At 70.8% G+C, this 42,641-nt stretch carries 37 protein-coding genes and 1 pseudogene; 12 read left to right on the forward strand and 26 right to left on the reverse strand.

The genetic code is table 11. The annotated features are described in order from the left end of the window. Positions 1-238: 238 nt before the first annotated feature. The 6 genes from ABD332_RS58155 to ABD332_RS58180 form a co-directional block, all read right to left on the reverse strand. Entirely contained in the window at positions 239-1,954 is a 1,716-nt protein-coding gene (locus ABD332_RS58155) for a dihydroxy-acid dehydratase (protein ID WP_344515464.1), read from the reverse strand. Between the two features lie 107 nt (positions 1,955-2,061). Further along, positions 2,062-3,570 (reverse strand): aldehyde dehydrogenase family protein, encoded by a 1,509-nt coding sequence (locus tag ABD332_RS58160; protein WP_344515466.1) that lies wholly within the window; start codon positions 3,568-3,570, stop codon positions 2,062-2,064. Then, a complete protein-coding gene (locus tag ABD332_RS58165) occupies positions 3,567-4,436 on the reverse strand; it encodes a fumarylacetoacetate hydrolase family protein (RefSeq protein WP_344515468.1) in 870 nt (289 codons plus the stop codon). The genes ABD332_RS58160 and ABD332_RS58165 overlap by 4 nt, the downstream gene beginning before the upstream one ends. A gap of 160 nt (positions 4,437-4,596) precedes the next feature. After that, the gene (locus ABD332_RS58170) at positions 4,597-6,597 is read right to left on the reverse strand and encodes an ABC transporter permease (RefSeq protein ID WP_344515470.1); all 2,001 of its coding nucleotides are present in this window, start codon (positions 6,595-6,597) and stop codon (positions 4,597-4,599) included. Then, positions 6,594-7,913, reverse strand: coding sequence for an extracellular solute-binding protein (locus ABD332_RS58175; protein ID WP_344515472.1), 1,320 nt, complete (start codon positions 7,911-7,913; stop codon positions 6,594-6,596). The genes ABD332_RS58170 and ABD332_RS58175 overlap by 4 nt, the downstream gene beginning before the upstream one ends. A gap of 610 nt (positions 7,914-8,523) precedes the next feature. Beyond that, a complete protein-coding gene (locus tag ABD332_RS58180) occupies positions 8,524-9,291 on the reverse strand; it encodes an IclR family transcriptional regulator (protein ID WP_344515474.1) in 768 nt (255 codons plus the stop codon). Positions 9,292-9,486: 195 nt separating this feature from the next. On the opposite strand from ABD332_RS58180, the gene ABD332_RS58185 reads away from it, so the two are divergent. Continuing rightward, positions 9,487-9,747: a hypothetical protein gene (locus ABD332_RS58185; protein ID WP_344515476.1), complete on the forward strand. Its 261-nt coding sequence runs from the start codon at positions 9,487-9,489 to the stop codon at positions 9,745-9,747. Between the two features lie 56 nt (positions 9,748-9,803). Here the strand turns inward: ABD332_RS58185 and ABD332_RS58190 are convergent, their stop codons facing one another. The 3 genes from ABD332_RS58190 to ABD332_RS58200 form a co-directional block, all read right to left on the reverse strand. Next, on the reverse strand, positions 9,804-10,637 hold the full coding sequence (locus ABD332_RS58190; RefSeq protein WP_344515478.1) for a polysaccharide deacetylase family protein: 834 nt from the start codon (positions 10,635-10,637) through the stop codon (positions 9,804-9,806). A 246-nt stretch (positions 10,638-10,883) separates the two neighbouring features. Beyond that, the gene (locus tag ABD332_RS58195; RefSeq protein WP_344515480.1) at positions 10,884-11,156 is read right to left on the reverse strand and encodes a hypothetical protein; all 273 of its coding nucleotides are present in this window, start codon (positions 11,154-11,156) and stop codon (positions 10,884-10,886) included. 82 nt (positions 11,157-11,238) lie between these two features. Beyond that, on the reverse strand, positions 11,239-11,664 hold the full coding sequence (locus tag ABD332_RS58200; RefSeq protein ID WP_344515482.1) for a DUF6924 domain-containing protein: 426 nt from the start codon (positions 11,662-11,664) through the stop codon (positions 11,239-11,241). A 697-nt stretch (positions 11,665-12,361) separates the two neighbouring features. Here ABD332_RS58200 and ABD332_RS58205 point away from each other — a divergent pair. Then, positions 12,362-13,615: an ROK family transcriptional regulator gene (locus ABD332_RS58205; protein WP_344515484.1), complete on the forward strand. Its 1,254-nt coding sequence runs from the start codon at positions 12,362-12,364 to the stop codon at positions 13,613-13,615. Positions 13,616-13,984: 369 nt separating this feature from the next. Here ABD332_RS58205 and ABD332_RS58210 read toward each other — a convergent pair whose 3' ends face one another. Beyond that, the gene (locus tag ABD332_RS58210; RefSeq protein WP_344515531.1) at positions 13,985-15,967 is read right to left on the reverse strand and encodes an ATP-binding protein; all 1,983 of its coding nucleotides are present in this window, start codon (positions 15,965-15,967) and stop codon (positions 13,985-13,987) included. A gap of 144 nt (positions 15,968-16,111) precedes the next feature. Between ABD332_RS58210 and ABD332_RS58215 the strand changes: the two genes are divergently transcribed. The 6 genes and pseudogenes from ABD332_RS58215 (at position 16,112) to ABD332_RS58235 (ending at position 22,016) form a co-directional block, all read left to right on the forward strand. Then, positions 16,112-17,131 carry an NAD-dependent epimerase/dehydratase family protein gene (locus ABD332_RS58215; protein ID WP_344515486.1) on the forward strand — a complete coding sequence of 340 codons (1,020 nt, stop codon included), beginning with the start codon at positions 16,112-16,114 and terminating at the stop codon, positions 17,129-17,131. After that, on the forward strand, positions 17,128-18,375 hold the full coding sequence (gene gntF / locus ABD332_RS58220) for a guanitoxin biosynthesis pre-guanitoxin forming N-methyltransferase GntF (RefSeq protein ID WP_344515488.1): 1,248 nt from the start codon (positions 17,128-17,130) through the stop codon (positions 18,373-18,375). The genes ABD332_RS58215 and gntF overlap by 4 nt, the downstream gene beginning before the upstream one ends. 110 nt (positions 18,376-18,485) lie before the next feature. Further along, positions 18,486-18,791, forward strand: a pseudogene (locus tag ABD332_RS60385) (PhzF family phenazine biosynthesis protein); the annotation flags it as partial. Next, entirely contained in the window at positions 18,712-18,924 is a 213-nt protein-coding gene (locus ABD332_RS58225; RefSeq protein ID WP_344515490.1) for a hypothetical protein, read from the forward strand. The pseudogene ABD332_RS60385 and the gene ABD332_RS58225, both read left to right, overlap by 80 nt. A gap of 191 nt (positions 18,925-19,115) precedes the next feature. After that, positions 19,116-19,913, forward strand: coding sequence for an alpha/beta hydrolase family protein (locus ABD332_RS58230; RefSeq protein WP_344515492.1), 798 nt, complete (start codon positions 19,116-19,118; stop codon positions 19,911-19,913). Between the two features lie 141 nt (positions 19,914-20,054). Continuing rightward, the gene (locus ABD332_RS58235) at positions 20,055-22,016 is read left to right on the forward strand and encodes a DUF4153 domain-containing protein (protein ID WP_344515494.1); all 1,962 of its coding nucleotides are present in this window, start codon (positions 20,055-20,057) and stop codon (positions 22,014-22,016) included. A gap of 60 nt (positions 22,017-22,076) precedes the next feature. Here the strand turns inward: ABD332_RS58235 and ABD332_RS58240 are convergent, their stop codons facing one another. The 4 genes from ABD332_RS58240 to ABD332_RS58255 all read right to left on the reverse strand — a co-directional run bounded on the left by ABD332_RS58240 (position 22,077) and on the right by ABD332_RS58255 (position 24,620). Then, the gene (locus ABD332_RS58240) at positions 22,077-22,718 is read right to left on the reverse strand and encodes an NADPH-dependent F420 reductase (protein ID WP_327010634.1); all 642 of its coding nucleotides are present in this window, start codon (positions 22,716-22,718) and stop codon (positions 22,077-22,079) included. 169 nt (positions 22,719-22,887) lie between these two features. Continuing rightward, complete coding sequence (locus ABD332_RS58245) at positions 22,888-23,343, reverse strand: hypothetical protein (RefSeq protein ID WP_344515496.1); 456 nt, start codon at positions 23,341-23,343, stop codon at positions 22,888-22,890. 243 nt (positions 23,344-23,586) lie between these two features. Next, complete coding sequence (locus ABD332_RS58250) at positions 23,587-24,174, reverse strand: hypothetical protein (RefSeq protein ID WP_344515498.1); 588 nt, start codon at positions 24,172-24,174, stop codon at positions 23,587-23,589. Further along, positions 24,171-24,620, reverse strand: coding sequence for a hypothetical protein (locus ABD332_RS58255; protein WP_344515500.1), 450 nt, complete (start codon positions 24,618-24,620; stop codon positions 24,171-24,173). The genes ABD332_RS58250 and ABD332_RS58255 overlap by 4 nt, the downstream gene beginning before the upstream one ends. A 346-nt stretch (positions 24,621-24,966) precedes the next feature. On the opposite strand from ABD332_RS58255, the gene ABD332_RS58260 reads away from it, so the two are divergent. Then, positions 24,967-26,667 carry a helix-turn-helix domain-containing protein gene (locus tag ABD332_RS58260; protein WP_344515502.1) on the forward strand — a complete coding sequence of 567 codons (1,701 nt, stop codon included), beginning with the start codon at positions 24,967-24,969 and terminating at the stop codon, positions 26,665-26,667. A gap of 62 nt (positions 26,668-26,729) precedes the next feature. Here the strand turns inward: ABD332_RS58260 and ABD332_RS58265 are convergent, their stop codons facing one another. Together ABD332_RS58265 and ABD332_RS58270 are read right to left on the reverse strand one after the other, a co-directional pair. Continuing rightward, positions 26,730-27,290 (reverse strand): Hsp70 family protein, encoded by a 561-nt coding sequence (locus tag ABD332_RS58265; RefSeq protein WP_344515504.1) that lies wholly within the window; start codon positions 27,288-27,290, stop codon positions 26,730-26,732. A 161-nt stretch (positions 27,291-27,451) separates the two neighbouring features. Next, positions 27,452-27,793: a hypothetical protein gene (locus tag ABD332_RS58270; RefSeq protein ID WP_344515506.1), complete on the reverse strand. Its 342-nt coding sequence runs from the start codon at positions 27,791-27,793 to the stop codon at positions 27,452-27,454. A gap of 5 nt (positions 27,794-27,798) precedes the next feature. Here ABD332_RS58270 and ABD332_RS58275 point away from each other — a divergent pair, with 5 nt between their 5' ends. After that, positions 27,799-28,038: a hypothetical protein gene (locus ABD332_RS58275; RefSeq protein ID WP_344515507.1), complete on the forward strand. Its 240-nt coding sequence runs from the start codon at positions 27,799-27,801 to the stop codon at positions 28,036-28,038. Positions 28,039-28,290: 252 nt separating this feature from the next. Here the strand turns inward: ABD332_RS58275 and ABD332_RS58280 are convergent, their stop codons facing one another. Next, entirely contained in the window at positions 28,291-29,208 is a 918-nt protein-coding gene (locus ABD332_RS58280) for an LPXTG cell wall anchor domain-containing protein (RefSeq protein WP_344515509.1), read from the reverse strand. Positions 29,209-29,333: 125 nt separating this feature from the next. After that, on the reverse strand, positions 29,334-29,480 hold the full coding sequence (locus tag ABD332_RS58285; RefSeq protein WP_344515511.1) for a hypothetical protein: 147 nt from the start codon (positions 29,478-29,480) through the stop codon (positions 29,334-29,336). A 120-nt stretch (positions 29,481-29,600) separates the two neighbouring features. Here ABD332_RS58285 and ABD332_RS58290 point away from each other — a divergent pair, with 120 nt between their 5' ends. After that, positions 29,601-30,839, forward strand: a complete 1,239-nt coding sequence (locus ABD332_RS58290; protein WP_344515513.1) for an MFS transporter — start codon at positions 29,601-29,603, stop codon at positions 30,837-30,839. 469 nt (positions 30,840-31,308) lie between these two features. Here ABD332_RS58290 and ABD332_RS58295 read toward each other — a convergent pair whose 3' ends face one another. The 5 genes from ABD332_RS58295 to ABD332_RS58315 form a co-directional block, all read right to left on the reverse strand. Continuing rightward, complete coding sequence (locus ABD332_RS58295; RefSeq protein WP_344515515.1) at positions 31,309-32,079, reverse strand: FadR/GntR family transcriptional regulator; 771 nt, start codon at positions 32,077-32,079, stop codon at positions 31,309-31,311. A 163-nt stretch (positions 32,080-32,242) separates the two neighbouring features. Beyond that, positions 32,243-33,409, reverse strand: coding sequence for a mandelate racemase/muconate lactonizing enzyme family protein (locus ABD332_RS58300; protein WP_344515516.1), 1,167 nt, complete (start codon positions 33,407-33,409; stop codon positions 32,243-32,245). 28 nt (positions 33,410-33,437) lie between these two features. Next, positions 33,438-34,373, reverse strand: coding sequence for a carbohydrate ABC transporter permease (locus ABD332_RS58305; RefSeq protein WP_344515518.1), 936 nt, complete (start codon positions 34,371-34,373; stop codon positions 33,438-33,440). A 4-nt stretch (positions 34,374-34,377) separates the two neighbouring features. Then, positions 34,378-35,292 (reverse strand): carbohydrate ABC transporter permease, encoded by a 915-nt coding sequence (locus tag ABD332_RS58310; protein WP_344515520.1) that lies wholly within the window; start codon positions 35,290-35,292, stop codon positions 34,378-34,380. After that, positions 35,289-36,650 carry an ABC transporter substrate-binding protein gene (locus ABD332_RS58315; RefSeq protein ID WP_344515522.1) on the reverse strand — a complete coding sequence of 454 codons (1,362 nt, stop codon included), beginning with the start codon at positions 36,648-36,650 and terminating at the stop codon, positions 35,289-35,291. The genes ABD332_RS58310 and ABD332_RS58315 overlap by 4 nt, the downstream gene beginning before the upstream one ends. A 177-nt stretch (positions 36,651-36,827) precedes the next feature. Here ABD332_RS58315 and ABD332_RS58320 point away from each other — a divergent pair, with 177 nt between their 5' ends. Further along, a complete protein-coding gene (locus tag ABD332_RS58320) occupies positions 36,828-37,598 on the forward strand; it encodes a FadR/GntR family transcriptional regulator (protein ID WP_344515523.1) in 771 nt (256 codons plus the stop codon). Between the two features lie 24 nt (positions 37,599-37,622). Here ABD332_RS58320 and ABD332_RS58325 read toward each other — a convergent pair whose 3' ends face one another. The 3 genes from ABD332_RS58325 to ABD332_RS58335 all read right to left on the reverse strand — a co-directional run. Next, positions 37,623-40,016, reverse strand: coding sequence for a ricin-type beta-trefoil lectin domain protein (locus ABD332_RS58325; RefSeq protein WP_344515525.1), 2,394 nt, complete (start codon positions 40,014-40,016; stop codon positions 37,623-37,625). Positions 40,017-40,088: 72 nt separating this feature from the next. Further along, on the reverse strand, positions 40,089-41,786 hold the full coding sequence (locus ABD332_RS58330) for a ThuA domain-containing protein (RefSeq protein WP_344515527.1): 1,698 nt from the start codon (positions 41,784-41,786) through the stop codon (positions 40,089-40,091). Positions 41,787-41,863: 77 nt separating this feature from the next. Then, on the reverse strand, positions 41,864-42,641 hold a 778-nt coding region (locus ABD332_RS58335; RefSeq protein ID WP_344515529.1), incomplete at its 5' end, for a carbohydrate-binding protein.

Genomic DNA, 42,641 nt, shown 5'->3' on the forward strand with positions numbered 1-42,641 from the left:
CCCCGACCAGACCAAGACCATCGACCCGTGCAACCTGCAGTTCCTGTACCAGGGCAAGAACCCCAGCGCGGGCGGCGACTACAACCTGCTGCCGTGGCGGCCGGGCGTGCTGACGCTGCAGCGCTGACAGCAAGGCCCTCTGTATGCGGCCGGCGCACGTGCATCACCAGGTCCGCTTGATGATGCACGTGTCGCCGGCGATGGCGGCGGTGTGGGGGATGTTCACCGGGGTTCCTCGTCAGTGGGATTCGCGGGAGACCTCATCGCCGCTGGAGCCGAGCAGGAAGTCGAGGTCGGCGCCGACGTTGGCCTGGCCGACGGTGTCCACGTAGAGGCGCTCCCAGCCGCGCCGTGGGCGGGCGAAGGCGTTCACGGCGGCGGCGGCGGGCTCTCGGGCGGCGAGCTCGGCGTCGGGGATGTCGACGTCGAGGCGCCGGCCCGCGACGTCGAGAATGATCATGTCGCCGGTCCGGACCTTGGCCAGCGGCCCGCCGACGGCGGCCTCCGGCGTGACGTGCAGGACGACGGTTCCGTACGCAGTGCCGCTCATCCGGCCGTCGCAGATGCGGACCATGTCCCGGACGCCCTCGGCGAGCAGCTTGGCCGGCAGCGGCAGGTTGGCGACCTCCGGCATGCCGGGGTAGCCCTTCGGGCCGCAGCCGCGCAGGATCAGCACCGAGTCGGCGGTGACGCCGAGGTCCGGATCGTCGAGGCGGGCGTGCAGATCCTCGATCGAGTCGAAGACGACCGCCGGACCGCGGTGCGAGAGCAGTTCCGGTGAGGCGGCGGCGGGCTTGATGACGGCACCGTCCGGCGCGAGGTTGCCGTACAGGACCGCGATCCCGGCGGTCGGCTGCAGCGGCTGTTCCCGCGGGCGGATGACCTCGCGGTCGTAGACCCGCGCGGTGTCGAGGTGCTCCACCAGCGGCCGCCCCGTGACGGTGAGCGCGGCCGGGTCGAGCAGGTCGCGGACCTCATTGAGGACCGCGTGCAGGCCGCCGGCCCGGAACAGGTCCTCCATCAGGAACCGGCCGGCCGGTTGGAGGTCCACCAGAAGCGGCACGTGCGAGCCGGTACGGTCGAAGTCGTCCTGCGTGAGCTCGACGCCGAGCCGGCCGGCGATGGCCAGCAGATGGACCACCGCGTTGGTGGAGCCGCCGAGGGCGGCGAGGGCCACGATCGCGTTGAGGAACGAGCCCCGGGACAGCACGGTACTGGGCCGCCGACCGGCGTCGATCATCTCCACGACGAGCACACCGGTGGCGTGGGCGGCCTCCAGCAGGCGGCTGTCGGGCGCGGGAATGCCGGCCACGCCGGGCAGGGTCATGCCGAGCACCTCGGCCAGCAGGCCCATGGTGGAGGCGGTGCCCATGGTGTTGCAGTGACCCTTGCTGCGGATCATCGAGGATTCCGAGCGGACGAACTCGGCGGCGCTCAGGGTGCCGGCGCGGACCTCCTCGCTCAGCTGCCAGACACCGGTGCCGCAGCCCAGCGGGACGCCGCGGAAGGTCCCGGTCAGCATCGGGCCGCCGGGCATCACGACGGCGGGCAGGTCCACCGACGCGGCGGCCATCAGCAGGGACGGGATGGTTTTGTCGCAGCCGCCGAGCAGGACCACGCCGTCGATCGGGTTGGCCCGCAGCATCTCCTCCGTCGCCATCGCGGCCATGTTGCGCCACAGCATCGCCGTCGGGCGCACCTGCGTCTCCCCCAGCGACACCACCGGCAGGTTCAATGCGATGCCGCCGGCCTCGTAGATGCCGTCGCTGACGCTGCGGGCGACCTCGTCGAGGTGGGCGTTGCACGGCGTCAGATCGGAGGCGGTGTTGGCGATCGCGATGTGCGGCCGGCCGTCGAACGCGTCAGCCGGCAGGCCTCGACGCATCCAAGCCCGATGGATGTAGCTGTTGCGGTCGTTGCCCGCGTACCACTGTGCGCTGCGACGTGGCTGCATGACGCCTTCCTCTCAACATTCCACGAAATGATGCATCAGACCATCGTCCACATCGGACATGGCAGGGTGCAGACTCCCATCGTCTGCCGGGTGACAGGGCGCGGCGGTCATCCGCGATCCAGCGTTCCGCTGACGCGGCGCGGGGTGCGGCCGTGCTCGGGGACGTCGCGCAGCTCGTCCGGCAGCAGTTCCTGGGGGACGTCCTGGAAGCAGACGGGGCGCAGCCAGCGGCGGATCGCGCTCGCGCCGACACTGGTGTGCAGGGCGTTGGTGGTGGCGGCGTAGGGACCGCCGTGGTGCATCGCCCAGGCGACCGCCACACCCGTCGGGTAGCCGTTCCACACCACGCGCCCGGCCGTGCGGTGTGCGTGGTCCAGCAGCCGGGTGGCCAGCCGCCGGTCCTCGTCATCGGCGTGGATGGTCGCGGTGAGCGCGGGCCCGAAACGGCGCAGCGTGGTGAGGGCGTCGTCGTCGGTGTCGTACTCGACGACGATCAGCTCCGGCCCGAAGCACTCTTCCAGCAGCGGGCCCTCAAGCGCGTCCGGCCGGGCCCGCAGCAGCAGCGGCGAGCCCCGGAAGCCCTCGGCCGGCCCGTCGCCGCCCCGGGCGAGCACCTCGACGCCGGCGGCGGCGAGCAGGGACTCGGCCCCGTCGGCGTACGCGTCGGCGATGCGCTCGCTCAGCATGATGCCGGCGCCCGCCGCGGCGACCCGGTCGACGAGCGCCTGCGTCAGCGCAGATCCGGCCGCACCGGACGGAACGACCGCGATCCCCGGCTTTGTGCAGAACTGCCCGACGCCGAGCATGAAGGAGGCCGCGAGCCCGTCGCCGATCTGCGCGCCGCGGTCGCGTGCGGCAGCGCGGCCGACCACGAAGGTGTTGACCGCGCCGAGCTCGCCGTAGAAGGGGATCGGCGACGGCCGGGCGGCGGCGAGGTCGGCGAGCAGCCGGCCGACGCGCAGCGAGCCGGTGAAGCCGACCGCGGTGATGTCCGGGTGCTGCACGAGCCGCGCCGCGGTCTCGTCGCGGTACACGAGCGACACCACATCGGTGCTCAGGCCCGCGGCCCGGGCGCCAGCCAGCAGCGCGTCGCGGGACAGCAGCGAGGTGGCGGGGTGGGCCGGGTGGACCTTCGCGATCACGGAGCAGCCGGCGGCCAGCGCGGAGGCAGTGTCGCCACCCGGAACGGAGAAGGCGAACGGGAAGTTGGCGGCGCCGAAGACCGCCACCGGCCCCAGCGGGACAAGTATCCGGCGCAGATCCGGGCGCTGACCCATCGGGGTCGAACCGGCGTGGTCGATGGCCGCCTCGAGGTACGCGCCGTCGTCGAGCACGTCGGCGAAGAACTCGAGTTGGTACGCCGTGCGGGTCAGCTCCGCGTTCAGCCGCTGCCGGCCCAGGCCCGTCTCGCGGTCGGCCACCGCCACCAGCGCCGTGCGGCGTTCCTCGACCGCCGCCGCCATGGCCCGCAGCATCGCCGCCCGGCCGGAGCGCCCGGCCCCTTCGAGTTCGCGGTGTGCGGCGCGGGCGCGCTCGCCCAGCCGGTCGAGGTCCTCGGCGGGGACGTCGAACACCTCGGTGGTGGCGCCGGTGCTCGGGTCGATGCTGGCGATCACGATGCCTCCGCCTGAGGGATTCCGCGCCGGACCGGGTTGGTCAGAGTACCGATCGCGTCGATGGTGATCCGCACCGTGTCGCCATCGGCCAGGGTGAACGGCGCCGGCGGCACAAGACCCGTTCCGGTGGACAGCACTGCACCGTCAGGATGAACATCACCACGCATGATGTAACCGACCAACTCATCCAACCGCCGGTGCAGCGACGACGTGCTGGTACGTCCCCGCCAATGCTCGCGACCGTCCCGTTCGATCGAAAGGTCGATCGCGAGTGCATACGGATCGCTGACATCCCAGGCAGGCGTGATCCACGGACCGAGGGCACACGACCCGTAGTAGGTCTTCGCCTGCGGCAGATACAACGGATTCGCGCCCTCGATACTGCGCGACGACACGTCGTTGCAGACCGTGTAACCAACGATCTCACCGAACCGATTGATCACGACAGCAAGCTCCGGCTCCGGAACATCGACCTCGGAGTCAGCCCGGATACCGATCGGCGCACCAGGACCGCGAACCCGCCACGGCACCGACTTGAAGAACAACTCCGGTCGCTGCGCGTCGTACACCAGCGAATACACATCCGCGGCCCGCTCACTGTCCTCGATACGGGCCTCCCGCGACTCCCGATAGGTGACACCACAGGCCCACACCTCGGTCGACGCGTCGACCGGGGCCAGCAGCCGCACCCCGGACAGCGGCACCACAGGACCCGACACGGACCGGGACAACCGCGCCCGCAACTGCGTGGCCGGCAGATGCCACAACTGCGCCAGCGCCGAGACGCCCTCGACCTCGACGACCGCGCCATCAGTATGAAGTCCGACGTGGACGTCGCCGTTCAACTCGTACCTGACGATGTTCAAGGCCTGCACTCTCTGAAGTCGTACGTGCAATTCGTCAGCAGGCAGTCCGGGCGGAAATCAATGCCGAGACCGGGGCTGCGGAGCCCGCTACCGGCGTTGTCGGCCGGTCTGCCCGGACCGCCGGGGTCCACTGGGCTGCCTTCGCCGGGGCGGGCGGGTGTCAGCCCTTCACCGCGCCCGCGGTGAGGCCCTCGGTCAGGAAGCGTTGCCCGAAGGCGTACATCAGTACCACGGGGATGCTGACGAGCAGCGACGCGGCGGCGAGCTGTCCTTGCGGGACGACGTCTCCGGTGATCATCGCCTGCATTCCGACGGGGAGCGTCTTGTATTCGTCCTTGGTGAGGAATACGAAGGCGAAGAGGAACTCGTTCCAGGCATTGGTGAGGGTGAACAGTCCGACTGCCAGTAGGCCCGGTTTTGCCAGCGGCAGCATCACCCGGCGGAACGCTTGGAGGCGGGTGCAGCCGTCGACCAGCGCGGCCTCCTCGAGCTCGGTGGGGATCGAGGAGAAGTAGCCGGTCAGCAGCCAGGTGGCGAACGGCAGCGTGAAGGTCGGGTAGGTCAGCACCAGCGACCACAGCGAGTCGTTGAGCCGCACGCCGATGAGCAGCTGGTAGAGCGGGATGAACAGCAGTGCTCCCGGCATCACGTAGGTGAGCAGGACCGTGACCGTGAAGCTCTGCGCCCCGCGGAACCGCAGCCGGGCCAGTGCGTAGCCGGCCAGGGCGGCGCAGAGCAGTGCCGCCACGGTGGACGTCAGGGACACCAGCACGGTGTTGAGGTACCAGCGGCCGAAGGGCTGGTTGGTGAACAGGTCACCGAACTGTTGCAGGGTCCACGGCGTCGGCCACAGGTCGCTGTTGTGCATGACGATCTGGTCCTCGGACTTGAAGGCCGTGACGGCGATCCAGTACAGCGGGCCGAGCACGAAGACGAGCAGCCCGGCCAGCGCGACACCGGATCCCAGGCGCGAGACCAGGGACGACGCCCGGCGGTGCCCCCAGGTCTGCAACGCCGAGACCACCCGGCCCACGACCGCGGCGACCAGCAGGATCACCGCGAGGACCACCGCGGCCTTCCAGAAGATCTGGGGTGATGCCCAGGCCAGCAGACCGGCGACCGTCACGGCCATGGCCCATGGCATTGCCTTGCGCACCGGCCCGGGCGGTCGGGAGGGCGCGCCGGCGTCGTTGCGGCGCATCAACCGGACCAGGACGAACACCAGCACGCCGATGACCGGCAGCATCACGAGCGTGACTGCCGCTCCCGCGCCGTACTGCAGCTGCAGGATCGCCTTGGAGTAGGCGACGAGCACATACGGCGCGGTCGCATCGCCCGGGCCACCCTGTGTCAGCAGCCAGATGAGGTCGAAGTTGTTGAACGTCCAGATCGACGACAGGGTCACCGTCACGGTGATGACGTGGCGCAGGCCGGGCAGGGTCACGTGGATGAACCGCTGCAGCGATGACGCGCCGTCGATGGTCGCCGCCTCGTAGAGGTCCGCGGGGATGGCCTTCAACCCGGCGAGGAACGTGACGGTGAAGAACGGCACGCCCTTCCACACGTTGACGAGGATGACCGACGGCATGGCCAGCGACGGGTCGGACAGCCAGCCCGCGGGCCACTCGTCGACCAGGTGCGCGGCGGCCAGCAGGGGGCCGATGCCCGAGTCGGTGAGCAGCGTGTTGACGCTGCCGAAGATCGGGTCGAGCAGTGCGCGCCAGCTGAACGCCGTCACCACCGTCGGCACCACCCACGGCAGCAGGAGCAGCCCGGCCAGCACGGCCCGGCCACGCCGCCGATGGTGCAGCAGGAGTGCCGCGGACAGACCCAGCACCACCTTGAACACCTCGGCGTACGCGGTGAACACGAACGAGTTCAGCACGCCCGTGCGGAACTGCTCGTCGCCGGCGAGGGCGATGTAGTTGCCCAGGCCGACGAACACGCTGTCCTGCCCGTGCCGCTCCGTCGTGCTGGTGACGACGGAACGGCCGATCGGCACGAGCACGAGCCCGCCGACCAGCAGGGCCATCGGCGCCAGGAACAGCGCCGCCAGCCGCCAGTCGCGACCCAGCCGCCGCTGGGTCGTCGTGAGGGAGCCGCGCCCCGGCGACGGGGATGTCTTCGTCGCCGGGGGCGGTGGGGTCCGCACCGATGTCACTGGGGCAGCCCCTGCTGGTTGAAGATCTGCACCATCTTGGCGTGGGCGGCGGTCACGGCCTTGTCGGGCGCCGTGCCCTGGACGACCTGCTGCATCATGTCGGTGAGGACGTACGCGGCGGTGGCGGCCTGCTGACCGGCGTTGGCCTTCTGCGGGAAGGCCAGGCCGTTCTTCGTCTTCAGCGGCAGCGACAGCTGGGTGATCTTGCGCAGGACGGGGAACGCGGGGTCGCCGCTGGTGAAGAACGGGTCGGAATCCCACACCTTCTCCCAGGCGGGCAATGCCAGGCCGGGCGCCTCCTTCGCCACGCCGAGCAGCGCCTTCGCGCTGACCAGGTACTGCGCCAGGAGCTTGGCGAGCGCCGCGTTCTTGGCGCCCTTGAAGATGACGAAGCCCTGGGACTGGCCGAGCAGCAGGGGCTTGTCCGTCGCGGGTCCGATGCAGTCGGCGAAGACGTGCGTGTTGTCGTAGACGGGATTCTTCTTGGTCTTGGAGTCCGCGTAGACGCTGAACTGGTTGCGGGTGTAGCCGAGGATCCCGGCGAGCCAGTTCTCGTTGTTGCTGGAGTCGGTCCAGGCGGCCACGCCCGGCGGCAGCATCGGCTTGTACTTGGGGTTGGTGTAGATGTCGCCCAGGAAGCTCACCGCCTGCACCGTCTCGGGCGAGTCGAAGATGACCTTCTTGCCGTCGTTGTCGACGATCGACCCGCCGTAGGCGTTGATCAGTGCCTCGATCATGCCGTTGGCGTCACCGGACCGGTTCACGGTCATGCCCCAGCCGTACCGGCGCTTGCCCGGATCGGAGATGGACAGGCACAGGTCCCGCAGTTCCTCCCAGGTGTAGATCTCCTTGGGGGTGATGCCCTTCTCCTGCATCCAGTCCTTGCGCAGGAAAGACCCGATGCCGATGAAGTGGTACGGGATGGCGAACCACTTGCCGTCGAAGACGCAGAAGTTCTTGGACTCCGCGGTGGGCTCGCCGTACTTGGCCGTGAGCGCCTTGACGACGTCCGTCACATCCTCCAGGTCGCCCAGCGCGTGGAACTGCGCCACGAACCGCGAGTCGGTCATGAACGCCAGGTCGCGCGCCACACCACCCTTCACCTCTGCGTCGATCTTGGCCACCACATCACCGGCGTCGGCCTGGACCAGACTGTTCTCGATCTTCGTCCCGGTGGCGTCGGCGAACGTCTTGATCGAGCTGTCGAGCGCCGCGTTCGCCGCCGTCGAGTACAGCTTCTGCGACAGCACCCCCATCAAGGAGCCCTTCAACGACGCCGCGGCGTCGAGCAGTTCCTGCGGAACCTCCGGCTGCACCTTCGGAGCCGACTTCGAGGGACTGTCCCCACATGCGGCCAGACCAGCCGCGCCGAGCACTCCCAAACCCATTCCCAGGAAGCCGCGCCGGGACCATGACGGGTTGTTCTCCATGACCATTTACCTCCTTTGTCGCAAGCCATCAAATGATCCGAAGGCTCAGCGGTACGGGGACGGCGATGTGCCAATTCCACCGCCTGGAACGGTCTGATACTTTCGATCGATTTCCGAACTGTTCCGCGCGTGCCGCACGCTACGGCCGCTGATCGCGGCGGGTCAATACCCACATCGAACAGTTACATCTGAATGACTTCGGTACCTGGAAAAAAGCGCACGACATTGACGTTTGTGACTAGCCAGAGAACGGGGATCCGCGGACACCCGGTGCTCGAATCAGGTGATACGGAACCCCCTTCCGTAGGCGAGGATCGTCAGTCCACACAGGACAGCGCGATCCACCGCGGCGTGTTCTCGTGAGCACATTTCAAGGCGGTGTTCGATATTTCGAACAGAGTTCGATATCTCGATAGGACGCGACGGTAGAGGACCGAGTGAGAGGTGTCAATGAGGCCGATGGACAGTCGGCCACATCGTGCGCCGAACGGGCGCGTCAGCGCGGTGCGCGGTATCCCAGCCGGGTCGACAACGCGACGGCACCCTCGCAGACCAGCCGCGTCCACTCCGCGTGCGCCGTGGGCGTCCAGCGGATGATCGGCGCGGAGACACTCATCGCCGCGACCGTCTTGCCGGTGTGGTCGCGGACCGGCGCTCCGACACAGCGGACCGCGCTGTCGGACTCGCCGTCGTCGACCGCCACGCCCTCGGCGCGGATGCGATCGAGCTCGGCACGGAACCGGTCCGGGTCGGTGATGCTGTCCGGCGTCATGGCGGACAGGCCGCCGGGCGGCAGGAGCGCGTCAAGGTCGCTCGGGTCGAGGCTCGACAGCAGCATCTTGCCGACGGCCGTGCAGTGCGCGGGCAGCCGCCGGCCGACCGCGGACACCATCCGGACCGGGTGCGTGCTGTCGACCTTCACCAGGTAGATCACATCCGCGCCGCTGAGCACAGCGACGTGCACAGCCTCGTCACAGGCCGCAGCAACGTCCTGCGCCACATCCTGCGCCTCGCGGACCAGGTCGAGCTGGCCGGCGAACGCGGCACCAAGTTGGAACAATGGCATGCCAAGCCGGAACTGGACCGGTTGGCCGGGCACCGAGATCAGATACGAGCGGGCGACCAGCGTGACGAGCAACTCGTGGACGGTGGTCCGAGGCAGGCCGAGCCGTTCGGCGATCTCGCGGGCCGACAGCCGGGGCTGGTCCAGGAAGAGTTCGAGGATGTCGAGGGCGCGGATGACCGCCGGTACCACGCGAGGCATGCACAGTCCTTTCGAGATACCGAACCATGTTCGATATCTGGACACGGCGGTATCGCGACAGGATAGCGCTGGTGCGGTACGCCAACCGGCCCAGCCGGATCTCGCCCTTGCCGAAAATCTCCTCCGTGCAGGTCAGGCGCCTGTCGGCACTCGTGGAGGATACCGCCGAGGCGACCATGTCTTGCCGTTCCGGTCGTGATCAACGCCGTCCTCGCTCGCGACCCCGCACCGCGCCGTCCCTTCGGCGTCCCGGGTGGCGGCTCGTCCTTCGTGGTCGCCGACGGCGACGGGCTCTCCCTGTGCGTGCCCGGCCCGTGCGAACACCCGAACTGGCACGTCGCCGACGCCCGGGCGGTGCTGCGGCCGACGACGGACCGGCTCGTGTTCCTGACCCCGGCGGGCCTGGTCACCGTCGCACCCCAGGGCGACACCCTTGCCCGCCCGTCGCACCGCTGACGGGCCGGGTGCGGCCAGGCCGCCGTCAGGACCGGCTGAGTTGCCCCGGCGGTTTCCTATCGCAAGGTTTGGGCCACGCTGGTCGGCGCCGGGAGGGCGATCAGGGTGAACCGGCCCGCCAGGTCGGGCAGGATCGTTCGCAGCGCGGCGACCGTCTGCGGCCCCGCGCCGTCGTGCAGGAGCACGATCCCACCGGGACGAGTTTTCGTCAGCACGGTGTTCACGACCGACTGGACCCCCGGGCCGCTCCAGTCCCGCGGGTCGACGGTCCACGAGATCGACGTCATGCCCAGGCCGGCCGCGATGCTCACGATGCCGGGCGACCAGTTGCCGCCGGGGGCGCGGAAGTAGCCGATCACCGCGCCGGGTGCGACCGCCCGGATCGCGTCGTTGGTGCGTTGCATGTCGGATCTGATCTGATCGGGCGTACGGGTGCGCAGCATCTCGTCGTGGCTCCACGAGTGGTTGCACAGGGTGTGCCCCTCGGCGACCATCCGCCGGACCATCTCCGCGCGCGCAGCGACCTGCCGGCCGACCATGCAGAACGTAGCCCTGACGCGGTACTGGGCCAGCAGGTCCAACACGGCAGGGGTATCGTCCCACGGGCCGTCGTCGAAAGTCAGCGCGACCGCGTCCGACCCGGTCTTGCGCACCGTCCCAGCCGGGCCGTCGCCCGTCGCGACAACCGGCGACGACACGGACGGCGAGGCCATGGAGCTCGACACGCTCGGTTGGACCGTCGGCTCCCGGTGCTCGGCGACCACCGGCACCGCCGCGACCGGCGCAGCCACAGCAGGCGCCGGCGGGCCGCTGCTGCCGCGGCTGCCACCGAGCGTCAAGGTCAGTATCAGGATGGTCAACCCGAGCACGGCGATGCGGCGCAACGGCACGGAGGCACTCCAACTCGGTCCGGACCCGTCAGGGCTCGACGATGCTACAGAACAGACGGATGCCGGAGCTCTTCGGTTGCCGAGATTCCGGTCGGCGCGGCCGGAAACCTCTGCCGCCGTCACGCGCGGCCACGGCCAGGAGGACCTCGGTGGTGACGCCGACGCTTCCGCGCCCGCTACGGCGACGCACCGGCCGAGTGGCGCCGCCTGCACGACCCCAGCCCCGGCTGACGGCCGCGAAAGCCCTTATCCGATGCACGCGACGAGGGCGATCACGAAGAGGCCGAGCCCGCCTGCGGCGCCGACGATGCCGGCCGCGCGCTCGCGGCGCCGATCGGGCGACGCCAGGACGTGCGCCCGCCCCGCCGCGCCGAAGGCCAGGCCGCCCAGCACGAACCAGGAGCCCCAGAGGCCGAGGTACCAGCGGCTGATGCTCCGCAACGCCGGGTCGATCGCGACCGTGCCCGCCTCGACCAGGATGCCCTGCCCGACGAACAGCATGCCGTGCCAGGTCAGCACGGTGGGGGCGCCCCATCCGCAGCAGACCAGCACCGTCCAGTCGAGGTGCGCCCTGTATTGAGCAGGCGGGTCGGCAAGGTGTTCAGAAGCCTCGGAAGACGCCGTCTGGACCGGTGGACCGCGCGAACTCGAAGTAGTCCATGTTTGCGATCGACAGGTTGTTCTCGATCGACTGCACCTGCCGTGGCAGGGTTCTGAACGGTCCCGAGCTGTCCCTGGCATTGAGGTTGATGACCAGGAGCGGGTGGTCCGGCGCTGAGACGGCAACAGCGTCGACCACGAACAGGATCGGGTGCCGGTACTGATGCGGGTAGGCACGACGGTAACCGGCCGCGATCGCCACGGCATCCATGCCTGCGAGCGTCCGGTCCTCGACGAACTCGACGTCAGCGCCGAAGCCCTCCTCCGTTGGGGCGGCGATCTCCTTCATGAGTCGCCGCCAGGTGCTGTCGTCGCTGAAGTCTGCGCGCACGACCGGGACACCTTGCGTTGCGGGAAGGTCAGCCATGCATGCAGGCCTTACCTGTGCCAGTCGGCACTGTCGATAAAACCGATCGGCACTTCGGCGACCCCGGCTGGTAGGCCGGGCTCCACCGACACCACCTTCCCGGCCTCAACGTCGAGCACGATGGTTTTCGGCACCGCCGACGCTGGATCGATCGGCGACCCTGGCGCCACTGGAGCGCCCGGATCCGCGGACGCGCTCCCGGGCACAAGCGTCCCCATCGTGAACACGAGGACGGCGCCAGCGACACCGAGACGGCTAACACTCTGGCCGGTCATCGACACCCCTCATCCGTGAACTACGCACGTGGCGCGGCTGCTGACAGGACCCCGCCCGGGACCCCACCAGGCCCGTCGCGCAGCCACCGAAACCTCACATATCCCGGCTCGAATGACGCTACCCCCTGCAAGCGATCGAAAAAGGCGCCTCCGAATTCGTGTCGAGCATGGTCCGGCCCAGATGACGGGGTGGTGCGGTTCGGCCGAATGCACGCTTGGTCGACCAAGCTTTGGCACCGAACTCGATCTTCGGATGGGTTACGGCATGCGGTGTTGCTGGAGGCAACACCGAGATGGGCGCATTGGCCGAGCGCAAACGCGGGGTGGGGTGCTCGGTACGCTATGGCCTTGGACTGCGGCGCCCGCCGGTCCTGTTTCCGGGCTCGACTGTTGGCACATCCGAGCCGATGTCGGAGGTGTGCGTGGTTCTGCAGGATCCATCGCCCAACCTCGGCATCCTGTTGCGGCACGTCCATCTGGACGGCGCGGTCTCCCGTGCAGCGTTGGCCGAGAGGATGGGCTTGAACCGCAGCACCATTATGGCGCTGACGGCCGAGCTGATCGCTATCGGCTTGGTCCGAGAGGAGACGCCGGCCGGCGCCGGACGGCGTGGGCGCCCGTCGTTGGTGGTGCGCCCCGAGCCCAACCGGGTACACGTGCTGGCCTTCGATGTCGCCGTGGACCGGGTGACTGCGGCCAGGGTGGATCTGGGCGGGACCGTACTCGACCGGCTCGAGGCGGTACGACCACGAGCCGGTGCTGATCTTGACTGGGTCGTGGACGTGTTGGCCCGCTTCGGCCGTCGGTTGCACCGCTCAGCGCCGGCCAGTTCGGCCTGCGTCGGGATCGGCGCATCGTACTGCGGCATGATCCGGCCCGATGACGGCATGGTGCGCTTCGGCCCTGACCTGGGTTGGGTGGACCAGGCATTCGGCGCCGAACTCTCCCGGCGGCTCGGACTGGGCCTGCCGGTGGCTGTGGGTAACGAGGCACACCTGGGCGCCCTGGCCGAACAGCAGCGCGGTGTCGGCATCGGCCTGCAGAACCTGATCTATCTGCACGGCGATGTGGGCGTGGGGGGCGGGATCATCGTCGGGGGCAAGTTGCTCGATGGAGATGGCGGCTACGGCTGCGAGGTGGGCCACATGGTGATCAACCCGTACGACGGGCGGGCGTGTGGTTGCGGCTCGCGAGGTTGTTTCGAGGCTGAGGTGGGCGAACGAGCCCTGCTCGACACCGCAGGCAGGCCCGCCACGCAGTTCGGCCGCGACGCCGTACGGGCTGTGGTCGATGACGCCGACCGGGGCGATCCGGCCGCGCTGGAATCGGTGCGGCGCATCGGGGACTGGCTCGGCATCGGCGTGGCCAATCTCATCAACTTGTTCAACCCGGCCATGGTGATCTTCGGTGGGATGCTGCGCGACGTCTACCCAGCGGCGTCGGCGCAGGTGCGTGCCCGGATCGCGATCAACGTTCTGCCGGTGGCCCGCGAGCGGGTACGACTGCGCACCTCGGCTCTGGGCGACGACGCGACCCTTGTCGGCGCCGCCGAACTCGGCTTTGTCCCACTACTGGCCAACCCGCAGCACCTGCTCACCTTCGTTACGGCCGCAACGCCGGCCCGCACGGGCACACGCGACAGTCAACTGCTTCGGGCAACCACCGAAGGGACCTAATGCCTGCCGCCCTTGACTGCCCCTGGGGACGGACCAGCTCCACCCCGAAGGCGTGTGGCAGCGCCTCGGGCACGTCGTCGGGACACGCCCCCGCGCCTGCAGCGGGAAGCGTCGGCGGGTCAGTGCCGTCTGGGCGTATCCGGACTCCTGGCATGCCCGCCTGAAGTCGATCGCCGGGAGGACGGTCCCGCCGGCGGCAGGTCTATGCCTATCTAGGCGTCGCGGCCCTGCCGCTGTACGTGCTGCACCAGCCGATCCTCGTGGTGGCTGCGTACGTCGTGGTGCAGTGGCAGCTGCCGGCGCCTGTCAAGTACCTGATCATCGTCGCGCTGACCTTCACGGTCATGTTCGCCCTGTACGAGTTCGGCCCTACCCGGTGCGCCCGCCGATCTCGATCGTCCACAGGATGTCGGTCAGGTGATCGACGGCCTTCGCCAGATACCGGCGATACGTGCTCAGCGGCAGGCCGAGCACCTCGGCCGCCGCCTCCTGCGTCGGCGCCGGCCGGACGTAGGTGCGGTGCAGCACGGCCTGGAGCTGCTGGCCCTTCGGGAGGTCGCCGACCCGGCCGACGGCATCCTCGATCGTGGCGCGCAGTTGGGTGGCGTCCGTGCCCAGGGCTGTGCCGAGCAGCGGATTGACCGCGAGCTGCTCGGGACGGTGCAGGGACTGCAGGGCAGTCCGGACGGAGGCGTCGAAGCGGGCGCGGGACAATGGCGGCGGCCGCAGCAGGGCAGCCGGTGCACGACCCGTGCCGCCCGTGTGGCCGCGTTCGTACATGAGGTCCAGCCACGCCCCGACCGGCAGGCGGCGCCAGTCGATGCCGAAGGCGACGTGGGGCAGGCCGCCGACCTCGATGCGGACCATGGGTGCGAAAGCGATGTAGTCGAACTTCGGCGCCCAGAACGCCTCGTCGACCACGACCACGAATGACCAGGCCAGTGGGCGGGTGAGCCACTCGATGATGCTGGACACCGGGCCGGCCACCACCATGTACGGGTCGTGCTGGTGGTCACGGACCCCGGCGGCGAAGCGGTTGATCAGCACGTGCTCGCCCGGGCGGATCGGGCTCTCCCGCGCGACGTGGTCCAGCACGGCGCGCACGACCGGGTCGCGGTCCTCGAGCGGGGAGCCGCTGGGGCACAGCACGTGGTGGGCGAAGCCGGCGACGCGATCGCCGGTGCGGACCACGGACAGTCGCTCGGGCTGCTCGGACAGCCAGGCGCGGGCGAGGCCGGCGCTGACCGGTCCCTCGAACCGTTCGATGGTGGCGCATACCTGGTCGTGCTCGTCGGGCCGGGCCGGTACCACTGCCGCCGACCCCTGCGTCCGCAGCGCCGCGATCACTTCGCCGAACGGGCCGTGGCGGTGGATGAAGAAGAGGTGGTGCGCCTCGGGTTGCCCGTACCGGCCGCTCGCGGTGCGCAGGGCGGCGACCGCGTGGTCGAAGACGAGGCGCTGATAAGTGCGGTACTGCTCGGGCAGGCGACGCTGGAACTCGGCGTTGAGCACGTCACGGGCCAGGTCGTGGACCGACAGCCCGCTGGGGCTGCTGGTGACGAACGGCAGCCGGGCCAGCCACTGCCACACCGCGGGGGCGGCGGCGCCGACCGTCCGGGCGAGCAGGTCCTCGGTGGTCGACCAGGCGATCGCGCAGGTGGCCAAGCCGATCAGCTGGGGCTGGGTCGGAACCTCGCCCACGAACGACTGCAACAGGGTGGAGATCAGATCCGGCGCGTCGGCGAGGGTGTCGGGCACCTGCCCGCGGGTCGCCAGATCGGCCAGCAGCGCCAGGGTCAGCGGATGCCCGGCGCCCAGCGCGGTCAGGTGGGGCAGCACGGACGCCTCAACACCGGCGTGCACCAGCAGCTGCGCGGCCTCGTCGGGACCGACGGGCTCCAGACGGCACACCGTCATCAGCGCTCGCCACCCGGCATCGGAGCGCCAAGGCGCGGCCGGCGGCTCCCGGCCGGCCAGGACGACCACAGTGTCGGCGCTCAGACCCGGTATGAACTGCTCACGCAACCACCCGTCGATCGGGGCGAGCTGCTCGTAGCCGTCCACGAGCAGGACCGCGGCGGCGGGCAGGGGCCGTCCGATGGCCGACAGCAGCCCGTCCGGGGAGGGGTCGAGGTCCCGCCCGTCGACGTGGACCACGGTCCGGCCCGCCGCACGCGCCCGGGCGCCCAGCTCCGCCAGCAGCGTGGTCTTGCCGATGCCGCCCTGGCCGTGCACGAACAGCACCCGCCGCGCCGAGCGCCCGCCGACGGCGGCGTCGAACGCCGCGAGCTCGGCCCGGCGTCCTACGAACCGCTGCCGCCGGGCGGACTCGAGCACCTCGCCGAGAGACATCGACACGTCGTCACCTCCACCTGAACTCTCCACCGCCGCGGTTCGGATTGGACAGCGAATAACAACTATCTGACCTGGAAAGTGAACACCACCCGGCTCCATCCTCGCCTCGACGTCGCCATCATCGAAGAAGGGGCCGACGACATGAAGATCCTTGTCACCGGAGGGACCGGCTTCGTCGGCTCGCACAGCGTGGCGGCGCTCATCGCCGCGGGCCACGACGTCCGGCTCCTCGTCCGCTCGCCCGCCCGCATCGCCCCGGCCCTGGAACCGCTCGGCGTGCACACGGTCGTGGAGCACATCGTCGGCGACGTCACCGACCCCGGCACCGTCGCCCGCGCGCTGCAGGGCTGCGACGCGGTCCTGCACGCCGCCGCCGTGTACGACCTGGACGCCCGCGCTCGACCGGCGATCGCGCGGACCAACCTCGCCGCTGCGCAGACGGTGCTCCGAGGCGCCGTCGAGGCCGGCTGCGACCCGGTCGTGCACGTCTCCAGCACCGTCGCGCTGCTACGGCGGGGAGCCACCGTCAGCCCGGACGCTCCGCTGTCGAGCACACCGGGGACGTACATCCAGTCGAAGGTCAGGTCCGAGGCCGTCGCCCGCGAGCTGCAGGACACGGGCGCACCGGTGGTGATCGTGCAGCCGGGCGCGGTCCTCGGCCCGGACGACCCGCACTTCGGCGACCAGACCCGCCGGCTGCGGGACATGCTGCGCGGGCGGTACCCGGTATGGCCCAGCGGCGGCCTGCAGGTCGTCGATGTCCGCGACGTCGCCGCCGTGCACGCCGCCGTCTTCACGACCCGATCCGAACCGCGCCGCTACCTGGTCCCGGGCCAGTTCGCCGACGGCGAGACCATGTACGCCGCCCTGCGGGCGCTGACCGGCCGCCGCCTGCCGTGCCTCGTCGTCCCGTCCGCCGCCATGCTGCCGCTGACCTGGAGCATGTCCGCCCTCCAGCGCATCACCCCGTTCCACCTCCCGGCCGACCATGAAGGGGTGGTTCTCATCCGTGCGGCAACCCGCTGCGACGACTCCCGCGCCCGCGAGGAGCTCGGCATCAAACCGCGCTCGCTGATCGAGACGTACGGCGACACGATCCGCTGGCTGCACCGCACGGGACGGCTCACGGACCGCGAGGCCGGCGTCTCGGTGTCCCGATGAGCGGATGGACTGCCAGCATCGCCGCGACCGTGGTGTCGAACTACGCGCTGGACGTCTGGGCGGCCGCAGCCGGCGTCGCCCTGGTCGCGTCGGGTCTGCTTGACGACGTCGCCCCGCCCTGGGCGGTGGCACTGCTCGCGGGCAGCTATGTGGCCTGGGGGCTCGGACTGCGCACCAACCTGGTGGCGAACTGGTCGTTGCTGGCGCGCACCGGCACCAGTACCAACGTCATCTCCAAGGCCGCTCACGACCTCACCCGACGCGTCACGACCAGCGCCCGCGCGCCGCGGCTGGCGGCGGCGATCGGCTACGCCGGCACGCAGGTCGCGGCGGAGGTGCCGTACTACGCGGGTGCGTTCGGCACCGCCGCGCTCAGCGACACCGTCGGCACCCACGACGCCGTGGTCTTCCTGGCGGGCGCGAACCTCGCCGCCGGGGCGTACGAGTACGGCCTGGCCCGGCTTACCCGCGCCTTCCTCGGCCGCCGCCGGTACGCGTCCTTCGACATCGACTGGGTGCCGGCACACTACCTGACCGGCTACTACCGCACCGTCGAGCCGGACGAGGTCGCCACCATCGCATTCCTGGTCGCCGCGGTCCGCCACGCCGAACGCGACCGCCCCGTGCTGTTCTTCGGCACCGGGCCCACCCTCCACCACGTGTTCGCCGCGGCCGAGATCGCCTCGGAGATCCACCTCGGCGACTACCTCCCGGCCAACCTCACCGAGATCCAGCGCTGGCTCGACCGCGAGCCCGGCGCCCACGACTGGCGCCCGTTCGTCCGCTACACCCTGCAGTGCGAGGGCATCGCCGATCCGTCCGACGAGGAGCTCGCCGCACGTGAAGACCTGACGAGAAGCAAGATCACATCGCTGATACGGGTCGATGCCCGCCATCCCCGCCCGCTCGGCCGCACGTACGCCACCGTGATCAGCCCGTACTGCGCGGACTCTGCCACAGCCGACCGGACCACGTGGCGGTTGTTCATGCGCCACATCACCGGCCTGGTAGAGCCCGGTGGCCTGTTCGTCACCGCGGCCCTTCGCCGCTGCCGCGGCTACACCGTGGCGGGCCACACCTTCCCCGGCGCCGACATCGACGAACACGACATCCACGAGGTGCTCCAGCCCGAGTTCGCCCCGCTCGACGGCACCATCGAGGTCCACCGGACCGGCCAGGACACCGCCCACGGCTACTCGGCGATCGTGCTGTGCCGCGCCCGCCGCATGGCGACGACCCCATGAGTCCGCCAGCCCCGCACGGCCCCACGGGTGGCGTGACGTCGCATGCGTGGCAATGACCATCGTCGCCGCATGCACGCTGCAGGGCCGGGGCAGCAGGCCCCACCGCGGTCTTCGATGACGACCCGGCCCTCGGCGACGCTGACCGACGGGCCCTGGTCCGCCGCGCCGGCACCTCCCACGGCGCGTTCGTCTCCGGTGCCGGGGAGCTGCCCAACGTCCGCTTCTTCACCGCGGACCGCGAGCTGGCCGGCTGCGGCCACGGCACCATCGCGGTGCAGGCCCTCCTGCTGCACCGCGGCACCCGCGCCACCGGCCAGCTCGAGTTACAGACCCGCGGTGAGCGAGTCGCGCGTCGTCGCGGGGCGGCGGACCCTTGCGGATCACGGTCAGCCGTTCCCGCCGGCCGACCACCTTGAGGTCGATGAGACCGCCCTCAATCTCGACCGATGGCAGCACGACGTAACCATGATCGGGATCCACCTCCACTCGCCGTCCCTTGTTCGGCACATCGTGCCGCCGCGCCAGGTTCCGCCCTCGGTCGGCACCTGATCGACGGTTGGGCCGATGTAGCAGTCGTCGCCGCCAGTGGTGTGGGCTGGTAAGCCGACGCCGTGCACTCCGCCGCCCGGGCGGCCCGCACCGATGCTCGCGAACGTGCCCGGCGTCGGCACCCCACCGGCGGGCGCCCGCGACGACGTCGGCTTCCTGGAGGCAGTTCTCACCACCGTGACCTCCGCGCTGTGCGCCGTCCCGACCCGCGTCTACGGCACCTGGTACTCCGGCGGCGGCCGGATGACGTCGGCCGCCGCCTGCGCCCGGCCGCACCAGGTCGCCGCCATCGCCCCGGTCGCCGGCCTGCGCGCCGGCCCCCCGACCCGCGGAACCCCGCCCAGCCCGACCCGTCGTCGTGCGCCCCGGCCCGTCCGGTCCCGGTCATCACCTTCCGCGGCCAGCAGGACGCCACCAACCCCTACCAGGGCGGCGGCGACGTCTGGCGCTACCCGATCCCGGGCGCCCAGGCCCGCTGGGCGGCGATCAACCGCTGCACCTCGGGCCCGGCCGCCGTCTCCGTCACCACCCACGTGACGAGGACCAGCTACCCGAACTGCGCCGCCGACACCGTTCTGTACACGATCGGTGACGGCGGCCACACCGGGCCCGGCACCCCGGCCGCCTTCCCCGGCAACGGCACCACCACCCAGGAGATCGGCGCCAACACCCTGATGTGGCAGTTCTTCCAGCGCCTCACCCTGCCCGCCTCACAGCGGAGCATCGTCGGGCTGCTGGCGCACACCGCCGGTTCTCCGCACTGGACTGCCCGGCGCCTCGTCCCGGGAAGCCGCGTTTTCGCAGGTGGGCGGTGGCGCAACGTCCCACCGTCCCAGGTGTGCGCCACGGGCTGGTCCGCGGCCGCGCCGCCGTGCCATGATCCCTGCCGCCGGGCCATGCAGGGAAAATCCGGTCCGGACCAAAGCGCCAGTTGGCGCCACGCCCCGCCATCTCCGCACTGCCGTGTTACGCGCCGTCACTATTCGTGACAACCCGCCGATCTGGGCTCATCGGCGGAACGGCGACGGACGGTGAGCACGGGCGTGGTCCGGCAACTGTCCACCGACACGTGGAGCTACCCAATGACCGACGCCGTACCCGACGAAATCGATCCAACCGTCCAACCGCCCGTGGCCGTACCGTATCTGCTGGTCATGCCCGGCGGCGATGGACGGCCGCAGCCGGTCGCCTGGCCCGGCACCGCCGAGGGGCAGACGACGTGGGCGATTCCCGTGACGATTCCCGCGGGAACCCCGGGATTCGCCGTGTTCGTGCCGCTGGTTCCGGGCGCGGCGGTCAAGCCTGTCGAGGGCACAACGGCCGCGCCCGTAGAGCCCGAGCCGGTCACGCCCGTTGTGGCCACAGCCGACGCGCCTGTTGAGGAGCTGCCGGACGACGAACTCGAAGAGGCCGAGGAACAAGAGGACGAGGAGGCGGAGGAGGAGGCTGTCGCACCGCCGCTGGTGCAGCACCAGTCGGAACCGCGGCCCTTCGCGCCCCCGTCTGGCGCGCCCTTCCCGCCGCATCCTGCGGTGCCCCCGTTCCAGCCCTATCAGACCGTTCCGCGGGTCATGGGGCCGCCGCGACCGCTGCCGCCCGGGTTCCTGGAAGCACGTTGGCCCGGGCCGGAGCCCGCGAGCGGCTGGCGCGTACCGGTCGCCGTGCTCGCCGGCGGACTCGTCGCCGCGATCGTCCTGCCCGGCATGCGGGTCGGCATCGGCTGGTTCCTCGGCGGGTTCGCGCTCGTCGCCGCCGTCATCGCCGGCATCTGGCCGGCCGCCGCAGCGCTGCCGAAGGCCGACCGTGCGATGCGGGCTGTCTGGGCCGGCTCCGCGGTCGTCCTGCTGTCGGTGCTGGCGTTCCGCAACGCCTGGTGGCTCGTCACGTTCTGTGTGCTGGGAGCGCTCGGCTGCGCCGCCCTGGCCATCGTCGGCGGCCAACGCGTCCGCTCCATACTGTTCAGCCTCGTGGCGGCGCCGTTCGCGGCCTTGCGCGGCATCCCGTGGGTGGCCAAGCACCTCAGCGCCACCGGCGACCGGCACGGCAAGCCCCGCCACACCCAGCGCGTCGCCTGGTCGGTCATCATCACCGTCCTGTTCGTGCTGGTCTTCGGCGCGCTGCTCTCCTCCGCCGACGCCGCGTTCTCGCAGGTACTCTCCGACGTCGTGCCGACGGTCAGCGTCGGCCGCGTGTTCCTGTTCATCCTGTGCGCGCTGATCGCCGTCGCGGCCGTCTACACCGTCGCCGCACCGCCGGACCTGTCCACCATCGACAAGCCGGGCACCGCGCGGCTGCGCCGCCTGGAGTGGGGGCTGCCGATCGGGGCGCTGGTCCTGCTGTACAGCGGATTCGTCGTCGTGCAGGCCACCGTCCTGTTCGGCGGCCAGCACCACGTGCTGCAGACCGCCGGCCTCAGCTACGCCGAATACGCCCGCAGCGGCTTCTGGCAGCTGGCGACCGTCACCGTGCTGACGATCGCCGTGCTGGGCGGCGTGACCCGCTGGGCCAGCCGCGAGGACCGGGTCGACCGCATCCTGCTGCGCACGCTGCTCGGCCTGCTCTCGTCGCTGAGCATCGTGATCGTGGTGTCGGCACTGTCCCGCATGTACACCTACCAGAAGGTCTACAGCTTCACCGGCGAGCGCATCTTCGTGATGGCGTTCGAACTGCTCCTCGGCACCGTCTTCATCATGATCATGGCGGCCGGCATCCGCTGGCGCGGCACCTGGATCCCGTCGGCGACCGTCGGTCTTGCGGTCATCATGCTGCTCACCCTCGCCGTGCTCAACCCGGAGGACTACGCGGCCCGCCGCAACATCGCGCGCTACCAGGAGACCGACAAGATCGACGCCTGGTACCTGCGCGCCCTGTCCTCCGACGCCACCCCGGCCCTGTCAACCCTCCCGGACTCGGTCCGTCGCTGCGTGCTGAGCTGGATCGTCGACGACCTGGCCGAGCCGGACCCGTGGTACGGCTGGAACCTCGGCCGCGAAAACGCCCGCGACGCCCTGAAACGCGTGGGCTCGTCCGGCATCGGAGGCTCGAGCGACTGCCAGCGGGCCGACCAGTTCGACCTGCCGAAGACACGCTGACGCGCCGCCCCCGGGCCGCCCCAGCACGGCGGCGGCCCGGTCCGGGCCGTTCGGCTGCGTTCAGACCGTGCGGGTCGCCTTCGCGAGGTTCGCCTCCAGCTCGGCCTTCGTCTGCTTGACGACATACGCCGGCCGGTCGCGCTCGACGCGCCACGACTCGCTCAGCGGGCTGACGTCGACCGTGTCGAAGCCGATCCGGTCGTAGAGGTCCCTGGCGAAGTCGGCCGCGTCGGGATGGTCCGAGGACACCACCAGGGCGCGCCGGCCCGGCGTGCCGGACGGGGAACCGTCGGTCGTGATGTCGGCGGCGCCGATGTGGTTGAAGGCCTTGACCACCTTCGACTTGGGAAGGTGCTCCTGCAGCAATCCTGACGTGGTCGCCTCGCCCCGGTCGAGCTCGGCGAACCTGCCGTCGCGCTCCCAGTAGTAGTTGTTGGTGTCCAGCACGATCTTGCCGGCGAGCGGCTCGACCGGGACGTCCCGGAACTTTCCGAACGGCACCGTGACGACCACGACGTCGCCGGCTGCTCCAGCCTCCTGCGCGGTCGCCGCCCGGGCGGCCGGGCCGAGATCCTCGACGAGCGCCGACAGCGTCTCCGGCCCCCGCGAGTTCGCGATCACCACGTCGTGCCCGAGCGCGATCACCGCCCGCGCGACCTGGCTGCCGATGTTGCCTGCCCCGATGATTCCGAAAGTTGTCACGGTCGGCCCAACCAGGACGGCCTCCGCGAGTATTCCCCGACAATCCGACCGGAGAAATTGATCACGCGAACCCGCGTTCGCCGGCCTTGTCGTCGGGGCGGATCTCTGCGGAGCGCCCGCCAGCCGACCCCGAGAGGCTTGGATCTTCGGCAACTTCGATGGGTACGTCTTAGCTGCCTGGCGAACCATATTTAGCGACGGGCAGACCCAGATCCTCGACGCGCAGCACGTCCGCGACACCACGCAGCAGCGCTACGACGACGAGCTCGCCAAGATGAAGGAGTCCCTGGAGCTCGAACGCGCCCGGCTCAAGAATCAGTTCGACCTGGAGAGCAAGCGCCTGGAACAGGACTTCGAACGCGAGGCGCAGGTCCGGCGCGAGGAGCGCATGCGCCGCGAGGAACTGCAGTGGAAGGCGAAGTTCGAGCAGGAGCAGGCTCCTGCTCCTGCTGGTGGCGATCGCATTCCGGGCGCTGGTACGGCTGCTGCCGGTCGTCGACCGCCTCCTGGGCCCGGTCGGCGGCGCCCTGGCGACCGTCGGCGGGCTGCTGCTCCTGCTGCCGGAGTACCTGTCGACCGTCCTGATCCGTCGCGCCGGGCGCGACCCCTGGGGCGGCACGTTCACCTACGGCGAGGCGGTCGAGCACCTGGTCCTCGCCGGCCGCCGTGTAGGTCATCTCGCCGCCGACGCCCGGGTGCGCCGCCACGGTGGCGACGTGGGTCACGGTGGCGTCGGTGGCGAGCCCCCACGTGAACCGGTAGTTGTCCTCACCGTCGGCGTTGTCGGTCCACCGGATCGTGAGGCTGGTGTCGGTCCGGCTGAGCACCGTCATGCCGGTCGGGCGGGGCAGCTCGGGAGACTTCGTCGTCACGCAGACCTCGGCCGCCGCCTCGCTGAGGTCGTTGAACGCCACGACCCGGCAGCAGTCCGCGTGTTGGGTGTGACCGCCTGGTCCGTCCAGGTCCACGCGTTGGGGTGGCCGCGCCAGACCTCCTGCCACGCCCCGCCGGCAACCGACCGGTCGACGCGGTAGCCGGTCTCGCTGCCCGAGTTGTCCGTCCACTCCAGGTCGACCGCCTTGGAGGTCAGGTCCCAGTCCTGAAACGCCAGGATCGTCGGGGCGACGACCGGCGCCGGCACGTTGTAGGGCCGGCACCCGAGCAGGGTGTTGGTGCTGCCGTACGAGCGGTTGATCGCGTACGCGCAGAACGAGTGGTCGCCCCTCGCCATGTTCGCCGGCAGGGTCAGGTCGTAGCCGTGCGCCGCGCCGTACTCGGCGGGCAGGTCGGGCCGGTTCCCGTTCGCGGTGAAGGCACCGACGTACACGCCGCTGTCGTAGAGGTGCACGTCGGTCGGGGTCCACGGCTCGTCCGGGTCGACCGACCAGCCCCACACGCGCAGCTTGTCGCCGGTCCGCGTCACGCCGTCCAGCGCGCCGAACGGCTCGTGCTTCACGGTGTACTGCCGGCACCCCAGCTGCGTGTTGACGCTGCCCGCGCCGACGTTGAGGGCGTAGACGCAGATCGTGTGCGCCCCGTCCCCCGCTCCGGGATCCGGATCGTGTACCCGTGTGCGGTGCCGTACTCCGGGTACCCGGCCGGCGGCACGGCCAGCGGACCGTCGGCCCGGGCCGAACCGGTGAAGGCGCCGTCCTGGTACACGTGCAGATCCAGCGCGCCGGCCGTGTCGCCGTCGACCGCCCAGCCCTTCAGGACCAGGTCGGTCCCGGACCGGTCGAACTGGTCGACCGCGCCGACCGGGTCGACCGCGACGGCGAGCGCGATGCAGCCGATGTCGGCGCTCCCGACGATCGGGCCCGTGTTGTGCGCGACGGCGCACACCCGGTCTCCGGCCCGCGCCGGCACCGTCCCGGTGAAGCCCCCACTCGTACCGGTGGTCACCGTGCCGACGAAGGCGCCGACGCAGCTTGCGCCGCCGGCGTGGCCGCCTCCGGTTTCAGCACCCGTGCATTTCGCGTGCAAACCCGTCGATGCCGCGCTCGAGACGGACGGTGACCGGATGCCCCCGTTTCGCATCCGGTCACCGTCGCCGGCGGCCCGGACCGCCGCTCCCCCAACGGTCCGGGCCACCGCGCTGGCAGTCTGTCAACGCCGCGGTACGGGCGCCAGATGCCGGGACCGATCTGGGACGGCGGGACGGCGGAAACGGGCTGACCTGCGGGGATGTTGCGGTCTTGGGACGGCCGATAGGATGCAGCCCGCCCCGACACCTGGAGAGATGACGGCGATGCCGCACCGTCCCGGCGAGCTTGCCGCGCTGCTGACCGCGCTGAAGGACCGCAGCGGGCTCAGCTATGCCCGCATCGGGCAGAAGACGAACCTGAGCAAGTCGACGGTGCACCGGTTCGTCGCCGGGGCGGCGGTGCCGCAGGACTTCGGCACGGTGGAGCGGATCGCCACGGCGTGCGGGGCGGACCGTGACGAGCTCGACCGGCTCTATCCGCTGTGGGCCGCGGCCCCGCGACAAGACCCGGCCGCCACCGCAGACCCGGCCGCCACCGCAGACCCGGCCGCCGGCTCAGACCCGGCCGCCGGCTCAGAACCCGCCGCCACCGCAGGACCCGCCGCCTCGTCGAAGGCCGCCGTTGCACCGGTGCCGCGGCGCCTCGCCCTGTACGCCGGGCTGGCCGCGGTGCTGCTGGTGCTGGCGGGTGCGGTCGCGGCGGTGTGGTGGCGGGGCAGGGAAGACCGGCCGCAGACCGCGCCGCCGAGCGCGACCCCGCAGTGGATCAGCGGCCCGAGCTGGACGCTGCCCGCGCGACCGGTCCCGCCGGAGTACTTCGGGGTGACGATCAACAGCGCGACCGGGCACATGCCGGGGTTCACCACCGGCGCGGTGCGCCTGTGGGACAGCGAGACGGGCTGGTCGCGGGTGAACCCGGCGCGGGACCGGTTCGACTGGACGATCCTGGACCGGCTCGTCGAAGGGGCCGCCGCCGCCAGGCTGCCGGTGCTCTACACGATGGGCGGCACGCCGGCCTGGGCGGCGCCCAACGGCAAGCGGTCGGTCTACCCGGACAACGCGAAGTCGTCGCCGCCGGACGACCTGGCGGTGTGGGACGCGTACGTCAGCGCGCTGGTCGGCCGGTACAAGGGCCGCATCGCCGCCTACGAGCTGTGGGTGCTCGCCAACGACGCCCGGATGTACACCGGCAGCGTCGAAACCCTGGTCGAGATGACCCGCCGGGGCAACGCGATCATCCGCGCCACCGATCCCGCCGCCACCGTGGTCTGCCCGGGCATGGGCAACCTGTGGAGCGCCGAGGGCCAGCAGGTGCTGCGGGAGTTCGCCCGGCTCGGCGGCTACGAGTACTGCGACGCCGCCGCCGTCAAGCTGCACCAGCGCTCGCCGGAGGACCCGCCGGAGACGATGCTGGAGCTGACCACGCAGATCGACCGGCTCTTCCACGAGGCCGGCGTGCACCCGCCGCTGTGGAACACGGGCACGACCTACGCCATCCCGCTGGAGGGCCAGCTCGACCGGGCCCGCGCCCGCGACTACGCCGTCCGCTTCTACCTCGTCGGGCTGCTCGCCCGCACCACGAACCTGCACCGCATGTACTTCTACAACTGGGGCGGCACGAAGATCCCCATCGTGCTGCAGGCCGACGAGGGCGAGCCGACCGAGGCCGCCCTCGCCGTGCAGCAGTTGCAGCGCTGGCTCGCCGGCGCGCAGATCCGCTCCTGCGGCCACGGCCAGCCCGCCGGCCTGCCCCAGCACGCGTGGCAGTGCGAGTTCGTCGTGCCGACCCCGGCCGGCAACCGGCGCGCCGTCATCCGCTGGACCCACACCGGCTCGGTACGCCTGCACGCCGAGGCCACGGCGGAGGCGCTGCTCCGACTCGACGGCACGACGGAGCCCCTGGCTGGCGGCGCCGAGCTCACCCTGACCGAAACCCCCGTCATGATCCGCTACAGCGACCTGTGACATTACTCCCAGACCTCCGGCACCCTGCACCGCGGCGACCTGACGTCAGCGGCCTCGACCGCCTACACCGCCGCGGCGACGGCCGCGTCCACCACCCCGGCGGCCGCCTGCCGCAGCTGTGGCAACCCGAACACGATCTGCTCCCCCGACGGGCCCGGCACCAGCGCCGTCTGGGTCACCGACAGCGCCTCCTTCGCCAGCCTGGCCGGCACCAGCAGCTCCGCCGCCCCGCCGGACGGCGCCAGGAACTCCGCGACCGCCGCGTCCAGCGCGTCACCACCACCGTCCGCGGCGTCGACACTGGCGAGGACGTCGAACCCGCCACCCGTCCCGGCCAGCACCGTCGCGGTGAACCCGGCACCCAGGTCGCACACCACGAACGCCCGCTCCGCCAGCTCGGCACCACCGGCGAGCAGGTGCCAGCCCACCGCGACCGGCGCGGCCACCAGCTCCGCGTCGCCCGCCCCGGCCCGTTGCAGCGCGGTGCGCAGCGCGGCCCGCCGGCGCGGGCCCCACGAACCGGCGGTCACGACCCGCAGCACAGCAGCCCGCGAGCCCGCGGCCTGCGCCGCGGCCGCGAGCGCCACCCGCAGCAGCGCCGCGACCAGCTCCACTTTACGCATCGAATCTTGACCGTGTGACCTGGTGGTCACACCCAGCGACACCGATTGTTCTCAATGCGACCGGCATGACCGCTCGGCCCGACGCCGCCTGGTTCGAATCAGCCCTGTTGGCGAGCCGTCGGCGCCAGACGCCCGGAACCCGTGGCGGATTGCACGCTGGATCAGGAGCACCCCGGTACCGTGTCGTCGGCCCTGAGCCGCGCGGCGTGCCGATGCCAGATCAACGCCATGGTGATCTCATACTGCCGCTGCTCATATTCGGCTTGAACAGCCTCTTCTCCCTCGACATCGTCCACATACGCAGTGGTGAACCCGGCCACCGATGCTTTCCAGTCCAGGCCGAAGCGCGCCTTCGTCCCGTCGTCCAGTCGATGCCACCGCCGTGCGACATCCGTAATGACCAGCCGGCGGTCGTCCGCACTCTCGAGCCAGTTGCCGTGCTGCGCTCCCAGCTCGCCACCGACGATCTCGACGCACCTACCGATCATCGGCAACAACGTCACCGCAGGTGTTCCGGCTGCTCGGCCTGCTGCCGGCGGCCGAGCTCGACGGCGAGGTCGGCGCCGCCGCCAGTCGCCTGCCGGCGGCGGAGGTGGCGCCCCTGCTGGTCCGGCTGACCGACGCGAACCTGCTCAGCACCGTGCGCCCGGGCCGGTACGCGATGCACGACCTGCTCCGCGAGTTCGCCGCCGCGCTGGCCGCGTCAGCGGGACCGCGGTGCCGCCCGCGACGAGGGCGCACCAGTTGACCGTCAGTCCGACCCGGCTCTCGCTGGTGCCGACGCCCGCGGCGATGTCGCTGATCAGCCCGATCGGCGTGGTCTCACCGGTGACGACGATGAAGGCCAGGGTGGCCAGGGCGAACGTGGCGACGAGTTCGGTACGCGGTTGCATCGGCACCGACTCTGTCGCGGCCCGGGTCGGCCCCGCCCCCGAACGTGATCCACGACTCGCCGACCGGCCCGAACGTGGCGCCGGTCGGCGGGTGCACCTCAGGAACTTCAGTCGGGGAGGACGAACCGGCGGCGCCGGCGCCGGCCCACGAAGAACGCGACGGCGCCGATGGCGATCACGGCGGCGCCGACGAGGAGCGTGGGTCCGGTCTTGCTGCCGGTCACCGGGAGCCCAGGAGCTGAGCTGGACGGCGCCGGGGTGGCGGTGCGGCTGGGCTCGGGCTGGTTGCCGCCGGGGAGCAGGGGAAGGGCGAGGTCGGCCGTCTGGCCGCCGAGGACCTTGGCGTTCGCGGAGTTCTCGCCTTCGACCTGCCAGCCGGCGACGCTCAGCACGTAGACGCCGGCCGGCAGCGTCATGGTGAACGCGCCGTCGGTGCCCGTCTTGACCGTGCCGGCGGTCTTGCCCTTGGAGTCGGTGACGGTGAGGGTGACGCCGGCGAGCCCGGGCTGGGTGCTGTCGTGGTCGCCCTTCACGTCGACGTAGACCTTGCCGCTCAGCACGCCCGTGGAGCCGGGCACGTCGACGCGGAACGTGCCCATGTTGTCGGCGGGGTTGGCCTCACCCGCGTCGTTGGTGAACGACCAGCCGCCGTGTGCGGAGCCATCCACGGCCGCGGCCTGGTCGATCGTGCCGGCCCAGGCGATGGAGCGGCTCTCGCCCGGCGCGAGGTCGAACTGGTCGCTCGGCTCGTCGGTCTTGCGGTCGACGCCTTCCTCGTTACCGCCTTCGATACGGGCGTTCTTGGCGGTGGCCGTGCCGGCGTTCACGACGGTGAACGTGGTGGTGATGGCGTCACCGACGGCGTAGGTCGCCTTGACCGGGGCGACAGCGATGGTGACCCGCAGGTCGGGCAGGGACGCCGCCATGGCAGGGCTGGGCGCGACGAGGGCGACCGACGCGATGCCACCGGCGACAAGGGCGGCCGTGGACAGCAGAAGCCGCCTGAGGGGATGAGCGCTGCTCACAGTTCTCCTTATGCGATCCGGGTTGCCGCGGCAGCATATGCCCCCGCCAGCCATCCAGCTGCCCCGAATTCCGCACGCTGGCGACGCGCCCGAAGCGCTCGCTCGGCGGCAGCGGCCGCGGGTGTCTACGGCTTCGTGTTCTCGCGCTGTGCGCGTCGCTTCCAGGCGTCCTCGATGCCGGCGCGGACCGCTGCCCGGACGACGAGGTAGAGCGACGCGCAGCCGAGTGCCCACAGCAGGACGGTGACGCCCGCGGCCCCTGCATTCGGCATGCCGCCCGGCATAGAGGCACGTCGAATTCTTCGCGGGGCCCACCTCCCGGCCGCGCCTGATACAAGATGTGACTGGGTGAATCGCGTTGCGGGTCCGTCACGCACTGGAACAATGCATCGATGAAACCGGGTCGGATCCGCGAACCGCAGCAAGAGGCAGCTGCCCGTGATCGTGCCGCGGACCGGCGGGATCTGCTGCTGCTCAGCTGCGGTGTGGTGCTGCTGGCCTGCAACCTGCGTCCCGCTGTCACCAGCCTGCCGCCGATCTTCCCCGAGATGCAGACCCATCTACACCTGTCGCTGACGGCCGTCACCGTCGTCGCCACCATCCCCGTCCTGGCGTTCGGCGTGTTCGCGCCGGTCGCCGCGTCGTTCGGGCGGCGCTACGGCGAGGAGCGCACGCTCGCCGTGGCACTGCTCGTGCTGGCCGGTGCGCTGGCCGCGCGGGCAGCCTTCCCCGGCATCGCGCTGTTCGCCGCTACCGCCATGTCCGCCGGTGCCATCGCCGTCATGAGCGTCCTGCTGACCAGCATGATCAGGCGACGCCAGCCGCGGCGGACCGGGCTGCTGCTCGGGCTGTACCTGTTCGCGCTGTACATCGGCGCCATGGTCGGCTCCGCCGCCAGTGTGCCGCTGTTCGAGGCGTCCGGCGGCTCGTGGCTCGTGACGCTCGGCGTCTGGTGCCTGCCGGCGGTGGCGGCCCTGCTCGCGTGGCTGCCGCAGTGGTCCCGGCCCGCCGGGACCGCGCCGGGAGACGCGGGGAAAGCACCGGCCGTCTACCGGTCGGCGCTCGCCTGGCAGGTCGCGGCGTTCATGGGACTGCAGAGCCTCATCTACTACAGCACCCTGTCCTGGCTGCCGAGCTTCTTCCGCGACCGGGGCGCGACCCCGGGACAGGCCGGCCTGCTCGTGTCGATGCTCAGCATCGGCGGTCTGGTGACCGCGCTGATCACGCCGATGCTCGCGCAGCGGCGAGCCGATCAGCGGGTCCTGGCGGTCGCCGGAGTGACGATCTGTGCGGTGGGACTCGCCGGTGCGGTCGCGGCCCCGCTCAGCACCGCCGCGCTGTGGACCGGGCTGCTCGGGCTGGGACAGGGCGGCGTGATGGGGCTCGCGCTCTACTTCACCATGGCCCGCGCCGGCAGCGCCGCCGAGTCGATCAGCCTGTCGGCGATGGCGCAGTGCGTCGGGTACCTCCTGGCGACCACCGGCCCGCTCCTGGTCGGTCTGCTGCACGACGGCACCGGCGGCTGGCGCTGGCCGTTCGCCCTGCTGTTCTTCTTCACCGCCGCCAAGCTCGTCGCCGGCGTGCTGGCCGGACGCGCACGCACCCTTCGTGGCGCGGGAGCGGCGCGATGACCCCGCCATCCACACCGAGACGATCCTCGCCGGCCGCAGCGCCGTCCCGGCCGGCGCGACGACGGGGCATATTCCTGAAAACACTTTCGGCGATGCAAGTTTGAAGGGACAGATACGCACGCAATTTTCGTTATCCGTGGGATGGTGAAAGAGTCGGCATACGCCGATGAACAATGCATGTGGAAACGGGAGACCAGCGATCCCTTGACTCGGTTCTGCCTTTCACGCACATTGGAAACGCGTGGCCCGCCCCTTCAGAAATCCGCCCGCTCGTTGCCGCCGCATCATCGCGACGGCCACGCGGCCGGCCGACAGCACTGACGGAAGAGCGTCGATGATGATCAGGCACCGAGCCGGCGTGGACCGTGCCGCCCGGCCGATGGGCCGGGCCGCCACCGTCACCCGCGACCCTGCGGGCGACGCCGGGCTGGAGGATCGCGGCACGGCAACGGCCGCCGTCGAGGTGCCGCTACCGGTGCAGCCGGCCAGGATCCGCGCCTTCGCCGCGCCGGACCAGCCACGCGTCGGTGATGTGCGCGAACATCGCCTCCGCCGCGCCCGCCGCGTCCCGCGCGGCGATGCGTTCGTAGATGCGCCGGTGGCCGCGGTTGGCCTCCTCCCGCAGCGGGCGGTCCGTCCTGCCCACGTAGCGGTCGATGTTGGAGACCTGGTGCTGCAGCGACCGCACCACGGCCCGGCCGATGCGGTTCCCCGACGTCTGCATGATGACGTCGTGGAAGGCGGCGTCGTGCTCGTGGAACGTGTCGGCGTCGTCGACGGTCTTGTCCATGTGCTCCACGCACGCGAGCATCCGCTGCAGGGCCTGCGCGTCGGCCAGCCGGGCGGCGACGTTCGCCATGTCGGACTCCAGGAGCCGGCGGGTCACCACCACGTCGTCGAGGACCGCCAGATCCTCGTCCACGGCGATCGAGGCGGCGAGCACCAGCTCGTCCAGCAGGTCCCACATCGCCGGCGGGTTGACGACCGTGCCGCTGCCCTGCCGGACCTGGACCAGCCGCTTCTCCTGCAGGAGCTTCACACTCTCGCGCACCACGGTCCGGCTGACGGAGTACGTCTCGCACAGCACAGGCTCCGGAGGCAGCGCGCTGCCCGGCTCATAGGTCCCGCCGACGATGCGCTCCACCAGTTCGGCGGTGAGCGCCTTCGCGAGGCTGGCGGGCCCTCGAACCCATCCGGGAGGTGGTGAACCGTCCACGGTCGATTGCTGTGATGTTGTCATGTGCCCTCCGCCGACCCACCGCGGTCACGTGCTGCGGGTCGGCCAGAGTCTACCGAGCGACGCGGGCAGATGTGACGTCCCGCTCGCCGTTTCCGCGTGCCCGAAACCGAGCGGTCGGTGATGGGCACGTCACGTAGCGTCCGATCGGTCTGCGGCGGTGCGTTCACCGGCCCACCCGGTCGGCCTCGCGGCCGGCCTCCGGGGTCAGCCGCAGCCCGGCGCGGGACGGCCGGACGTGCGGTCCGTCGACCACGACCGGCGGGCTCGTGACCTGCAGGTCGACGATGCTCGCCTCGTCGACGAGGATGCCCAGGCCGGGCTCGTCGCCGAGCACGATGCCGCCGTCCTCGTACTGCTGGTCGACGGTGAGGCCGATCGGTGAGGAGACGTCCTGCACCTCGAAGGCCAGGTGGTTGGGCACGGCCGCGGCGGCGTGCGCCGTCGGGTTGGCGTGGTAGGCGACCGCGCTGACCGGCAGGTCGTGCCCGTGCGCGAGGGCGGCCACCCGCAGGAAGTGGGTGATCCCCCAGACGTTGCCGACCTGGACGATGTCGACGGCGTCGGCGTCCAGCAGCGGCCGGTACTGCTCCAGCCCCGTCAGGTTCTCCCCGGTGGCCACGGCGGCCCGGATGCCGCGGCGGACCGCGGCGAGCCCGGCGGCGTCCCAGCGGCGCACGGGCTCCTCGACCCAGGTGAGGTCGACGCCGCGTTCCAGGGCGGTCACGAACCGCACCGCCTGCGCGCGGTTCCATGACTCGTTCGCGTCGAACATGAGGGCGGGCTGCGCCGAGTTGCGCCGCAGCACCTCGTGCAGCCCTTCCAGCCGGCGCAGGTCCCGCTGCACGTCGTGGCCGCCCTTGAGCTTGGCGGCGCTGAACCCCCGGTCGGCGAACCCCTCGTAGAGGCGCATCAGGGCGTCGTCGTCCAGGGCGATGTCCAGCCCGGAGGCGTAGCCGGGCACGAACCGGTCCAGCGCGCCCAGGGTGCGCCACAGCGGCTCGCCGGCGGCCTTCGCCTTGAGGTCCCACAGCGCCATGTCGATCGCGCCGACGGCACCGAACGTCGCACCCGCGTGCCCGGTCTTGAACACCCAGTTCAGCATCCGGTCGTACAGGGCGGAGACGGCCCGCGGGTCCTCGCCTTCCACGGCGCCGAAGACCCGGCCGATGTCACCGTGCTGGCCGAGCCCGACGCCCTCCAGCCCGGCGTCGGTCTCCAGGATCAGCACATGCACGTCGGTACGCGGCTCCGACATCACCCCGTTGGCATCGCCGATCAGCCGCCCCCAGTCGTGCTTCGTCGTCAGGCTGCGGTATCCGGTGACTTTCACACGTGCTCCTTCTCGGCGTGGTTCGGTTTCACTCTTTGGTGCCGCCCGCCGTCATGCCCGCGACCAGGAACCGCTGGGCGGACACGAAGACGATCAGCACCGGCAGCACGGACACGACGGTCGCCAGGGCGAGCGTCGGCAGCTGCACCGACTGGGCGCCGGCGGAGCTGGGGTTGAACGCGGGTGTCGAGGCGAGCAGCGACGTCAGGCCGACCTGGACCGGGTAGCCGTCGCTGGACGGCAGCATCACGAAGGGCAGGAAGAAGTTGTTCCAGCTCTGCACGAAGCTGAAGAAGGCGACCAGGGCGACGATCGGCGTCGCCAGCGGCAGCGCGACCTTGGTGAACACCTCGAGCTCCGAGCATCCGTCGATGCGGGCGGCGGCGAGCAGGTCCCGCGGGACGCTGGTGGAGAAGTAGATGTAGGCGAGGTACACCCCGAACGGGAAGAACGACATGGGCAGGATCACCGACAGCGGGCTGCCGATCAGCCCCACCACGTTGAGCTCGAGGAAGATCGGCAGCACCAGAGCGGTGTTCGGGATGAGCATGACGATCAGCGTCAGCACCAGCAGCGACCGGCGGAACCGGAAGTCCGTCATCGCCATGGCGTAGCCGGCCGGGATGCTCGCGACGAGCGTGATCGCCAGGGCGCCCACCGCGTACAGCGCGGAGTTGCCGACCCACGCGGTCACCGCACCGTCCTGGAAGTCGAACAGCTGCCGCCAGTTGGCGGCCAGGTCGCCCGGCGTCCCGGGCAGGAACGGGCTGCCGACGAGCAGTTCGTGCGCCGACTTCGTGGTGGCCAGCAGCAGCCAGACGATCGGGATGGCGAAGAACAGCACGAAGACGGTGAGCACGACCGCGACGAGCGCGCGGCCCGCGGTGCCGCCGGCGCCGGCGCGGTGGCCCTTGGACGGTCCGGCCGGCACCTGCTGCGGGCGCCGGGTGAGCACTGTCGACATCGGCTCAGTCCCTTTCGAACAGCCCGCCGCGCGTCACGAAGACGGCCGACAGCGCGAGGGCGAAGACGAGCAGCAGCAGCGAGATGGCGGCCGCGGCGTTGAAGTCGTTCTGCTGGAAGGCGTACAGGTAGGCGAGCTGGTTGAGCGAGTAGTCGTTGGGCACGACCGCGTTGCTGGCCTGCGACAGCAGCTGCGGCTCGACGAACAGCTGCGTGCCGGCGGCGAGCGACATGATGCCCATGTACGAGATCCACTTGCGCAGCAGCGGCAGCTGGATGCGCCAGGCGATCTGCACCGGCCCGGCGCCGTCGATGCGCGCCGCCTCGATCACCTCGGCGCTGATGTTGTTGAGCGCGCCGTACATGATGACGATCCAGCCGCCGGCGCCGGTCCAGAACGCGATGACGGCGAAGATGGGTGGCAGGTGCGCGGGCGCGATGACCTGGTTGAAGCTGTCGAACCCGAACAGCCGCAGCAGCCCCCCGACCGGGCTGGCGGTCGGGTCGAGCACGAACAGCCACAGCAGCACGCTGGAGGCGCCGGCGACCGCACCCGGCAGGTAGAACACCAGCCGCAGGGTGCGACTCAGCCAGCGGGCGCCGACGGCGTGCACCACGATCGCCAGGAACGTCACCAGGACCACCAGCGAGACCAGCCAGATCGTCAGGTACCAGGCGACGTGCCCGACGGCGGGCAGGAACCGGAAGTCCCCGACGACCTTGGTGAAGTTGGTGATGCCGGCGAAGGCGCCGCCGCCGTCGGTGAACGCGAGGTAGAGGGCGTAGCCGGCCGGCAGGATACCGAAGGCGACCGCGAGCACGGCGTAGAGCGCGACGAAGGCGTAGCTGACCGCGCTGCGGTGCTCCGTGAGGCGGGGCCGCCCGCCCGGTCGGCGGGCGGCCTCGGATGCGGTCGTCACGTGACGGTGTAGCCGTCGACCTGGGCCTGGTTCTTGATCGCGGTCTGCCATTCGGGGAGCAGTCCGACCAGGCTCTTGCCGCTGACGATCGCGGGGGTGACGGTCTTGGCCCAGATGGCCTCCTGGCTGAAGATGCCGGAGCCCCATCCGCCCCAGATCTGCGGCCCCGCCTTGACCATCGCCTGCAGGTCGGTGGCGTAGTACCCGCTCGACTCCTGCTTCTTGATCCACTTGTCGGCGGCGGGCGCGTATGCGGGGTACCCCGGAGCGACGTTCACCTGGTAGTCGTCGGCCGTGGTGACGAACTCGGCGAACTTCCGGGCGGCCTTGAGGTTCTTGGAGTGGCTGCTGATGAACCAGGTGCCGCCGCCGACGTTGCCGGTCGCCACCTCCTCACCTTTCCACGCCAGTGGCGCGGCCACGCCGAGCCGGCCCTTCGGGACGTTGAGCGACTGTGGGTTGTTGAAGATGGCGCCGGCGTACCAGGCGGGGCCGGGCATCAGCAGCACCTTGTCCGCGTAGGTCTTGACGAACTCGGGCGAGAACACGCTGACGGTGGGCACCGTGCCGTTCTTGATGAGGGTGTCGAGCATCGAGGCGGCGCGCTTGCACTCCGTGGTGCCGGTGTTGACGGTCACCGTCTTCGGGCCGGTGATGCCGTTGGCCTGGCACTTGCTGCTCCAGAGGTAGATCTCGGGGGTGAACGCGTCACCGGCGGCGCCCACGATGTAGCCGGGGTGTTCGCGGGCCACTTTCTCGCCGAGGGCCTGGTAGTCCTCCCAGGTGGCCGGCAGGGTGTAGCCGAACTGGTCCAGCAGCGCCTTGTTGTGCCAGAGCACCACCTGGGCGAGGTCGTTGCGCAGGCAGTACACCTTGCCCTCGACGGTGCACGGGTTGAGCGCGCCGGCGGTGAACCGGTCCAGGGTCTCCTTGGCGACGAGGCCCTGGTCGAGCACGGCGGCGAAGGCCTGCTTGCCGTTGCTGCGCTGGCTGGCCCAGGCCGCGTCGTTGTTCTGGGTGGAGAAGACCACGTCGGGCCAGCCGCTGCCGGCGCGGTCGAACAGCTGCATCTTGGTGCGGAACGAGTTGGACCCGTTCGCCGACCCGTCGTAGGTGACGGCTTCCAGCTGCACGTCGGGGTTGGCCTTCTTGAAGGCGTCGACCGCCGAGGACCGGTCGGCGTCGACCCACACCGTGATCTTCGCCTTGTCGTCCTGTGCGGCCTGGGGGAATCCGTAGGAGCCGGTGGTGGTGCCGCTGTCGCTGCCGCAGCCGGAAACGGTGAGGGTGAGGGTGAGGGCCAACGCCGCCGCACCGACCCACCGCCGGGGGTGTCCGTGCTGTGCCTTTCCGACCATGTTCGTGTCCCTTGTTGTCGAAGACTGTGAGGAGCACCGATGCATCGCGCCCACAACATAGGGCATACGTATGACGTCTGCAAGCGCCTGTAACATATTCGTATTACGTCTGACGTCATCAGTTCCGTATGCTTGGGCGGCGTCGCGTCCAGCGCGCCACGGAGGTCGGGAGGCGCGATGACGGGAACACGGACGGGATCGCAGACGGCCGCGCCGTCGCCGGCCTGGAAGCGGCGGCCGGCGAACCTGGCCCGGGCCATCACCGCCGAACTGGTGAGTCGGATCGTGCGCGGACTGCACCTGCCGGGCACGCCGCTGCCGCCCGAGCCAGCGCTGTGCGAGATGTTCTCGGTGAGCCGCACCGTGGTCCGGGAGGCGGTGAAGCTGCTGCAGGAGAAGGGGCTCGTACAGGTCCGCCAGGGCAGCGGCACCATCGTCACACCGCCCGGCGCGTGGAACATGCTCGACGAGCTCGTGCTCGCCGCGAGCATCGCCGGGGACGACACGCTCGGCGTCCTCGACGACGTCGTCGTCACCCGGCGGCTGCTGGAGTCCGACATGGCCGGCGTCGCCGCCCGGCGCGCCGACCAGGACTCCGTCGACCGGCTCCGCTCGCTCGTGGACCGCATGGACGAGCTCGTCGACGACCACGTTACGTACGAGGAGCACGACCGCGCCTTCCACGACATCGTCATGCACGCATCCGGCAACCGCATCGCCCGCGGGGTGGTGAAGGCGCTGCAGAGTCAGGTCATCCACACCGCGCGGTACGTGGGGCGCACCGAGCGGGCCCTGTGCGTGGCGTCGAACCTGGGCCATCGGCGCGTGTACGAGTGCATCGCCGCGCACGACCCGGGCGGCGCCGCGGCGGCGATGTTCGCGCACATCACCGACGCCTGGCTGGCCCGCCGTGACGGGCCGGGCGGCGCGCTGCGGCTGCAGCGGTGAACCACCCGGCCCGCGGCCGCGCAGCTACGACGTGACCCGGCTCCACTGCTGGTTGGTGGCGCCGAGACAGTCCCAGATCTGGACCTTCGTACCGTTCGCGGTGCCCGCGGCGCTGACGTCCAGGCACTTGTTCGCCCCGACCGCCGTGACGCTGCCGTCGCCGTTGAGCCGGAACTGCTGGTTGGTCTGGCCGTTGCAGTCCCAGATCTCCACGGCGGTGCCGTTCGCGGTGCCGCGGCCCAGCACGTCGAGGCACTTGCCGCCGTTGTACAGCCGCAGCTCACCCGCCGTGGTCAGCGTGAGCCGCTGGTTCGTGCCGCCGTGGCAGTCCCAGATCTGCGCGAGGGCGCCGTTGGCCTGCGACGCTCCGGCGATGTCCAGACACCGGCCGGACGCCGTGCCACGCAGCGCGAAGGTGTCCGTCGGCTGCTGGGTGCCCTGAACACCGGCGGCGGCCATGACCGCCCGTGCCCCGCTCGGCCAGTTGCCGCCGCTCACCACGACCGTGCCGCTGTTGGTGTTGCCCCGGGTCCCGGTCTTGACGTTGCTGCCGTTGTTCGTGGTCCAGTTGCCGGTCAACGTCAGGTTGCCGGTGTTGTTGTTCGCCCACTCCTGGGTGTACGCCCAGGTACCGGTGTTGTCGAAGACGTTGTTCGCCGCGGAGACGTAGCGCGAGCCCTCGTCGAAGTACAGGCCGAGCCAGCCGTTGCTGTTGCGGAAGTAGTTCTCGTTGACCGTCGTGCCGGGGCTCGCCGACAGGTGGTAGAACGCGCCGGCGTCCGTCATCTGCTGGACCACGTCGTGCACGAAGTTGGCCGTGACCCGGTTGTTCGCCGCGACGGTGGGCGTGGTGTACCGGGGCTGGTAGTTGTACAGTCCCCGGTCCGTGTAGTCCTGGCTACCGCCCGGGTCGTTGGCGCCCCACCCGTAGCCCAGGGCGATCCCGGAGTAGGGCAGGTTGTACAGCTCGTTGTGCGCCATCGTCGAGCCGGCGGTGTACGTCATGAGCAGCCCGACGTGGCTGCGGTACTCCGACGCGACGTCGTGCACGACGTTGTTGCTCACGGTGATGTTGCTGTTGGTCATCCGGCTGTCGCTGGGATGGTGCGCGTCGGCCTGGACGCCGCCGGCGATGACGGCGCCGGCCGAGAGGTACTCGAACGTGTTGCCGGTCACCGTGATGTCGCGGGCGCCGAGCCCGACGCCGGTGGCATGCGCGTTGGCGTCGTTGCCGATGCCGAGACCGACCTGGCCGAGGTTGGTGAACCGGTTGCCGGTGAAGGACACCGTGTTCGCGGCGGACACCTGCACCGCGGCGGGCATCTGCCGCCACGCGGGGCGGGTCGCCTCGAAGAGCTGGCAGCCCGACTGGCAGGAGGTGAGCGCGTCGCCCGGACGGTTCCAGGTGCCGTACATGTACGCGCCGGTCTGCTGGTCGGCGTAGCCCTGGCCGCTGCTGGGCTGCAGCCAGCTGGTGCCGGAGAACTGCAGACCGGAGAAGGTCAGATGGTGGGCCGGCGACGCGTAGGTGCCGCCGACGCGCAGCAGCGACTCCAGCCGCGGCAGCTGGACGTCGGCGGTGGCCATGCTCTGCCCGGACAGCGGCTTGTAATAGAGGGCACCGGCGGTCGTGTCGAGGTACCACTCCCCCTCGGCGTCCAGGAACTCCCGGGCGTTCACCAGGTACATCGGTCCGCCGCGGAACGGCCTGGTGATCGTGTCGTAGCCCCAGGTGTTGTTGTTCCACGCGGGCTGCTGCATGGTGAGCGTGTTGTTGGCGATCGTCTGCACGGGCACGTACCGGTCGGTGAACGAGTCGACCGACTCCAGCTCGGCCCGGCTCTTGGCGGCGAGGTTGTTGAGGTAGGACAGCGCCCCGGTGGTGAAGCTGAGCCCGGTCGTCGAGGCGGTGAAGTCCGCGCGGTTGACCTGGGTGCGGGCCCTGGTGGCGATGCGGCCGTCGACGTAGAGCTGGCGGCTGTCGAAGCCGGTGCCGACGTCGGCCCGCCAGATGTTGCGGGCGGTGTCGGACACGGTCCATCCGGTGATCTTCCGCGCGCCGGAGAGGATCGGGCGGGTCCCGGCGGCGGCCTGCCAGGTGACGGTGTGGCCGTTGGTGCCGGAGTCGGCGGCGGTGAAGGTGAGCGGCGCGCCGAGGGAGTACGTGCCGCCGGCGAGCTGCACGACGATGTCGCCCGTCATGGCCGGCGCGCTCGCCCTGACGGACGTCTGCGCCTGCGACAGCGAGCAGGGCTGGGCGGCGGTGCAGGCGGTGCCGGAGCCGGCCGGCGCGGCGTACAGCGTCTGCATGACGGCGGCGGTGGAGGGCGGCGGGAGGACCGCGACGCCGCCGGCGACGAGGACCACCGCGAAGGCTCTGGTGAGCGCGGCGGCTCTGTGGAAGGGGTTCAAGGACACGGAGCGCTCCTTCAGGCATGTGCGGGAGCGGCCGGGGGTCCGGCCGCTCCTTCGTACGTCGGGCCGGTCAGGTCAGGGCAGGGTCCACTTCTGGTTCGCCGCACCGGAGATGCAGGTCCACAGGTGCACCACCGTGCCGTCGGCGGAGTTGTTGCCCGACACGTCCAGGCACTTGCCGGACTGCGGGTTGCGCAGCGTGCCGTCCGACTGCGCCGCCCACGTCTGGTTGCCGCCGCCGTTGCACGTCCACAGCTGCACCTTCGTGCCGTTCGCGGTGCCGCCGCCGTTGACGTCCAGGCACTTGCCGAGCGCCTGCAGCGTCTGACCGGAGCGGGTCCAGGTCTGCGCCGCGTTGCCCTGGCAGGTGTACAGCTGGATCTGCGTGCCGTTGGCCGAGCTGCCGCCCCGCACGTCCAGACACTTGCCCGCCAGGCCCTTGACGGGGCCGACGCCGGCCGGCTGGGTGCCGGACTCCTTGATCCGGATGTTGCGGAACGCGACCGTGTCCCCGCTGCCGTGGTTCTGGATGCCGATGTAGCCGTCGAGGTTGCGGTTCGGATCGGTGTTGGTGAAGTCGTTGATCAGCGTGCCGTTGAGGTACACCCGGATCCGCTGGCCCTCGACGAGCACCTCGAAGGTGTTCCACTCCCCCGGCGGGTTGAGCGCCGCGTCCCGGGCGGCGATGTCGGCGGCCTTGACCCCGTAGATCGCGCCGGTGGTGCGGTCGTCGGTGTCGGTCGCGTCGATCTGGATCTCGTAGCCCTGGTTCTGGGCGATGTTCGGGTCGCTGCCGGGATTCGGGAACCCCACCTGGATCCCGGAGTTGCTGTCCCCGGTCATCCGCCAGTCCGCCTTCAGCGAGTACGACGTGTACTGCTTGGCGCTGTACCACAGCAGCCCCAGCCCACCGGTCGAGGTGAGGGTGGCGTCGGTGTTGGTGAAACCGCCGGGGCCCGACTGGGTCCAGCCGGTCGTGGAGCCGTTGTACAGGGTGGTGTAGCCGGTCTCGGGCCGGCAGTCGGCGTTCGCCCGCTTCGCCGCGTAGCGGATGCCGCCGAGCAGCTCCGCGCGCAGCGCCGTCTCACTGTAGGACGCCTGGCTGTGCCCGAGCCCGGTGTAGAACGACCGTCCGCTGTCGATGGTCTTGCACCAGGTGATCGGGTGGTCGGCGCCCATCGTGCCGCCGGAGTACGACGACTCGTCCAGCGTCGAGAGCACCCGTGCGGTGGAGCGCGGGTTGCTCTGGTAGTTGTACAGCTCGTCGGTGCGGGTCCAGGTCTGCGCCAGGTGCGCCGTGGCCGGGTGGGCCCGGTTCTCGGTCTTCACGTTCACCTGCTGGATCGCCGGATGCGAGGCGAAGTACGCCCCGACGAGCTGACCGTAGAAGGTCCAGCTGTACTCGGTGTCGGCGGCGGAGTGGATGCCGACGTATCCGCCGCCGCCGCGGATGTAGGACTCGAACGCGGCCTGCTGGGTGTCGTTGAGCACGTCGCCGGTGGTGCTGAGGAACACCACGGCCTCGTACTGGGCGAGGTTCGCGGTGGTGAAGCGGGTGGCGTCCTCGGTGGCGGTGACCGTGAAGTTGTTGGCCGCGCCCAGGTCCCGGATGGCCTGGATGCCGGTGCCGATCGAGTCGTGCCGGAAGCCGGCGGTCTTGGAGAACACGAGGACGTCGTACGGGGCGTCCGCGGCCGCGGCGGGCGAGGCCGAGGTGAGGGTGCCGGCGGCGAGGGCGATGGCGGCGCCCGCACCGGCGAGAAGTCTGCGCATGGTTCCTCCGTCTGGCAGGGGTCTGGCAGGGGTGACGGCGGCGCCCGCGCGGGTGCGCGGGCGCCGGGCCCGTCAGGTCAGGGCAGGGTCCACTTCTGGTTGGCGGCGCCGCTGATGCACGTCCACAGGTGCACCACGGTGCCGTCGGCGGAGTTGTTGCCGGACACGTCCAGGCACTTGCCGGACTGCGGGTTGCGCAGCGTGCCGTCCGACTGCGCCGCCCACGTCTGGTTGGCGCCGCCGTTGCACGTCCACAGCTGCACCTTCGTGCCGTCGGCCGTGGCGCCGCCGTTGACGTCGAGGCACTTGCCGAGTGCCTGCAGCGTCTGCCCGGAGCGCGTCCACGTCTGACCGGCGGCGCCGGAGCACGTGTACAGCTGGATCTGCGTGCCGTTGGCCGAGCTGCCGCCCCGCACGTCCAGGCACTTGCCCGCCAGCCCCTTCACCGGGCCGACGCCGGACTGCTGGGTGCCGGTGGAGAAGGTGAAGCTGTCGACGTCGAACAGCAGGCCGGTGCCGCTGCCGGCGAACGTGAGGTACAGCGACGTGGTGCCGGCCGGCGGGCTGGTGATCGCCGCGGTGACGGTGGTGAACGTCTCCCACGAGCCCGTCACCGGGATCGTGGCGGAGCCGATGACGGTGCCCGTCGGCGAGCCGGTGCGGAACTGCACGGTGCCGCCCGATCCCGCGGACGAGGCACGCACCTGGACGGAGGTGGCGTTGTTCACCTTGTACGGGTCGAACTGGATCCAGTCGCCGTTGTTGATGTCGCCGACGGTCTTGCCGCCCTCGGCGGTCGTCTTGGTGAACGTGTTGATGCCCGACGACGTCTTGAAGTGCTCCGCCTGCCGCTTG

Source organism: Dactylosporangium maewongense (assembly GCF_039531485.1).
GTDB classification, from domain to species: Bacteria; Actinomycetota; Actinomycetes; order Mycobacteriales; family Micromonosporaceae; genus Dactylosporangium; species Dactylosporangium maewongense.

What these genes read in the sequence shown, in the direction of transcription:
- ABD332_RS58200 (WP_344515482.1), bottom strand. Translation starts at nt 11,664, where the DNA reads ATGGCTGACCTTCCCGCAACGCAAGGTGTCCCGGTCGTGCGCGCAGAC.
- ABD332_RS58320 (WP_344515523.1), top strand. Translation starts at nt 36,828, where the DNA reads ATGACGGGAACACGGACGGGATCGCAGACGGCCGCGCCGTCGCCGGCC.
- ABD332_RS58210 (WP_344515531.1), bottom strand. Translation starts at nt 15,967, where the DNA reads ATGTCTCTCGGCGAGGTGCTCGAGTCCGCCCGGCGGCAGCGGTTCGTA.
- ABD332_RS58315 (WP_344515522.1), bottom strand. Translation starts at nt 36,650, where the DNA reads ATGGTCGGAAAGGCACAGCACGGACACCCCCGGCGGTGGGTCGGTGCG.
- ABD332_RS58305 (WP_344515518.1), bottom strand. Translation starts at nt 34,373, where the DNA reads ATGTCGACAGTGCTCACCCGGCGCCCGCAGCAGGTGCCGGCCGGACCG.
- ABD332_RS58285 (WP_344515511.1), bottom strand. Translation starts at nt 29,480, where the DNA reads ATGCCGAATGCAGGGGCCGCGGGCGTCACCGTCCTGCTGTGGGCACTC.
- ABD332_RS58330 (WP_344515527.1), bottom strand. Translation starts at nt 41,786, where the DNA reads ATGCGCAGACTTCTCGCCGGTGCGGGCGCCGCCATCGCCCTCGCCGCC.
- ABD332_RS58265 (WP_344515504.1), bottom strand. Translation starts at nt 27,290, where the DNA reads ATGCGTAAAGTGGAGCTGGTCGCGGCGCTGCTGCGGGTGGCGCTCGCG.
- ABD332_RS58290 (WP_344515513.1), top strand. Translation starts at nt 29,601, where the DNA reads ATGAAACCGGGTCGGATCCGCGAACCGCAGCAAGAGGCAGCTGCCCGT.
- ABD332_RS58180 (WP_344515474.1), bottom strand. Translation starts at nt 9,291, where the DNA reads ATGCCTCGCGTGGTACCGGCGGTCATCCGCGCCCTCGACATCCTCGAA.
- ABD332_RS58215 (WP_344515486.1), top strand. Translation starts at nt 16,112, where the DNA reads ATGAAGATCCTTGTCACCGGAGGGACCGGCTTCGTCGGCTCGCACAGC.
- ABD332_RS58155 (WP_344515464.1), bottom strand. Translation starts at nt 1,954, where the DNA reads ATGCAGCCACGTCGCAGCGCACAGTGGTACGCGGGCAACGACCGCAAC.
- ABD332_RS58260 (WP_344515502.1), top strand. Translation starts at nt 24,967, where the DNA reads ATGCCGCACCGTCCCGGCGAGCTTGCCGCGCTGCTGACCGCGCTGAAG.
- ABD332_RS58295 (WP_344515515.1), bottom strand. Translation starts at nt 32,079, where the DNA reads ATGACAACATCACAGCAATCGACCGTGGACGGTTCACCACCTCCCGGA.
- gntF (WP_344515488.1), top strand. Translation starts at nt 17,128, where the DNA reads ATGAGCGGATGGACTGCCAGCATCGCCGCGACCGTGGTGTCGAACTAC.